The organism is Rhizobium skierniewicense Ch11, from assembly GCF_023757665.1.
Lineage (GTDB): Bacteria > Pseudomonadota > Alphaproteobacteria > Rhizobiales > Rhizobiaceae > Agrobacterium > Agrobacterium skierniewicense.
Map to the genome: position 1 here is coordinate 57672 of NZ_RXPG01000030.1, position 46849 is coordinate 104520.

Here is a 46849-nt window from a genome sequence, read left to right on the forward strand (position 1 = left end):
ACCTCGAAACCCGATGGCAAATAGGAGAGATATCATGGATGCGATGGTTGAAACCGCGAGGCACTATATCGACGCCGATCCCTATCCGTGGCCCTATAACGGCGCGCTGAGGCCTGATAACACAGCGCTCGTCATCATCGACATGCAGACCGATTTTTGCGGCAAGGGCGGTTATGTCGATCATATGGGCTATGATCTGGCCATGGTGCAGGCGCCGATCGAACCGATCAGGACAGTGCTCGCCGCCATGCGGGCAAAAGGCTACCACATCATCCATACCCGCGAGGGACACAGGCCTGATCTTGCCGACCTTCCAGCCAACAAACGTTGGCGTTCGCAGCGTATTGGCGCTGGTATCGGCGATGCTGGGCCCTGCGGTCGTATTCTGACGCGCGGCGAACCGGGCTGGGATATCATTCCGGAACTTTACCCGATCGAAGGCGAAACCATTATCGACAAGCCCGGCAAAGGCTCCTTCTGTGCCACGGACCTCGACCTGATTTTGCGCCAGAAGCGCATTGAGAACCTTATTCTCACCGGCATCACCACCGATGTCTGCGTATCGACGACGATGCGCGAGGCGAATGATCGCGGCTTTGAATGCCTGTTGCTGGAGGATTGCTGCGGCGCGACCGACCACGGCAACCATTTGGCAGCCATCAAGATGGTGAAGATGCAGGGCGGGGTTTTTGGCGCGGTCTCCCATTCTCAAATTCTGGTAGAGGCGTTGCCCTGATGTCGTCCATGCGTGCCCATGTCTATCGCGTGGCGGCAGACGCACCGGACGACGTTTCCGGCGTCGAGGCCCTGTTTGCTCAAGGCCTCGATCCGCGATCCGTCGTTGCCGTTCTCGGCAAGACCGAAGGCAACGGTTGCGTCAACGATTTCACCCGTGGCTATGCCAGCCAGAGTTTCGAGGCGCTGTTTCGTCGCTACGGGATCGAAGGCGTAACAGCCGTGATGTCGGGTGGAACGGAAGGGGCCCTGTCGCCACACTGGACGGTTTTTACCCGCAGGGCGGTCGAAGCTCCCGGCGAACGGGCGCTTGCCATCGGCACGTCCCGAACGCCGAACCTGCCGTTTCATCATCTTGGCCGACGCGAACAGGTGCTGATGGTGGCAAACGCTGTGTGCGCCGCCATGCACCAAGCTGGCATAGAAAACGTTGCCGATGTTCATTTCGTCCAGATCAAATGCCCGCTCCTCACCCTTCGTCGCATCGAAGAGGCGCAAGCCGCGGGAGAGACGGTCGCCACCCGCGACACGCTGAAATCCATGGGGCTTTCTCGGGGCGCATCCGCACTGGGCGTCGCGGTCGCACTGGGCGAAGTCGATGCAGCCGATATCGAGGACGCGGATATATGCACCCGCCATGACCTGTTCTCCGGTCGCGCCTCGACTTCGGCGGGCGTCGAGCTGACGGATCACGAGATCATCGTGATGGGCATGGCGGATGGATGGTCTGGTCCCTTCGTCATGGACCATGCTGTCATGCAAGACGCGATCGACACGGCCTCGGTGCGCGCGGCGCGCGAGCGCCTGCCAAGCGGTGCGCGGCTTGCGGCGGTTCTTGCCAAGGCAGAGCCCGATCCTTCCGGCAGGGTCCGTGGCAAGCGGCACACGATGCTGGACGACTCCGACATTTCCGGCACCCGTCATGCCCGCGCTTTCGTCGGGGGCGTTCTGGCAGGTGTCTTCGGCATGACCGACCTCTATGTGTCCGGCGGCGCTGAACATCAGGGACCACCCGGCGGCGGCCCCGTCGCCATCATTGTCGAAAAGGAGAGTTGAGTTGAGCGTCATTCGCGATACGCCCCTTCCGCCGGCTGGCCGCGCCGTTGGCATCCAGACCCTTGGCGTAACGATGCGCTTTGGCAGTTTCACCGCGCTCGACAACGTTTCGATCGATATTCCGGCGGGCAGCTTCCATGCGCTTCTGGGTGAAAACGGCGCGGGCAAGTCGACGCTGGTCAAGTGCATCATGGGTTTCTACCACGCCACGTCAGGCTCGTTGTCCGTCAATGGCCGCGAGGTCTCCATCGTTTCGCCCAAGGATGCCGCTGCCTATGGGCTGGGCATGGTCTACCAGCATTTCACGCTTGTGCCATCGCTGACCGGTGCCGAAAATCTCGTCATCAGCAGGGCAGAAGTGCCTGCGGTCATCAACTGGGCGAAAGAGCGGCGAGATCTGGCCGCCTTCATGGAGCGCATGCCCTTCCACATTCCGCTGGAGCGCCCGGTGAGCGAGCTTGCCGCCGGTGAGAAGCAGAAGCTGGAAATCGTCAAGCAGCTCTATCTCGGTCGATCCTTTCTGGTGCTGGACGAACCGACGTCGGTTCTGACACCGGCAGAAGCGGACGAGACGCTGGGCCTCGTGCGCGCAATGACCGAACGGGGCGAATTGACCGTTCTGATGATCAGCCACAAATTCCATGAGGTCACGAAATTTGCCGATTCCGTTTCCATCCTGCGACGCGGCAAGCTGGTCGGAAGCGGCAAGATTGGCGATCTGTCCAAAGCCGATATGGCGAAAATGATGATCGGCGATGTGAAGCTGGCCGAACTCGACAGCCGACTACCGGTCCGTGAAGGGGCTAAACCCGTGCTGAAGGTCGAGGGCGTCAGTGCACCCGATAGTTCGGGGTTGAAAACCATCGACATCGGCGATCTGACCGTTCACTCTGGCGAAATCGTCGGCATCGCTGGCATTTCAGGTAACGGGCAAAAGGAGCTTGGCGAAATTCTGGCCGGGCAGCGGCCGACCACGACCGGTCGCGTCATCGTCAACGGCCATCCTTACGGTGCGACACGCGCTGAGACCCGCAAGAACAATGTCCGCTTCATTCCCGAAGAGCCGTTGCAGAATGCTTGCGCTCCGAAAATGACCGTCAGCGAAAATCTGGCGTTTCGAAGCTTCGATCTGAAAGCCAGTGGCAAGATCGCGCTGTGGCTGAACAGGGGCGACATGCGCAAGAAAGCGACCGCACTCATTTCCGATTTCAAGGTGAAGACCGCGTCCTCCTCTTCGCCCATCGCCGCACTCTCGGGCGGCAATGTCCAGCGCGCTGTTCTGGCGCGTGAACTGAGCGGTGATGTCGACCTTCTGATCGTTTCCAATCCCTGCTTTGGACTCGATTTTTCGGCCGTGGCCGAAATCCGTGCGCGCATCATGAAGGCGCGCAATGCCGGAACCGCCGTGTTGCTGTTGTCGGAAGATCTCGATGAGTTGCTGGAAATGTCGGATCGCATCCTGGTCATTTCGGAAGGCAAGCTGGTCTATGAAACACCGGCGCGTGGTGCAGATACGGCTGTCATCGGCGCTCACATGGCGGGACATCACTGATGGTCGATATCAAAGCCGAACCTTTCGCTTTTCCCGCGCGACGCGGCGAAGTGGCCCTTATCGTCATCGACATGCAGCGCGATTTTGCAGAGCCTGGAGGCTTCGGGGCTAGCCTCGGCAACGATGTGAGCGCGATCGCCAAGATCGTCCCGGACGTCAAACGTCTGATCGAGGGGTTCCGCGCAGCTGGCCTTCCCGTCATTCACACGATGGAATGCCACCGGCCAGACCTCTCCGATCTACCGAGAGCCAAGCGCGATCGCGGAAATCCCTCGCTGAGAATTGGAGATCACGGCCCGCTGGGGCGGATCCTGATTTCCGGTGAACCGGGCACCGCCATCCTGCCGGAACTGGCACCGATTGAGGGTGAAGTGGTGATCGAAAAACCTGGAAAAGGGGCGTTTTATGCGACGAATCTGGACGATGTACTCAGATCGAAGGGTGTCACCCAGCTTGTTTTTGCCGGAGTGACGACGGAGGTCTGCGTGCAGACGACGATGCGTGAAGCGAACGACAGGGGTTTCGAGTGCCTTCTGGCGGAAGATGCGACTGAAAGCTATTTCCCCGACTTCAAGGCGGCTGCGATCGCAATGATCCGCGCTCAGGGCGCCATCGTCGGCTGGACAGCGAGAATTAACGACATTCTGGAAGGGATAGCCGATGCCTGAAACAACACGGTCATCACTGACATCGGGCGGATGGAGGGAACTGCCGTTCGAAGCCTTTCGCGATGGCGTGACGATCCACTGGATCCGCCGCTTCGAGGGGGAGCAGCCGGGCGTAGCGCTTCTGAAATATGAGCCGGGCGCAACCGTGCCGCTTCATCGCCACGAAGGCCTCGAGACCATTCTGGTGCTTGATGGCATCCAGTCGGACGAGACCGGCGACTATGATTGCGGCAGTTACATCGTCAACCAACAGGGTTCCGAGCACTCCGTTTGGAGCGCAACGGGATGTGTGGTGCTGATCCAATGGGATCGGCCGGTGACAATATTGAAACAGGATATGGCTTGATGCAAACGATACCTTCGCTGGATATCAGCGCGTTGCAGACGTTCTACAAACAGGGTGGCCGCGTTGCCGACATCGTGGAGACGGTTTTTGCCCGCATGTCCGAGATAAACGATCCCGGCATTTTCATCCATATCGCGGACAAGCAGGCTCTGCTTTTAGAGGCGGCCAGGCTGGGTGAGTACGATCCGGACAAGCCGCTCTTCGGTGTCCCCTTTGCCGTCAAGGACAACATCGATGTCTTGGGCATGCCGACCACGGCGGGGTGCCCCGACTATGCCTATCATCCGGACAAGGATGCGACCGTCGTTCGGCTGCTGAAAGACGCTGGCGCCATCGTCATCGGCAAAACCAATCTCGATCAGTTCGCGACCGGTCTCGTTGGCGTTCGCTCACCTTATCCCATTCCCAAAAATGCCATCGACCCATCGCTCGTTCCGGGCGGGTCGTCATCCGGATCAGCAGTTGCCACGGCTCACGGTATCGTCAGCTTCGCGTTGGGCACAGATACGGCCGGCTCCGGGCGCATTCCTGCGGGTCTCAACAACATCGTTGGCTTGAAGCCGAGTGTCGGAGCGCTATCGACAACAGGCGTCGTGCCTGCCTGCCGCACACTGGATTGCGTTTCCATCTTCGCCCTGACCGTGGATGATGCCCTGGCGGTGTTTTCTGTGACTGCGCAATATGATGAAAGTGATGCCTATTCAAAAGTCCTGCCAGCCAAAGGATATGGGTCCGCCCCTCCGGTTCTGAAGATCGGCGTGCCCGCTCGGCAGGATTTGCAGTTCTTCGGCGATGAGGCGATGGCGGCGGCCTATTCCGATGCCCTGAAGACGCTGGAACGGTTTGGGCACACGCTTATCGAAATGCCATTCACCGATTTCTACGACGTGGCCAACCTGCTCTACGAGGGAGCGTGGGTCGCGGAACGCTACGCCGCCGTGCAGGCGTTCATGGATGCAAAAGAGGAAAGCTTTCATCCGGTCACACGCAAAATCTATAACGGCGCAAAAAACCTCACCGCTGCCGACGCCTTCAAAGGCTTTTATGCCCTGCAAGCGCTTAAGAGAAAGGTGAGCCCCGTCATCGCTTCGGTCGATGTGATCTGCGTGCCGACGGCACCGCGTCACTACACGCTTGCAGACCTGGAAGCGGAACCGATCCGTGAAAATTCTCGCCTCGGCATCTACACGAATTTCGTCAATCTGCTCGACATGTGCGGCATCGCCGTGCCGACCGGCACGCGGACCGATGGCCTTCCGGCAAGCGTCACGCTGCTTGCGCCATCCGGCAAGGATGGGCTGGCTGCAACGCTTGCACGGGAGCTTCATAAAGCCAGCGGCCTTGCACTGGGAGCAACCGGATGGCCGCAAGCCGCGCCCAAACCAGTGGTCGAAGTTGACGAAGATCTCATTGAGCTGGTCGTTGTCGGCGCGCATCTCTCGGGCATGCCCCTCAACCATCAGCTCAAGGATTTGAACGCGGTGTTCAGCCGTCAGGCAAAGACGCAGGATTGCTATCGTCTCTACGCCCTTTCAGGCACGACACCGCCCAAGCCGGGCATGGTGCGGGTGGATGAAAGCGATGGCGGTGAAATCGAGGTTGAGATCTGGAAGCTCACACCTTCGGCCTTTGGCACGTTCGTCGCAGCCATCCCCGCGCCACTCGGCGTCGGAACCGTGTCATTGGCCGATGGGACGTCTGCAAAGGGCTTTCTTGTGGAGCCGATCGCGCTAAAAGGGGCGCTGGACATCACGGATTACGGAAGTTGGCGCACATATTGTGCCGGTTGAGATGGCCTTAGCCAGACCAGCTCGAACCGCGTGTGCGGGTCGGAGCCACCCTGATGGCGACGGTCGCAGCTGATTCCCGTCAGGAACAGGCGCGACCGTCCGGAGTCCGGCAGTCCGGGCCGTGGCGGGCTCCCTTTTCAGGAGCCCGAGGCGACCTTGACGTTACCGCCATGGCCGCCGCCGCCAAAGACCTGGGTTTTGCCGAACGACGAGCGGATCTGGCCGCGCGGGCCTTCCAGTCCAATTTCGGGGAACAGGAGTTCGGAGACGCGGTAGGCTTCTTCCAGGTGAGGATAGCCTGACGCGATGACCGTATCGATGCCGATCTCCTGGTATTCACGCAGACGTGCGGCGATGGTCTTGGGCGATCCGACCAAGGCCGTGCCTGCGCCGGAGCGGACAAGGCCAATCCCAGCCCAGAGGTTTGGTGAGACTTCCAGCTTGTCGCGGCGTCCGCCGTGAAGTGCCACCATGCGGGCTTGACCGACGGAGTCGGAATTCTTCAGGAACACCTGCTGTGCAGCGGTAATCGTTTCGTCCGATAGTTTGGAGATGAGGCGATCTGCCGCTTCCCAGGCTTCCTCATCCGTCTCGCGCACGATGAAATGCAGGCGAATGCCGAAGGTTACCTCTCGACCGACAGCAGCGGACGCTTTGCGGACCTTCTCGATCTTTTCGGCCACCTGTGCTGGCGGCTCTCCCCAGGTGAGATACTTGTCAATGATGCCAGCCGAGAAATCGATGGCCGCATCGGATGAGCCGCCGAAATAGATCGGTGGGCGTGGTTCCTGTACGGGTGGAAGGCCAAGTTCGGCATGGTGGGCCTGAATATATTTGCCATCCAGATGCGCGCTTCCTGTTTCGATCAGCTTGTTGAACACCTGGAAGAATTCGTCCGCATGGTCGTAGCGCTCGTCATGCGGCAGGAAAATGCCGTCGCCCGCCAGTTCCTGCGCACTGCCGCCAACCACGATGTTGAGCAGCAGCCGACCGTTGGAAACGCGGTCCAGAGTTGCCGCGAGACGCGCATAATAGGCGGGCGAGGCGACGCCGGGGCGGATGGCGACGAGGAATTTGAGGTTCTCGGTATAGGCAGCAAGATTGGCGGCCAGAATGAAGGACTCCTCGCATGCCACACCGGTGGGAATGAGCACGCCGGAATAACCGAGGCGATTGACCGCCTGCGCGATTTCGCGGAAATAGGCAGGGTCCGAAGGTCGGGCCAGATCGTCCGACCCGAGGTAGGAGCCGTCACCGGAGGACGGAATGAACCAGAGAAAATCGAGGGGCTGCTGAGTTTTGGCCATGGTGGGCATCCTTATTGTCAGTCAAACCGTCAGACGGCGTGCATGTGCTTCGGAAATTTATGATGTGTGCTCACGGCGTCGGCCACTTCCCGGGCGACGAAGACGGCATGTTCGGTCACTTGCGGCAGGCCCATCAGTTCCCCGAAGGTTCCCCGCGCCAGCGGCCCTGCGATCAGCAGGTTCCCAATCGGTTCTCCCTTTTGGTCCAGCGCACGCGCATCGAGATCGCAGGCAATGCCGAGACCGGTTTCGCAGGCGCTGATCAAACCCTGTTCTGCAAGCCCGGCCAGAAAGGGCTGGGACTGGAGAATATGCTCGTGTGCGGGACCCGTCGTCACCACGATGGCGTCGAAGATGTGGTCTTCGACGCCGGGCTTGTCGCGTGTAGACAGCGTAACGCGGAATGCATCTCCGGCTTGTGCCACCTGTTTCAGCCGCGCCGCGCGGATGCTCAAACGCCCCGCAGCAATGGCGCGATCCAGCGTGTCTTCCACTTGGGGCGCAATGCGGAAACGGTGCGCATCCCAGAACGGACGCGCAAGGCGCACGATGCGCCGTCGTTCGACGACGGGAAGCGCTCGCCAGATGGCAAAGGCCTGCGCGCGAACGGCATCCAGCACCGCATGCCAGGTCAAGCCCTCAGCTTCGGCTTCGTTGATCGAGCGTCGGATTCTGTGCAGCAGCGCCGAGGCTTTTGTTGCAGGCTGAGACGAAAAATCACCAAACGGTTCCTGCACATTCGGTGCGTGACCACGCGAACGCAGACCGCGACGCGATACCGACAGGATGTTGCCACGATGGCCTCGCTTCTCCAGTGACGCGACGACATCGGCTGCGGTCAGTCCGTTTCCGAGGATGAGCACCTGATCATCTGACGCAATCGCATCGAGGGCGTCGGGCACCGTTACATTGGCAACCAGTTTCGGGTGGTTTGAGAACGGCATCAGCGGGCGCAAAAGTGCAGGCGATGGATGGCTGGCAGCCAGAACCACGAATTGCGCTCGCAAGGTGCGACCACTGCTATCGCGGATGTCCCAGTCCTGACCCGAGGCGACGATGGAAGTAACCTCGGCCTGGCGATGTTCCACGGCGCCCGATGCCAATAGCGGCGCGATTTCTGAGGCGATATAGTCTCCAAAGACCTGACGGCGCGGGTAAGGCAGGCCGTCGTGACCGGTCAGCGTCGGATCGGTCACATGTTCATCGGTCGTTGCGAGATACCGCAGGAAGCTTTCGGGATCATCGGGGTAAGCCGACATGCGTCCGGCAGGGACGTTGATGCGGTGGGCTGCGTCGTGTGTGCTGTAGGCGAGGCCTGAGCCCAGGCGTTCGCGCGGGTCATAGACCACGATACGCACGTCACACGCGCTCAGCGCGTTCAGGTGCATCGCGAAAGCCGCGCCGCTAAAGCCACCACCGATGACGGCGACGACAGGCAACTCCGAGACCTGCGGCATATTACACCCCACCATCGAATTTAAGGGTCGTGCTCATGCGCTCGCACTGTGTTTCGTCTCGGAAAGAGACAAGGCCAAAAGCTCGGACAGGTGCTTTCGCAAGGCCGCAAAGTTCGGCGATGTCCGTTCGCGCTTGCGCGGCAGATCGACAGTCACTTCCTGCAGGATCCGGCCTGGAAAGGGGCGCATGACGATGATGCGGTCTGCCATGATGATGGCTTCCTCGATATCATGTGTGACAAGCAACAGCGTCGAACCCGCCTCGCTCCAAAGATCGACGAGATGATCCTGCAGGTCGGCCCGGGTCATCGCATCTAGAGCGGAGAACGGCTCGTCCAGGAGGAGCACGGATGGTTCTGTAACCAGCGCCCGCGCCAATGCGACGCGCTGCGCCTGCCCTCCCGAAAGCTCCTTGATCCACCGTGTCTCGTAACCCGCAAGACCGATTTTCTTCAGCACCTGCTGCACGCGGTCGCGGCGTTGGTCGGCGTCGAGGGAGGAGAGGCCAAAGCCGATATTGTCGGCAACCGTCAGCCAGGGAAACAGCCGGGGCTCCTGAAAGACGATGTTGACCAGAGGGTCGGGCTTCACAAGGCGTTTGCTATCGAGACGAATTTCGCCACTGCTTGGACTTTCCAGCCCGGATAGCAGGCGCAGAAGCGTGCTCTTGCCGCAACCGGAACCACCGATGACGGCAACGACCTCGCCTTCGTCCACGCTGAGGGAAAATCCTTCCAGCGCGTGGGTGCCGTTGGGGTAGACCTTGGAGAGATTGCGGATATCCATCATCATCGCGGCCCACCATGCGTGTCCTGCCAGCGCAGGAAGGGAGCCGTTATTCCGATAACAAGGCTGTCGGTTGCCTTTCCTACGATGGCAAAAATCAGGATCGCAGCCAGAATCTGGTCTGGTTTTCCAAGCTGCTGACCATCGACCAAGAGGTATCCCAGTCCCTCGGATGCACCCATGAATTCGGCGGCGACAACGAACATCCAGCCAAGACCAAGGCCCGACCTCAGCGCCAGCACATAGCCGGGCAGGATGGAGGGCAGCAGAATGCGGCGCACGAGGTCCAAGCCTGACAGTCGGTAGATGCGGCCGACTTCAACGATCCGCCTGTCAACGCCAACGACCGCGCCATAGACGCCGAGATAGATCGGAAAGAACACGCCGACGCCGATCAGGGCGATCTTGGAGGCTTCGAAAATACCGAACCAGAGAATGAACAGAGGCACCCAGGCGATGGAAGGGATGGCGCGCAGCGACTGAAGGGTCGGGTCGAGAATTCGGGCGGCCCTCGGCAGAAAACCGGTCAGCGCGCCGAGAATTGTTCCTGCCACCGCACCCAGTGCGAACCCCAACAGTACACGTTGCAAGGTAACCCATATATGGGTGAGGAGATCGCCTGAGGTCGCAAGCTCTTGAACCGTCGCCAATATCCGCGACGGCGGTGGCATCAGCCGCCCGCCGATGACGCCCGCGCGGACCAGAAGTTCCCATCCCAGGATGACGACAATCGGAAACACGATGCCAACCGCAGGGTGATCAAGCGGCGACAATCGGCGCTCTCGTTTTTCAGGTCTGTCGATGTCAGCTTGCCGCTTCAGCAGCATCGTATCGAGAAAGGCCATGGGATATCACTGACCTGCCGCTGGGGCATAGCTTGCGTCGATCAGGCTTGCCACGGTTGCCTTCACGTCAACATCCGGCTTGATGACACCTGCCTTTTGAAGCGCAAGACCTGCCGCCTCGATGGTTTGCGCCTGCTCGTCGCCGATTTTGGATTGGCTGAGGTCTGTCCGCTCCAGCTGCCGCGCAATCACGGCATCCGGCAGTTTCGTCGCGGCCACAAGGGCTGCCTTCAGCTTGGCCGGGTCCTTGCGGGCTTCGTCGCGGGCGCGCTCGTAGGTGGCCAGAACGCGTTTGACGATTGCAGGGTGTTCCTTTGCGAAGTCTTCTCGCACATTCAACACGCCCCAGGAATTATTGGCGGGATTGCGATGAAACAGGATGTCGCCATCTTCGATTTCGGCAGATGCCATGATCGGATCAAGACCGGCCCAGGCATCCACATCGCCGCGCTGCAAAGCCAGACGGCCGTCCGCGTGCTGCAAGAGCACCAGCTTGATGTCTTTTTCGCTCAAGCCCTTTTCCGCAAGCGCCCGAACCAGGAAGATATGGGCGTCGGTTCCGCGGGTTGCGGCAACCGATTTGCCTTTCAAATCCTCGACCTTGGTGATGCCGGTATCTTTGCGGGTCACCAGTGCCACCCATTCAGGCTTCGAATAGACATAGATCGATTTGATGGGGTTGCCGTTGATGCGACCGGCGAGGGCGGCGGCACCGGCCGTGGAGCCGAAGTCGAGCGAGCTTGCATTCAGGAATTCGAGCGCCTTGTTGGAACCGGCAGATTGTACCCAGGTGATCTTGATGCCGTCTTTTTCGAATTCCTTCTCCAGCAGACCATCACTCTTGAGAAGCAGACTGACCGGGTTGTAGGTCGCCCAATCGATCCGGATTTCAGAAATGTCCGCAGCATGGGCCTGGCCCAGCGCCACCAGTCCTGCCAATGCACCCAATGCGGACGCAATCAATGATCTCATGTCTCGATCTCCAGATTAGACACATAGCTTCCGGCAAATCGGCGGCATTTGTAATCCGCGCGCTTTTCAAATTTGCGCCCTTTGGAGAAATATCGACCCTGCCGTGGCGGGCTTGCGTAGCGGAATATTCCGACACGGGACGATCCGCTCCGGCGTCCTGGTTTCAGGCAACGGTCTTTATGTTTTCCTTATGTGATCGTCCCATCTTCCCAATCGAACCCTGACGCAAACAGGGCGTAGTGTGCGCTTCTCAACCAAATGGAGAAACCCATATGTCCGACCTTGTCTTTGTCCTTGGCGGCTGCGCGGTGCTGATCGGCTTTGCCGTTTATGCACGCGGCCTCAATCAGCTGTGAGGGCGGCATGATCGAAGCTTTGCTCGCGCTGGCCGTTGCCGGCGCTCTTGTCGTCTACCTCGTCGTGACGCTGTTGCGTCCCGAACGCTTCTGACCTTTCGGGGAGAATATCCATGACCATCATCGGGTGGCTGCAGATCAGCCTCCTTTTCCTCGCCGTGCTCTGCGTCGTCAAACCGCTGGGGCTTTACATGGCGAAGGTTTTTTCGGGCGAAAGAACATTTCTGTCTCCCGTTCTTCAGCCCATCGAGCGCGGCATTTACCGCGTTGCCGGAACCAGTATGGACAAGGAACAGAACTGGCTGGCCTATACGCTGTCCATGCTCGCCTTTTCGCTGGCAAGCTTTCTCGTTCTCTATGCTATCCTGCGTCTGCAGGCCTATCTGCCGCTCAATCCGCAGGGCTTTGCCAACGTGCCGCCGGATCTGGCGTTCAACACTGCGGTCAGCTTCATCACCAACACCAACTGGCAAAACTACGCCGGTGAAGCAACCATGAGCCACTTTAGCCAGATGGCCGGACTGACCGTGCAGAACTTCCTGTCGGCCGCTGTGGGCATTGCGCTTGCCATGGCCTTTACCCGTGCCTTCATGCGCTCGCAGGCCAGTACGCTGGGCAATTTCTGGGTCGATATGACCAGAGCCACATTGTATGTTCTGGTGCCGCTGGCCATCGTCGTTGCACTCGTCTTCGTCTGGACCGGCGTGCCTCAGACATTGGATGCCAGTGTGACCGCAACCACGCTGGAAGGTGCTCAGCAGGTCATTTCGCTCGGCCCCGTCGCCAGCCAGGAGGCCATCAAGCAATTGGGCACCAATGGTGGCGGTTTCTTCAACGTCAACGCGGCTCACCCCTTTGAAAATCCCTCCGCCTTGTCGAATTACATCAACATCTTCGCGATGCTGTGCGTGTCGTCGGCGCTGGTCTACACATTCGGCCAGCTGGTCGGCAACCGCCGCCAGGGCTGGGTGCTGCTATCGGCCATGGCCATCCTACTGATCTCAGGTGTGGCTGTCATCTACTGGGCGGAAGCGTCGGGCAATTCCATTCTGACCGCATTGGGGGTCGATGCCCTGCAAGGCAACATGGAAGGCAAGGAAGTCCGTTTCGGCCAGGCCATGACGGCACTTTACGCAGCCGTCACCACAGGTCTGTCGAACGGCGGTGTCAATGGCATGCATGGCTCCTTCACGGGTCTCGGCGGCCTAGTCCCCATGTTCCTGATCCAGCTTGGCGAAATCTTGCCGGGTGGCGTCGGCTCAGGCCTCTACGGCATGCTCGTCTTTGCGCTGCTGGCCGTTTTCGTCGCCGGTTTGATGGTGGGAAGAACGCCGGAATTTCTGGGCAAGAAGATCGAAGGACGGGAAATGAAATGCGCCATGCTGGCCGTTCTCATCCTGCCTGTCGCCATCCTCGGCTTCTCAGCGGTGTCGGCCATGCTGCCGATGGCGGTTGCGAGCATCGGCACGGCAGGCCCGCACGGGCTTTCGGAAATCCTGTACGCCTACACGTCTGCTGCGGGTAACAATGGTTCTGCCTTCGGTGGCCTTTCCGGGAACACCATTTGGTACAATACGACGCTTGGCCTCGCCATGCTGCTGGGTCGCTTCGCCTATGTCATTCCCGTCATGGCGATTGCCGGTTCGCTGGCGGCAAAGGTCCGCGTTCCCGCGTCCAGCGGCACGTTCCCGACCGATGGCCCGCTCTTTGTCGGCCTTCTCATCGGCATCATCATCATCCTCGGCGGGCTGCAATATTTCCCGGCTCTGGCGCTCGGACCCATCGTCGAACATTTCGCGATGCTGGCCGGTCAGACCTTCTAAAGGAAACCTCTTCATGTCACAAAAGCCAGAAAAACCTGGTCTTTTCGATCCAGCTATCATCGGTCCCGCCATAAGGCAGGCCTTCGTCAAGCTCGATCCCAGACAACTCTACCGCACACCTGTCATCTTCGTGACCGAGGTGGTGGCCGCCATGGTGACCATCATCTTCGTCCGCGATCTCATGATGGGCCACGGCACGGCCGGTTTCTCCGGCCAGATCGCTGCATGGCTGTGGTTCACGGTGCTGTTCGCCACCTTTGCCGAAGCGGTTGCCGAGGGTCGCGGTCGCGCCCAGGCCGAAAGCCTCAAACGCAGCCGCTCCGATCTCACGGCCCGTCGCCTCGATGCCAATGGCGTGGCGCAGGACGTTCCCGCCACCATGCTTGCGGTGGGCGATGTTGTCGTGGTCGATGCCGGAGAACTCATCCCGGGCGATGGCGAAGTGATCGAGGGTGTCGCGTCCGTCAATGAAAGCGCCATCACCGGCGAATCTGCGCCCGTTATCCGCGAATCCGGTGGGGACCGCTCGGCGGTAACAGGCGGCACGCAGGTTCTGTCCGACCAGCTCAAGATCCGCATCACCACCCCTCAGGGCGCCAGCTTCGTGGACCGGATGATTGCGCTCATCGAAGGGGCGGAGCGTCAGAAGACCCCCAACGAGATCGCTCTGTCGATCCTGCTCTCCGGCCTGACGCTGATCTTTCTCATTGTCGTTATCACGATCTGGGGTCTTGCAGGCTACTCCGGCACGGTGCTTACCGTCACGGTTCTGGCGGCTCTGCTTGTCACCCTCATCCCCACCACCATCGGCGGTTTGCTGTCGGCCATCGGCATTGCCGGTATGGACAGGCTCGTGCGCTTCAATGTCATCGCCACGTCTGGACGTGCCGTTGAAGCGGCAGGCGATGTCGATACGCTGCTTCTCGACAAGACTGGCACGATCACCTTCGGCAACCGTATGGCGGCGGATTTCATCCCCGCACCCGGCGTCACGCAGCAGCAATTGGCCGAAGCCGCGCTTCTGGCCAGCCTGTCGGACGAAACGCCCGAAGGCCGGTCCATCGCGGCCCTTGCGACCGGCGAATTCGGCCTTCAGGCCCCGAAGGCTGTGGTCGACAACACCATTGCGTTCAGCGCGCAGACCCGCCTGTCCGGCGTCGACATGGGCGCACATCAATTGCGCAAGGGCGCCATCGATGCCGTGCTGAAATTCACCGGCCTGACTGACAAGGACGCACCGCGCGAATTTCTGCAGGCGGTGGAAAGTGTGGCACGATCAGGCGGCACGCCGCTGGGTGTGGCTGATGGCAAGCGCCTGCTCGGCGTCATCCACCTCAAGGATGTGGTCAAGCCCGGCATCAAGGAACGGTTTGCCGCTCTGCGCGCCATGGGCATCCGTACCGTCATGGTCACGGGCGACAATCCGGTCACCGCCGCCGCCATCGCATCCGAAGCCGGTGTCGATGACTTCCTGGCCGAAGCAACGCCGGAGGACAAGCTCGCCTATATCAGGCGTGAACAGCAGGGCGGTCGCCTGATTGCCATGTGTGGCGATGGCACCAATGATGCGCCAGCGCTGGCGCAGGCCGATGTCGGCGTTGCCATGCAGAGCGGCACCCAGGCAGCGCGCGAGGCCGCCAACATGGTCGATCTCGACTCCAGCCCGACCAAGCTCATAGAGATCGTCGAAATCGGCAAGCAGCTTCTGATGACACGCGGTTCGCTGACGACGTTTTCCATTGCCAACGATGTCGCCAAATATTTCGCGATCATTCCGGCCTTGTTCGTGACGACCTATCCGGCACTTGCGGCCTTCAACATCATGGGCCTGTCCTCGCCGCAATCGGCCATTCTCTCTGCCGTCATCTTCAACGCTCTCATCATCATCGCGCTCATTCCCCTGGCGCTGAAGGGCATCGCCTACCGGCCATCCAGCGCTGCCGCGCTTTTGCGCCGTAACCTTCTGATCTACGGTCTGGGCGGGCTGCTCCTGCCATTTGCCGGAATCAAGATAATCGATCTCGCCGTTTCGGCCCTGCATCTGGTGTAATCATGTTCAAACTTCTCAGACCCGCCTTTGCCGTTCTCATTCTGCTGACGCTCGTTACCGGCGTTGCCTATCCGCTTGCGGTCACCGGTATCGCTCAGGTGGTCATGCCGCAGCAGGCCAATGGCAGTGTCATCCGTCGTGGCGAAGCCGTCGTCGGCTCTGCTCTCATCGGCCAGAATTTCGCCTCCGAGCGTTATTTCTGGCCGCGTCCTTCGGCAACCTCGCCGGATCCCTATAATGCCGCGGCCTCGTCCGGCTCCAATCTCGGTACGACATCGGCCAAGCTGAAGGACCGTGTCGCTGCGGATATCGAGCGGCTCAAAACGGTGGGCCTAACGGGTGCTGTTCCAGCCGATGCCGTCACCACGTCCGGCTCCGGTCTCGATCCCCATATCTCGCCGGATTTTGCCCAGGCGCAGGTCAATCGCGTCGCAACCGCCCGGCAGTTGTCCGTGCCGCAGGTACAGGATCTGCTGCTCAAGCACACGCAGAATGCCGTCCTTGGAATTGTCGGTGAACCGCGCGTGAATGTGCTAGAGCTGAACCTTGCGCTGGATGCGCTCAAGAGCTGATACGAATGCCGACAAACGACCCTTACGAGACGAACCGTCCCGATCCTGACGCGTTGCTTGCCCTGGCGGAGAAAGACCGCCGGGGCAAGCTGACGATTTTTCTAGGCGCCGCGCCCGGTGTCGGCAAAACCTATGCGATGCTGAACCGCGCCCAGAGATTGCGCACCGATCGCACCGAAATCGTCGTCGGGCTTGCCGAAACCCATGGCCGTACTGAAACCTCCGCGCTTCTGGAAGGGCTGGAGATTTTGCCACGTCTATCGGTCTCCTACCACGGCAAGGAATTGCAGGAGTTCGATCTCGACGGCGCGCTGGCACGAAAGCCTGCGATCATCATCGTCGATGAACTGGCGCATTCCAACCCGGAAGGCTTCCGGCATCCGAAACGCTATCAGGATATCGACGAACTCATCGAGGCCGGGATCGATGTGTGGACGGCGCTCAACATCCAGCATCTGGAAAGCCTCTCCGATCTCGTTTCCCAGATCACCGGCGTCAATGTACGGGAGAGAATTCCCGACACGGTGCTGAAAAAGGCCGATGACGTCTTGCTGGTCGATCTGCCGCCTGCAGAGCTGATCACCCGCTTGCAGGATGGCAAGGTTTACCTGCCCGCCAGCGCGCGCCGCGCCGCCGACAGGTTCTTCCGTCTGGGAAATCTCACCGCACTTCGAGAGCTGGCACTTCGAAGGACCGCTGACCGCGTGGACGATCAGATGATCGACTATCTGCGCCAGAACGCCATCGAGGGTCCGTGGGCAACCGCCGAGCGTCTCCTGGTCTGTATTGGCTCTGACACCTTGTCGGAGAAAGTGGTTCGCGTTGCCAGTCGTCTGGCGTCTGGCCTCAATGCGCCCTGGCTGGTCGTCAACATTTCCCATTCCGATCGCGAAACCCTTGATGACGAGGACCTGCGGCGCATCGATGATACGTTTCGCCTTGCCGAAAAGCTGGGTGCCGAAACCCGGCGCGTTACCGGCAGCGATTTCGTCACCGAGATCATGAAGCTGGCCAAACGAGAGCATGCCACGCAAATTGTCATCGGATCGCATTGTCGAAAATGGCTGCGCAATCCGTTGCGCACCAGCCTTGCCGACGCGTTGACGCAGGAAACGAGCGGCATCGGCCTGCACCTTGTCACTGCCGATGAAAAGACGCCGCATCGCACACGCGCCAAGCCGGTTCTGCCGCGTCTTCCCACGCTGGCCAAACCCTTCGGTATCGCTTTCATGTGCGTCCTGCCAGCCGCCTTGATCGGGGCGCTGATCGACCGCATCGTCTATCTCCCGAATATTTCCCTTCTGTTTCTCATCTCCGTGCTGACATCCGCGGTTTATGCCGGTTTTGCGGCTGCCCTCATGGCGGCGATGCTGTCGGCGCTCGCCTATAATTTCTTCTTCATCCCGCCGCTCTACACCTTCACCATCGCTTCGCCGCATGAGGTGTTTGCGCTCTTCACCTTCGTGGTGGCGGCGATCCTTGCGGGCAGTCTCGGTTCGCGCATTCGCGAGCAGGCCAAGACGGCGCGGGCGCGTGCCACGGCCATGCAGGCGCTTTACGACTTCGCCCGCAAGCTGTCCGGCACCGTCGATGTCGACGAGGTGTTGTGGGCCTCGGTCACGCAGCTGCATGCGGGCATCAATCGCAACATCGTCTTTCTTCGTCCAAACGGCGATGTGCTGGAAACGGCCGCCGCCTGGCCGCCTGACACCGAGTTGGGCATTTCCGAAGTCGCCGCCGCACGTTGGGCGAACACGAGAAAAGAACCGGCAGGCGCCGGTACTGGCACTCTGCCCAATTGCCGGTTCCAGTTCAGGCCGCTCACCACCCCTCACGGTGTGGTCGGCGTTTGCGGCTATGAAGTCGGCGACGAGGCGCTGGATTCCAACGCCGAGCGCATGTTTTCCGCCATCATCGACCAGACGGCGACGGCCATCGACCGCGCCCGCCTGTCGTCGGAGAGCGCCAAGCAGTCCGTGCGTCTGGAAAGCGAGAAATATCGCGAAGCGCTCCTTTCCTCCATTTCCCATGATCTGCGCACGCCCCTCGCCACCATCACCGGTGCCGTCACCAGCCTGCGCGAACTGGGCGAACGGATGACGCCGGAAAGCCGTGACGACCTCCTGCAATCCATCGAGGAGGAGGGTGCGCGGCTTAGCCGTTTCGTCGCCAACCTGCTGGATATGACGCGGATCTCGACAGGCACCCTGCAAGCCAAACGCGAATGGGTTGACGTCAGCGATGTCGTGCGGTCCGCCACGGAGCGCGCCCGCAAATACTTTCCAGCGCAGACATTCGAGACCGGCATTGCGACGGATTTACCGCTTCTTCGGGGAGATAGCGTGCTTCTGGAACAGGTCCTGTTCAACCTTCTGGACAATGCCGCCAAATATGGCGGCGGCGAGCCGGTCAATATTTACGCCCGTCGCGACGGAAAAGAACTGGTCCTGTCGGTCACCGATATGGGCAAAGGCATTCCTACCGTCGATCTCGACCGCATCTTCGAGAAATTCTACCGCCGCTCCAAGACCGATGGCCGCTCGCCCGGCACCGGGCTGGGCCTCTCCATCGCGCGTGGTTTCGTAGAAGCCCTTGGTGGACGCATCCATGCCGAAAGCCCGGCGGTGAGGAAGAGAGGCACTCGTATTGTCATGCGTTTCCCAGTAGAGGAGAAAGACCAGAACTCGGGATCACCATGACACTCGCGCGCATTCTCGTCGTTGATGACGAACCTCAGATCCGGCGTTTTCTGCGCCCAGCGCTCGTCGCTGCGGGCTATGATGTCATCGAGGCCGAAAATGGTGCGGATGCGCTGAAAGCGGTGGCAACCGCTGCACCCGATGCCGTCATTCTCGATCTCGGCCTGCCGGATATGGATGGCAAGGAGGTGATATCAAGCCTTCGCGGCTGGTCCACCATTCCCATCATCATCCTGTCGGCGCGCGACCGCGAGGTGGAAAAGATCGCAGCGCTCGATCTGGGTGCCGACGACTATATCGAAAAACCCTTCGGCATTGGCGAACTCACCGCCCGCATCAGAACCGCCATGCGCCACCGGGCAAATGCCGGCAAAGCCCCCTCGCTCGTCACGGCCGATGGCCTTGTCATTGACGTGATCAAGCGCATCGTGTCCCGAGACGGTCAGTCCATTCGCCTCACGCCGAAGGAATACGACCTTTTGACGCTGCTGGCCCACCATGCGGGCCGCGTCGTCACCCATCGCACCCTTTTGACCTCGGTTTGGGGCCCGGCCCATGAAGAAGACCTGCATTATCTGCGCGTCTTCATCGGCCAGCTTCGCCAGAAGATCGAGCGCGATCCGGCCCAGCCGAAGATCGTCCAGACGGAACCTGGTGTCGGCTATCGGCTGATCAGTGATTAGAGTGCGAACGCATCCACGCGCTTGCCCTCTGCGCTGAAGAGCCTTTCCAACGCGGCGAGATCAGGCGCAGGCGGAGCTTTGGCGAGAGCTTCCCTGGCTTGGTCGTTCAAAGGCAATGCCATGGCCGCCGTCACCAGAACCGTCTCACCAGCGGCGATCTTGCCACGCAACTGCGGCACGAGAGTTCGGGCATGGATGAGGTTGGTGTTGGCAATCGCCTGATGAGCCACACCGTCGCGAAGGGGGCCGGGCGACAGATCGAGGATTGCGCTTGTGTCCTGCTGGCCAAAGCAGACTGCCTTGCCGTTGCTAATCTCGCTCGTATCGCGGTTGAAGTCGGCGCGTTCAATGGCAAAACCGCCTTCGGATGTTTCCAGCGCATAGGGTGTCTTGATCCGGTGAACTCTCACATGCCACGGGTTTTGCGGAATGAGCCATGTCTCGACCACGACATCACGCCATGGGCGCCAGCGGGAATAGAGATGGTCGCCCGCGATGAGCGCCTCCTCCATCGTCTCGCGTGTGCGGAAATGCACGCCATCGTCGGATAGGCCCAGCATGCCGTCGAAACTGGCCGCCGCAAAATGCCGGTCGTCAGCCTCGATGTTGAAGGCATAGCGGGTCGAATAGACGAATTTCGAATATTTCTCCTGCGCGCCTCGCATTTTGTCATGCTGCTGACCGGACGAGAGGACAACGACATTGCCTGGCGTGTGGAACGCCACCATGCCGGGTTTCGGCAAGGGGATTGGCTCGGCAAATGTCTCCGCCGCAGCCTCCTGCGCCGTCCAGAACGGATGGTCGGCCGGTAGTGCCAGGGGTAGAAAGAACTTGAGCGCCCAATAAGGCGAGCAGGGGGAGTTATAGCTCTCGCTCATCAACAGGTTGGGATAGCCGTAACCGATGGATAGCACACCGTCACGGTCACAGATTGGCAGCTTCGACCACCATCTGATATGGCGCATGTAATAGCCTTTGACCTGGCTCCACGGCAGCGCTTCCAGATCGGCAAAGGCAAGCCCGCCCCAGAAGCCCCCTGCGGCAAAGCGGTAGGTCTGGCTGCGGCCAAAGGCGAGCGAAGCGCCATCCGGCCCGAACCAGTGACGGATATCGTTGGCAAAGCGTCTGGAGCGTTGAAGCAAACGGGCTTTCCTCTCCTCATCACCCTTGCCAAGCACCGTGTAGATCAGCCCATAGAAGTGCATGGCAAAGGGCACGTAATGATCAACCCGACGCACCGGCCCATCGCGATACCAGCCGTCGCCAATATCAAAAGCCTCAAGTTCATCGAGATAGGCCTGCGTCTTGGTGGTATCGAACGCGACACCCACACGCTCCAGACCCAGATCGATCAGAACCCGGAAGAACTTCCAGTTGTTGTCAACGAATTCGCGGTCACGCGCCGCCAGCAGATAGGCGGCAACGACGTCCTTGTCTGCCTCGCTCAATGGTTCCCATATGTGCTGTGGCACCATGGCCAGTGCAAAACCGATGGCTGCCAGCTCGACAAGCCGCTGGTTGCGGTCGGACACGTCGCCCCAATATTCGGCGTGATCCGGGTTGGTGCCATTGGCCAGACCGCGCCGGTACAGTTCCCAATGTGGGAAGTCATATCCGCCAGCAGCCAGGGGAACGATGCCCCAGAGCGGCCGTGCGAAGCCCTCCAGTTCGGCTGCGGGATAGTCGAAGATCGCGCCTGTCGCGCTCAACCGCACTCGCGCTCCTCCTTGCGAAAAATATGGCAGAAGCGGGTTGAACAGGTCCATCACCCCTTTCGCAAGATCGTCCCGCGTGAGCAGTGGATTGTTGAAAAGCGGATTGTCCCTAGCGCTATCGTGATGCACGGCATGTCTTTCAAAAACAGGTCATAAAAGACGGCGGTCGCGAGAGGCCCGCGACCGCCCGATGCTTACTTGATGGCTTTGACGCCGTCGTCCATGTCCTTGATACCGTCATCGATGGAGAGGTTATCGGTCATCAGCGCATCGTGGACGCGGTTCAGCACGACTTCGATGCGGGCGGCATTCGGGTTGACCGCCATTTCCAGATAGGCCTTGCCGGCTTTCAGCGCATCCTTGCTGTTCTGGTCCTGCGGAAAGCCTGGAAGCGCTGCGATGGTCTGGGCGACCGTGTCCGATCTCAGCGCCGGGAATGTGCCGGTCGATGCAACGATTTCAGCGCCCTCCGGGCCGGTCACAAACTTGATGAAATCAAGCGCCGCTTCCTTGTGTGCCGAATTGGAATTGACCGACAGACCAGAAATTTGCGCGGCCGTCGTGCCTGCTTCCACGCCATCGGGATGCGGGAACTTGACGATACCCCAATTGGCGCTCTTGGATTCGCCTGATTTCACCTTGGCGATCTGCGTTCCCATGAACCACGTTCCCATCGGCAACATGCCGATGGTGCCGTTGAAGAAGAGCGCGGAATAATGGGTGTTGGAGGTTTTGAGCGATGCATAGGACGGGATGGCGCCGCTCTTTTGCAGGGCAAGTGCCCGTTCGTACCAAGGCTTCAGAAACGCGTAGTTGCCATCGACCAGCGTCTGCTTGCCATCCTGAATGCCGGGCAGTTGTACGGTCGAGCGCCATGTGTGCAACAGCGCACCATAGACACGGTTTTGGCCCATGCCGCCTTTGAGCTTCGTGGCGATCTCGTCAAACTGCGCCCAAGTCATGTCATTGGTGGGATAGGGGACGCCTGCCTTGTCGAAGATGTCCTTGTTGTAATAGACGATCCAGAAATCGGAACGGAACGGCAGGGCGTAGATTTTGCCATCCACCGTCAGTTCCTCGATCAGCCCGCCATAGCCTGCCGGATCGATCTTCTGGTCCTTCATGTAGCCGCTGAGATCGTCAATGTTTCCGGCCCGCACGAGGTTGGCGTAACCCGGCACGTCCTTGATGGTGACGATATCGATGTCCTTCGAGCCGCCGGTCAACTGCGTCGAAATCATCTGCGTATAGTCCTGCGAACCCAGATCGACGGGCTCGAAACTCACATTCGGATGCTTGGCTTTATAAGCGTCCATCAGCGGCTTGAAGTAGGCACCCTTGTCGAGATCCCACAAAGCCCATTTCAGGGTCACCGGCGCATCACTCTGCGCAAAGGCGGCCCCTCCCATGCTCATGGCAAAGCCTATTCCTACGGTGGCCAAAGCGAATGCACGTCGTGTCGTGTTGAATTCCATCGTCGGTTTCCTCCCGGACTGTGTTTGGTTTTATGGATGTTTCGGGTTGCTTGGCTCTTGCACCTCAAGGGTCTCGATGTGCCGTGCGGCAAAGCACATGGTGAAGATGCCCAGCGAAAAGTTGATGGTGGCAGGCATGAACACCGACACCGGATAAAACAGGATATGGGCGAGCCAGAGAGCGGCTGCGAAACCCAATGCAGCCGACATGGGCAGCGGCTTCACCAGTGCCAAAAGCGCCGCCTGTCGAAACAGGCTGGAAAACGACAGGTCGCGCGTCACGGCCAGCACGATGGCATAGGCGGATACGAGGCCGGTAAACAGCGTGATGACGATGCTGATCGCCAAAGGCAGGCTGTAGATCAGCGCATCCGGCACCGCTTTTGCATAGGCAATGACGGCATAGATGCTGGCGGCGATCATTGCGGCGCAAACCGCAATCAGCACCGTGCCGCGTACCGCATAGTGCCGGAGAGCCTCCAGAAAGTCGCGTAGCAGATAGGTATTTTCATCCGCAACGATTGCGCGGGACACCCGCGCCATGGCCAGCGTGGCCGCAGGGATCGTGAGCAATGGCAGGCTGGCAATCAGGAACAGCAGATTGAGCTTCACCAGCTCCCACCATTCCCGTTTCAAAATATCGAAGAACAGGGCAAGGCCGGTGGCGCGCGGGGCATCCTTGTCGATCCCGGCTCCCTCCCTTGTCCATAGTCCTTCAAGCCACTGCATCATGCGCCTCCCAGCGTTCAGTAGAGAATGGAACGTTCCGTTTCCGGGTCGAAGACCTGCGCGCCCGTCAGGTCGGCAATCAGGGTGATGTCATCGCCTATTCTGCCTTTGAACCGCGGCGAAACACGCGCGATCAGCGCCTTGCCGCTTGCAACAAGATTGAGGTGAACCTCCGATCCCATCGGCTCGGCCAGTTCCAGCGTGGCGTTGAAAGGCACGGTGTTTGCCGCGTCGATATCAGCGGGCGCAAACTCGTGAAAATTCTCCGGGCGGATGCCGAGGATCACGTCCTTGTTTTCGTAAGGGCGCAGCCGTTCGGCATCGATGCTCGCAGGCAAAGGCAGCGGCGTGCCATCGAACACGGCCGTGACGCGTTCACCGTCCCGCTTCAATGTTACCGGCAGCATGTTCATCTGCGGTGCGCCGATAAAACCGGCGACGAACATATTGATGGGCCGGTCGTATAGTTGCTGCGGCGTGTCCACCTGCTGGATGTGACCATCCTTCATGACCACGATGCGGTCCGCCATCGTCATGGCTTCGATCTGGTCGTGCGTCACATAGATGAAAGTGGCATCCAGCCGCTTGTGCAGCTTGCTGATCTCGGCGCGCATCGTGCCGCGCAGCTTGGCATCGAGGTTGGACAACGGTTCGTCGAGAAGAAACACTTCCGGGTTGCGCACCATGGCGCGGCCCAGCGCCACGCGCTGCCGTTGCCCGCCCGACAGCGCCTTCGGCTTGCGGTTCAAGAGATGCGTGATGTCAAGAATATTGGCCGCTTCCTTCACCTTCTCGTCGATGAAATCGCGCGGCGCTTTGCGCAATTGCAGGCCGAAGGCCATGTTCTTGTACACCGTCATATGCGGGTAAAGCGCGTAGTTCTGGAACACCATGGCGATATCGCGGTCTTTCGACGGCACGTCGTTCATCACGTCCTCGCCGATGCGAAGCTCGCCACCGGAGATGTCCTCCAGCCCGGCAATCATCCGCAATGTCGTGGACTTGCCGCAGCCGGACGGGCCGACGAGAATGATGAATTCCTTGTCGGCGATCTCCAGATCGATATCGTGGACGACCTTGAGCGCACCAAAGGTCTTGTTGAGTTTTTTCAGCGAAATGCTTGCCATACCGTCCTCACGCGATCACCAGTAGGAGGCCCAGTTGCGCGACAGTCGCGTCAGGGCTTCCAGATAATAATAGTCGCCCCACGACACGCACTCGTCGACGCCTTCGCCGCGGCAGGTGTTGTGCGGCGTCTTCTTCGAATAGGTGCCGTGGAGAAGCTGACCGTTGGAAACAGCCGGATCCCTGACCGAATAGCTATCGACAAGGCTTTTCACCATGCGCCCGGCGAGATTGCGGTATTCCTCGGCCTTCTCAGGCTCTTCCAGATCGGCCATTTCCAGCAGGCCGCAGGCAACGATAGCCGCGGCCGAGCTGTCGCGCGGTTCGCCATCCTTCTCGGTGAAGACGAGGTCCCAATAGGGCACGAGATCGGACGGCAGGCGCTTCAGGTAAAAGGCCAGCAGTCGCTCGAACGCCTCACGATAGGCGGGCAGCCGCTCGTAGCGGTAGGAAAACGCCATTCCGGCAATACCCCAGGCCTGGCCACGCGCCCAATAGCTCTCGTCGCTATAACCCTGCTTCGTCACGCCGCGCACCGGCGCGCCGGTGTGCGGGTCCATGTAGAAAGTGTGATAGGTGGAATCGTCAGGCCGAACGGAATGGGCAAGCGTTGTGCGGGCATGGGCCAGCGCGACGTCGCGGTACTCTTCGCGGCCTGTCTGCTCGGCTGCCCAGTAGAGCAGCGGCAGGTTCAGCAGGCAGTCGATGATGTAGCGATATTCGTCGGGATTGTTCTTGCGGCCCCATGCCTGAATGAACTGCCCGACAGGCTGGAACCGCTCCATCAACTGGTCGGCGGCCATCAGGGCTGCGCGCTTGCCGTCCTCGTCGCCCACCAGCTTCCAGGCGGCGATGCAGGATGGTGAATAGAGAAAGCCCATGTCGTGATGGTCCGTCTCGATGCGGTTTTCGATCCGGTGCAGAAAACTCTGCACCTGTATCTGTGCCGCATGTTGAAACACCCTGTCGCCCGTATGCTCGAAGGCGAGCCATATCTGTCCCGGCCAGAACCCTGCAGTCCATTGATCGTTGGCGACGGCAGGATAGACATTGCCGACGCTGGAGTGGTTCTGTGCCTTGTAGGTAAATTCCGGCAGGTTGCGCCGCACCTGTTCGACAGCCGTCGCCATCGCCACATCGACTTCGGCTTCGCTGATCGGGCTGGGTTGGGTGTCGGTAGAATTCAGCATGGTATCAACCCTTGATCCCGGAGGAGGCGACGCCTTCGACGAAGAAACGTTGCAGCGCCAGAAAAACGATAAGCACCGGGATCAGGGCGACCACGGAGGCGGCCATGATCAACCCGTATTCTGCAGAATATTGCGAAATGAACATGCGAAGCCCGATCTGGATGGTCTTCAGCTCGGTTTTCGTCAGATAGATCATCGGCCCCAGAAAGTCGTTCCAGGTCGTGACGAACGTGAAGATCGTCAGCGTCGAGAGCGCCGGCTTGGACAGCGGCAACATGATCTTCGCCCAGATCTGGTACTCGTTCATGCCGTCGATGCGGGCTGCCTCGCACAATTCATTGGGGATCGACATGTAGAACTGCCGCATCAGAAACACGCCGAACGCGGTGAAGGCTTGGAGCAGTATCAGCGCCAGATGGGTGTTGTTGAGGCCGAATTCGCGCATCAGCAGAAACTGTGGCACCATATAGACCTGCCACGGCATGGCGATGGTGGCGATGTAGCCCAGAAACAGCGTGTTCTTGTAGGGAAAATGCAGCTTGGCAAAGGCATAGGCCGCGAAACTCGACGTCAGCAACTGCATGATCGTGACGATGATGGTCAGCTTCGACGTGTTGTAGATGAACAGCGCCAGCGGAATCTTCGTCCAGATCTCGGTGTAGTTCTCCCACCGTGGCTGCGCCGGTATCCATTCGATGGGGAAGGCGAAGACATCGCGGCTCAGCTTGAGCGACGCCGACAGCATCCACGCAAACGGCAGCAGCATGATGATGGTGATCGCGATGACGGTTGCGTAGACGGCAATCGTACCAACAGTGACTTTCCGGCCCATGATCCGCATCGTCTCAGTCCTCCCGCTGACGTTTGAACTGGACGACGGTTACGGCCAGCACAAGGAAGAACAGAACCAGCGCAATCATGCTGGAATAGCCGAGATCCCATGAAATGAAGGCTTCGTTGTAGATGTGGTAGACCAGAACCAGCGTCGACGTGCCGGGTCCGCCCTGCGTAATCATGTAGACCTGATCGAAGACCTTGAACGACTGGATGGTCAGCATGACGGTGACGAAGAACGTCGTCGGTGCCAGTTGCGGCAGCGTGACGTGGATGAACTTCTGCCAGGCATTGGCACCATCAAGCCCGGCAGCCTCATAAAGCTCGGAATTGATGCCCTGAAGCCCGGCCAGATAGATCACCATGTAATAACCCATGCTTTTCCAGATGCCGAACAGAATGACGGTCACCATCGCCCAGTGCCGATCTGCGGCCCAGCCGGGCATGTCCGCCGGGTCCATGCCCAAAGTGTAGAGCAGCATGTTCACAGGCCCCATTTCGGGGTTGAAAATCATGTTCCACACGACCGCCACAGCCACCAGCGAGGCGACATAGGGAAAGAACATGGCGGTGCGGAAGAAGTCGCGCCCGAGGATTTTCTGGTTGAGCAAAACCGCCAGCCCCAGCGCGCAGGCGAGCGTCGCCGGCACGGAAACCACGGTGTAGACGATCGTGTTCCAGAAGGCCGAGATAAACGCCTTGTCTTCGAACAGGCGCCAGAAATTGTCCAGCCCTGCAAAGCTCATGGCATTGGAGCCATCCCAGTGCATGAAGGCCAGTGCGAAGGCAAACAGGATGGGGCCGAGCGTGAAGATGGCAAAGCCGAGGAAATTCGGGGCAATGAAGGAGTAGGCGATCAGCGCATTTTCGACCCGGCGTCGTTTCTTCGAAACGATCCGCACCTTTTTCTTGCGGTATGGGGCCGCCTGTGTGTCGGACGCGGTCACGATGGCCACGGCATTCCTCCCATTGTCGGCCAGCCATCGTCATCATCGACGCGGACCTCGGTCATCTCCTGCGATCAGATTTTCACCTGACGCCTCCAGCTGTTTTGATATCATAAATTCTGCATTGGTCAAACAACTTCACATAAAGTCAGACAAATTCTCTGGAGATCGCGAAAGACGTATGATAGGAGCGTTGCTACCGAATATCGAACGCGCGGGAGGTCGAGGGCGTGTTTGCAGAACTGATACCGCTTCTGCCGCACCGGCTGGGCGATTTTGCCGCAGATCTCACCGCTGACAGTCTTCGCGCTGCTGCGTCGCAGGGTATCCACGCCCAGCTGGTTGATGCCGCGGCAAAGGCGCTCGATGAACCCTGGTCGGTTATCCTTGCAGGCGATTATTGGGAATATACGCAAAACGGTAATCGTTCCCGCTTCGAGACGCTCTATTTCTCCCGCCGTCTCAGGCTGAACGCGCTGGTTCTGGGCGAATGTATCGAAGGGCAGGGGCGTTTCCTGACGCAAATCATCGATGGCCTGTGGCTCATCTGCGAGGAAAGCGGCTGGCAATTGCCGGCGCATAATTCCCATATTCGCGGAGGTCCGCGCACGCCCCTTCCCGATCCGCAAAACCCTGTCATCGATCTCTTCGCAGCCGAGACGGCAGCCAATCTGGCGCTGGTCTCGCATCTGCTTTCGTCGCAACTGGACACCTTCGTTGTCGCGCGAATATCGCACGAAATCGATCGGCGCATCCTGGTGCCATACCTGTCGCGCCACTTCTGGTGGATGGGCAGTGGTGTGGAGCGAATGAACAACTGGACGGCGTGGATCACGCAGAACATTCTTCTCTCCACCTTCCTGCGCAGCACCGATCAGCCCACCCGCCGTGCCGTTACCGAGCAGGCGCTGAAAAGCCTCGATGCCTTCCAGAAAGACTACGCCGATGACGGCGCCTGCGAAGAAGGCGCGCTTTATTACGGACACGCGACGCTGTGCATGTTCACAAGCCTTGCGGTTCTGGGTGACGTTGCCCCCGGCGTGACCGACACACTCTTGCGCGAAGACAAGCTGCGCAATATGGCCGAATTCATTGGTCACATGCATGTGGCGGATGACAGCTTCTTCAATTTCGCAGATGCCCCGGCCCGGTTTCAAACCAGCGGCCTGCGCGAATATCTCGTCGGTAAAACCATTGCATCGCCTGATCTTCAGGCCTTTGCCTTCGATCGCTGGCAGCATTCGTCCAAGCGGTTGATGCAGGATGAGTGGAACCTGTGGTATCGCGTGCAGGCGGTGCTGACGGAACGGGAACTGGCCGAGGTCACTCTCCCGGCGCCTCAGAAGCGTGATATCTTTTATCCCGGCATTGAGCTTGCGATTGCGCGCGACGACGTCTTCGATCTCGCGGTCAAGGGTGGCAACAATGGCGAAAGCCATAACCACAACGATGTCGGCAGCATCACGCTTTACAAGCATGGTCGCCCTTTCCTCATTGATGTCGGCGTGGAAACCTACACGGCCAAGACCTTCTCGCCGCAGCGCTACGACATCTGGACCATGCAATCGGCTTTCCACAATTTGCCCAGCTTCGGCGGCGTGATGCAGAAGGACGGGGAAGCCTATACGGCGGGTGATTTCAAAGTCGATTTTGCCCCGGAAAAGGCCGAAATATCTCTGGATCTTGCCCGCGCCTATTCGCCAGACGCTGGCGTCCGCAGCTACACCAGAACCGTCCGGCTCGTCCGAGGCCAGCATGTCGAGATCGTCGACGACCATGAGGGCGAGCGCGAGGCCGTTCTGTCGCTTATGACAATCGACGCGCCCCGCATCGATGGCGATAGTCTGTTGGTCGGCGATCTCGGATCGATCGAGATCGAGGGAGCAGGCGTTCCCGCCACCGAAACCATTCGGATCGATGATCCGCGCCTGCGCCAGTCATGGCCGGGTACCATCCACCGCACCCTCATTCCGCTAAAAGGCAAACGCCTTCGCCTCGTCATCCGCTAAGGGAGAATGCCGATGAAGCTCACACTCAAAGTCGTCAACGCAGCCGGTGCCGTCCTGTCGCAATCCAGTTGTGACGATGAGGTCTTTCTGGTCTATCGCAATGACTACGCTGAAGGTGACCGGATCGTTGTCGAAGCGGAAAAGCCCGTTCATATCGATCTCAGCCTCGATGCGGGCATGCCGCCCGCGCGTCTTTTCATGGCGGCTACGAATTTCGCTCTCCCTGTGCCCTTCGGCTTGACGCGCAAGACCTATCCGCCGCAGGCATTTCTGGGAAATCTCCACCGCATTTCCGCCTGTTATGTCCATCCCGATGAGGCGTCGACACGTCGAAATCTCGCTCTCAATCCTTTCGACCATCATGATAACAACACCCTCTTTCCGCACGCCAAGGCCAATGTGGAAACGCGCGGCGAGGCCGTCTTTGCGGCACGCAATGCCATCGATGGCGAAAAGGCCAATACGGACCACGGCTTCTGGCCCTATACAAGCTGGGGTATCAACCAGGATCCGGCCGCGACCCTCACTCTCACCTTCGGCCGTCCGGTTTTGATCGATCAGATCACGCTGTATCTCAGGGCAGATTTTCCCCATGACGCCTGGTGGAACGAGGCCAGCATGACCTTCTCAGACGGGCATGTGCTGACCGTCCCGCTGGTGAAATCAGGTGCAGCTCAGGCTTTCCCCATGCTGCCTCGAACCGTGGAATGGGTGCGGTTGCACGATCTGAAAAAAGCCGACGACCCATCGCCGTTTCCGGCGCTGACACAGTTGGAGGTCTGGGGCGCCGATGCGCCTTAGGCACGGTGCGTTTCAGTTGGTGGCGATACCACGCAGATCGCGCATCATCTCGCGGTAGCGAATCTGGCTGCCGCGCAGGTGTTCCTGCATGGCAAGCTTTGCCGCCTGTTCGTTGCGATCTGAAATTGCCACGATGATTGCCTCATGTTCCCTGTGTATCAGGCGTCGATAGGCAGTCTGGTCAACCTCTTGCTGCTTGGGGACGAATTTGGATTGCGGAATGGCTGCCGGTCCGTGCAGTTCCAGAAACTGCGTGAACAGGGGATTGTTGGTCGCCGCCGCAATCGCGAAATGCAGCGCGAGATCCGCCTCGCGGATGGACTGGTTTGTCTCGATGCATTCCAGCACCTTGGCATGACACTCGAAAATCGCCTCTTCCTGCGAAGGCGACCGGCGAAGGGCTGCAAGTCCAGCTGCCTCGATTTCAAGCGGCGTGCGGATCTCCAGCACTTCCAGATCCGATGATAATCTCGCCTTGTCCACGACCGTGGCGGGACGCGCATTCTTTTCCGTCTTCAAGACAAAGATGCCCGCCCCCTGGCGGACTTCGACAAGCCCGTCATGGCGCAGCGCTGCAACCGCCTCCCGCACAACCGTTCGACTGACGCCGTGCTCTTCGGTCAGTTCGATCTCGCTCGGCAATCTGTCCCCAGGTCCATATCTCCCGGACGCGATCACCTCGCGCAAAATGCCGCTGAGCTGGCTGACGAGCGAGGCTCCGTTCTTAGGGCGCTCTTTTCCAATATGACGCATGTTGAGGGATCGCCCGGCGTTGAAAATGGATGTTTACAGCAAATACATATGATGAATTTTGATCAATATCAATCATTGTTCTATTTGTCAGATGATTGAATGCGTTTCCGTCTTTGGAACGCTCACTGTCCGTGTATGCTTTTGCTTCCAGCGCGTAACCAATTGAACATACAATTGCTGTAACATTCATCCCGTTGCAGCGACAGGACGGGTTAAGGGGTTTGGGCATGGCAGACCGAGCGGAATTTTTGATGCAGAAGCTCGTCGCGCTTTACGCGGACCGCGACGGCGCAACCGCCATCGAATACGGCCTCATCATTGCGCTCATCGCTTCGGCCATCATTGTCGGCATGCAAACCATCGGCACCAATATCACGGCGATCTTTCAGTTTCTGTCGGACACTTTCACCAACGCAATGGCCTGATCACCACGCAATTTAGTCGTCGTTCTTTGACGGCAGTTTGATTTCAGCGGTCTTCAACGCGTCGGCAAGACGCACCTTAGCAGAGCCCGGTTTCAGCGGTTTCTGCTGGCTTTCGTGCGGCGCCCAGCCTGAGACAAAAATGATCGAGAAGGTTGCGCGGATACGACCGTCCGGATCACTGTATTTCTCGGCATAAAGTTCGGCAGCACGCATGAAGAACCGCCGGTTCAGCGGTTTTCTGCTGCGTCCCGTCAGCGGGTTGGACATGCCCATGGCCCTGAGATCGCGCATCAAAGGCAGGATCGAATCGTACCGCACCGTATAGGTCTCCGTATCCGTCACCGGCAGGGCAAATCCGGCCCTTTGCAGCAAAGCACCGACATCCCGCACATCGGCGAAAGGAATGACGCGCGCGCTGGCCCCGCCACTCAACTCTATTTCAGTGGATAAAAGCACATCGCGCAGCTCCTGCAAGGTGCCAGCACCGGGAATGGCGGCCATAAACAGACCATCGGGCTTCAAGGCCCGGCGGATCTGGATCAGCGTGCCTGGCGTGTCGTTGGTGAGATGAAGGCTGAGCGGCGAGACGATCAGATTGGCCGATGATGGCTCGAGCGGCAGGTGCTCGATGGGCGCTATCTCGAGTGGTTCGTCACCATTGGCAAAAGCAGCATCCATCTCGACGCGCTTGACGGCTCCGACCTTGCCTGTGTCGAGAATGCGCCGTGCCGTGATGCCGGTCGCGCCATGCAGTTCGACGGCGTTATCAAAATGCCGCTCAACGATGGCGAGACGGTCTGCCAGCTCGTCTGCGGCAAGATCCAGCAGGAAAAGCGCCTTGTCGTCGCGCGAGCGCCATGCGCGCTTGCGATTCTTCTCGATCAACGCCGCGTCGAAAACAATGTCCATACCGTCATCCATCCAAACTTTGCTGTCGCAAAGGCACCCGTTCGCGCTTATTGTCAACCGCATGCACCCTTGGGAAAAGCCATTTTCGAGCAACGTCGGCATGGGCGCCCTGCGCGGCCTTTGGGGTGCCGTGGCCAATTTCGTTTATCCACCGTCCTGTGTGGGGTGTGGGTGCAAGACGACATCGGGCGGTGCGCTGTGCGTGGAATGCTGGGCAGGCGTACAGTTCATCGAGCGACCCTATTGCGAAGTTTTAGGCATTCCTTTTGCACGAGATCACGGCCCGGGCATCCTCAGCGCCAAAGCCATCGCAGAGCCGCCGCCCTTTGCTCGCCTGCGCGCCGCTGCCGTGCATGACGGTCCCGCCAGAAAGCTCGTCCATCAGCTGAAATATCTCGACCGCACCGACCTTGCCCGCCTCATGGCGTCCTGGATGCTTCGGGCAAGCGATGGCACTGTCGCTAGCTGTGATTGCATTGTGCCGGTTCCCCTGCACAGACGTCGCTTTCTCGCCCGCCGCTTCAACCAGTCGGCCGAGCTTGCTCGCCATCTCTCGGCGCTGTCCGGCAAACCCTTTCTGTCATCCACTCTGGTGCGCATCAAACCCACCAGCAGACAGGTCGGGCTGTCGGCAAAGGCGCGCAAGCAGAATGTGCGTGGTGCCTTTGCGATTGCGCCGGGCCGTGAGGCCGACATCATCGGCAAGCGCGTCGTACTTGTCGATGATGTCTACACGACCGGCGCCACGGTTGCGGCAGCCGCCCGCAGGCTGAAGAAGGCCGGTGCGTCGGATGTGACCGTTTTGACCTTTGCAATGGCGATGTCCGGTCCTATATGACACGCACCAATTGGGTTTCCTCGGATATGGCAAAGGTTGACAACAATGGCTTCCGTCACGATCTACACACGCGATTTCTGCGGCTTTTGCGCCCGTGCAAAGGCTCTCCTGGAAAGCAAGGGCGTTGATTTCACCGAATACAATGCCACCACAAATCCCGACTATCGTCAGGAGATGATGGACAAATCCGGCGGCAATACCTTCCCGCAGATCTTCATCGGTGAAAAACATGTTGGCGGTTGCGACGACCTCCACGCGCTGGACCGCGATGGCAAGCTGGACGCGCTTCTGGCCGCCTGACAGCGCGACAACATCAGAGAAAAGACGAACAGGAAAAGACGCAGATGAGTTTCAGGGCTGCCGCACTCCAGATGTGCTCGGGCACAAATCCCAAGGCAAACGCTGACACGATGGAGCGCCTCATTCGCGCGGCGGCTGAGCAGGGCGCTGTCTATGTGCAGACACCGGAAATGACCGGCGCGATCCAGAAGGACCGAGATGCCCTCCGGGCTTGCCTCAAGGACGAGAAGGGCGACATCATCGTTCTGACAGCGGCAAAGCTTGCGCGCGAACTCGGCATCTACGTCCATGTCGGCTCCACGGCGATTGCCCGCACAGACGGCAAGATCGCCAATCGCGGCTTCCTGTTTGCGCCCGACGGCGAGCGGATCTGCACCTATGACAAGATCCATATGTTCGACGTCGATCTCGACAATGGCGAAAGCTGGCGGGAAAGTTCGGCCTATGAACCCGGCAGGCAAGCCCGCGTCGCGGATTTGGCCTTGGCGAAGTTCGGCTTTGCGATCTGCTACGATGTCCGCTTCCCGACCCTGTTTCGTGCAGAAGCGCTGGCCGGAGCAGAGGTTTTGACCGTTCCCGCAGCCTTCACCAAGCAAACGGGTCAGGCGCATTGGGAGATACTGCTGCGCGCCCGTGCCATCGAAAACGGTGCCTTCGTTATCGCCGCTGCGCAAGGCGGCGTGCATGAGGACGGACGCGAAACATTCGGTCACTCCATGATCGTTGATCCCTGGGGTGAGGTGCTGGCGATCGCAGGCGGTGAAGGCGAGGAGATCGTGCTGGCGGATATCGATCCGACCGCCGTCTCCGGTGCGCGGGGCAAAATTCCCAATCTCAGGAATGCCCGTGAGTTCGATCTCGATATGGTGAGAAATACCGTCGTGCTGGGAGCGCAGGCTCAGTGATCCGCTACGCGCTCAGTTGCGAAAAAGCACATGCGTTCGAAGGCTGGTTTTCCGGCAGCGCGGATTACGATGCGCAACTGGCCCGCGGCTTGATCGCCTGTCCGGTCTGCGGTTCGCCCAAGGTCGGCAAGATGTTGATGGCCCCTTCCGTCTCCACCGCGGGGGAGAAGGAGGCGACGCGAACGCTGGCCATGGATACGGCCCAGAAACAGGCCTTTGCTAAGATCAGGGAAACACTGGCCAGCATTCGTGGGAATGCTGAAGACGTCGGCGACAAGTTCCCCGAAGAAGCGCGCAAGATCCACTATGGTGAAACGGAAGAACGCGGCATCATCGGGCAGGCGTCACCGCAGGAAGCCAAGGCGCTGATTGAGGAGGGCATCGCGGTTGCGCCGCTCCCCGTTCTGCCGGATGATGTCAACTGATGCGTCAGGCGGCACGTTTGGTCAGGATCATGTAGTTCACATCCATGTCCGGCGAGAGGTTCCAGCGATCCTGTAGGACGTTGTAGAACACGCCTGTGCGGTGGATGACCTGCATGCCGTTGGCAACGATCGGCTTTTCCAGCTCGTCAGGGCGCACCAGCTTCTCGTATTGATGCGTTCCGCGCGGCAACCAGCGCAGCACGTTCTCGGCCGCAAAGATCGCCAGCGCGCGCGCCTTGAGCGTCCGGTTGATGGTGGCGGCAAACATCAGCCCGCCGGGGCGCACCATCTTGGCGCAGGTGCCGACGAACAGATCGACATTGGCCACATGCTCGACCACCTCCATGTTGAGAATGATGTCGAATGTTTCGCCAGCCTCGAACAGCTGCTCTGCCGTCACCGCGCGGTAGTCCACATCGACGTTGTTTTCCCGGGCATGCGTGGAGGCAATGCCGATGTTCTTTTCAGAGGGATCGGCCCCCACAACGGTAGCGCCCATTTTCGCCATGGGTTCGGAGAGCAGACCACCACCGCAGCCGATGTCGAGAACGCGCAGGCCTTCAAGCGGTCGGTTTGCTCTCGGGTCACGGCCAAAATTTTCGCAGGCGCGGTTGCGGATATACTCCAGGCGAACCGGGTTGAACTTGTGCAAGGGCCGGAACTTGCCCGTCGGGCTCCACCATTCGGCAGCCATGGCGGAGAACCTGTCCACTTCGCTCTGGTCGACGGTCGTCTTTGCGGCTTCGCTCATGGGTCGTGCTCCTTCTCATTTATCCCTGAAGTCGGATGCTTGACCGGCGAAGTCAAGGGGCGGCGCTGCCAAGGCTTCGGTATGCGGCGTGAGGGAACCGTTATAATGGGTCTTTCGTTTCATGCTGCGTTCATCATCGTGCGCGTATTTTCAAAGAGTTAAAAGCCTCTAACGGCGACCAAGCCTTTGCTTGAGGGAGAATAAACGTGAAGAAGAAACTGTTTGGTGCCTTTGCGCTGCTCGCGCTTGTCGCCGCCCCGGCGCTGGCGCAAGCTGCGACGCAAGGGTTTTCCACCGCCAACGTCAACATGCGGTCCGGTCCCAGCACCGCCTATCCAGCCGTCGTCGTCATCCCCAATGGCGCGCCGCTGACGATTCATGGCTGCCTGTCGGATACGCCCTGGTGCGACGTGTCGTTCAGCTATGGCCGTGGCTGGGTAGCCGGACGTTACGTCCAGGCAGTCTACCGGCAGAACCGGGTCTATGTAGAGCCACGCTATTATCGTGATCTCGGCGTGCCGATCATCACCTTCGAAGCGGGACGCTACTGGGACCGTTATTACCGCGACCGAGATTTCTACCGCGAGCGTGACCGTTGGCGCCGCCCGTCGGGTGGTTATTGGAACGCCCCGCCACCCCGTGCGGGATACGATCGCCCGCGTCCGCGCGACGATTGGCGTGACCAGCGCGGCCGTGATGACTGGCGTGACAACCAGCGGGGCCGCGGGCCCAATGATGGCCGCTGGGAGGAGCGCTACGGCGATTGGGACCAGAACGATCGCCAGCGTCCGCCGATGCGCGATCGTGATAACGACCGCCAGCGTTGGGACAACGACAATCGCGACCGTGATCGCGACCGCGACGACAACAGAGGTCGCAACCGTGATTTCCAGAATGATGAGACGCAGCGCCGTCAAGCCGAGGAAGGCCGTCGTCGCCCAGATACCAATCAGGTACAGCCACAGGCGCCACAGGCGCCTCAGCTCCAGCCACAACCGCCCGCACAGGGTGGTCAGCAGTTCGGTTGCATCGTCGGGTCTCCCGGTTGCCCGCAGCCTTGATGGATCCAACACTATAACGAAAAAACCCGGCGGATCATCTCCGCCGGGTTTTTGTTAGCTGCGATCTTTTTTCTTAGGCGCGCGCTTTTCGAAAGGCTTGTCCTTTTTGCCATCGAACTGTGCCGGTCTGTCACCGGCAGGCGCTGCCTTTTTCTTCCAGGGCTTGTCGTCCGTGCGACGCTCGCCGCCAGCCGAGGACTTTTCAGCGAATTTCCGCTGCGGCTTTGACGGCCGCGTGTCTTCGCGCGCTCCGCCGGTCATGTCGGGTTTGCCGTCCATGGCCTTCACGCGGATGCCCTTTTCCAGCATCATGTCCTTGCCGAGCGCCGAGGTAAAACGGTCAACCGCATCGGCGGCCAGTTCCACGTAGGTCTCGGTCTGCTGCATGCGGATCGCGCCGATATCCTGACGCGTCAGCTTGCCGAAGCGGCACAGCATGGGAATAAGCCAGCGTGGTTCGGCATTCTGCTTGCGACCGACCGATAGCGTGAACCATCCGCTGTCGGAAAAGTCCGAGCGATCCCGGCGCGGCTCATTGTTTTCAACGGTCTCGAAACCGTCGCGGCGTGGCTTGCGGCTACCATCCAGCGACACCTCGGCGATGTCTTCCGGTGCGGAACGACCCGCATGGTAGAGACGCACGAAAGCAGCCGCGACCTTTTCGGCGCCATGCTGTTCCAGCAGCTTTGTCACGAAATCGCGCTCGTCATCACCAACATTCTCGGTCAGCGACGCATCGGCCAGCAGGCGTTCGCCATCCCGCTGGGTGATTTCCTCGGCAGATGGCGGGCGAACCCAGGCCGGGCTGACCTTGGCGCCTTCAAGCAGCCGTTCCGCCTTGCGGCGCTGGCTCATCGGTACGATGATGGCGCTGATACCCTTCTGGCCCGCGCGACCGGTGCGGCCGGAGCGGTGCAGAAGCGTGTCGGAATTGGTCGGAAGATCGGCATGGATGACGAGTTCCAGACCCGGCAGGTCGATACCGCGTGCGGCAACGTCGGTTGCCACGCAAACGCGGGCACGGCCGTCACGCATGGCTTGCAGTGCGTGTGTCCGTTCGTTCTGGCTCAATTCGCCAGACAGAGCCACGACGGAAAAGCCGCGATTGTTCAGACGCGCCGTAAGATGATTGACGGCGGCGCGGGTCGAGCAGAACACGATGGCGTTGCGGGCTTCGTAAAAGCGCAGCGCATTGATGATGGCGTTTTCGCGGTCGGACGGCGACACCACCATGGCGCGGTATTCGATGTCGACATGCTGCTTCTGTTCGGATGTCGTGGCCACGCGCACGGCATTCTTCTGGTAGCTTTCGGCCAGCTTGGCAATGCTGCGCGAAACGGTGGCCGAAAACATCAGGGTGCGGCGGTCGGATGGCGATTCTTCGAGAATGAATTCCAGATCCTCGCGGAAACCGAGGTCCAGCATTTCGTCGGCCTCATCCAGCACCACGGCGCGAATGGACGACAGGTCCAGCGCCTTGCGCTTGATGTGGTCGCAAAGGCGTCCCGGCGTGCCGACGATAATATGGGCACCGCGCTCCAGCGCACGGCGCTCGGCTCTGATGTCCATGCCGCCAACGCAGGATGCGATGGAAACGCCAGTGAATTCGTAGAGCCACTCCAGCTCGCGCATCACCTGCATGGCCAGTTCGCGGGTCGGGGCGATGGCGATGCCCAGTGGCGCTCCGGCCTGGCCGAAACGGCCGTTCTTCTGAAGCAGCGTCGGCGCAATGGCCATGCCAAAGGCAACGGTCTTGCCAGAGCCCGTCTGGGCGGAAACCAGCGCGTCCTGTCCGTCCAGTTCAGGGGCAAGCATGGCCTTCTGAACAGGGGTCAAATCTTTGTAGCCGCGTTTTTCCAACGCCTGTGCAATCGCCGGGGCGATACCCTGGGTTTCTGTCATCTACCGTCTTTCGGATATTGGGCTGCCTGCATCCGCTCGAAACCATTAGATCATAAGGGTCATAAAGCAGCCGATACCGGCCATTTTGGCCATTCAGCCAGTTGAATTGACGCGCTCATACTGCGGATAGGCGCGTTTGTACAGACCAAAGCGGTACGCTCGTCGCATCGAATGGTGCTTGTGAGAGCTTCACCCCTGAAAAAAAGGCGTACCGCCCGGTCCATAAACGGCATTGCGTGGACCATGCCTTTTCGCTATGAGACCCGCAACTTGAGGCCTTGTTTCTACGAGGGGCCGACTGGGTTGGGCTCTTGTCCGTCATATCAGGCGGTAAAATGGGATGGTACTGGTCACACTATGGCTCGCATTGTCATGAAATTCGGCGGCACATCCGTCGCAAATCTCGAACGCATTCACAATGTCGCACGGCATGTGAAACGCGAAGTGGACGCTGGCCATGAAGTGGCCGTTGTCGTCTCCGCCATGTCCGGCAAGACCAACGAGCTGGTGGAATGGGTTCAGAACACGCCCAAGGTTGCCGGTTCAAAGGAAACATCCTTTTACGACGCGCGCGAATACGATGCCATCGTCGCCTCCGGCGAACAGGTCACCTCGGGCCTTCTGGCCATCGCCTTGCAATCGATGGGCGTCAATGCCCGCTCGTGGCAGGGCTGGCAGATTCCCATCCGCACCGATAATGCCCACGGTGCTGCCCGAATCCTCGAAATCGACGGTTCCGATATCGTTCGCCGCATGGGCGAGGGACAGGTCGCTGTCGTCGCCGGTTTCCAGGGTCTTGGGCCGGATAACCGTATCGCGACGCTCGGTCGCGGCGGGTCGGATACCTCAGCCGTCGCCATCGCCGCTGCGGTGAAAGCAGATCGTTGCGACATCTATACCGATGTCGACGGTGTCTACACCACCGATCCGCGCATCGTGCCAAAGGCGCGCCGCCTGAAGAAGGTCGCCTTCGAGGAAATGCTGGAAATGGCATCCTTGGGCGCAAAGGTTTTGCAGGTTCGCTCCGTCGAGCTTGCCATGGTGCACAAGGTTCGGACCTTCGTGCGCTCCAGTTTCGAGGATCCCGATGCGCCGGGCATGGGTGACCTTATCAATCCGCCCGGTACTTTGATTTGTGACGAGGAAGAAATCGTGGAACAGGAAGTCGTAACCGGCATCGCCTATGCCAAGGATGAAGCACAAATCTCGCTGCGCCGCTTGTCAGATCGGCCGGGCGTGTCCGCTGCCATCTTCGGACCTTTGGCCGAATCCCATATCAATGTCGATATGATCGTACAGAACATCTCTGAAGATGGCTCGCGCACCGACATGACGTTTACGGTTCCCTCCGGCGACATGCCAAAGGCCATCAAGGTTCTGGAAGACAACAAGAGCCAGATCGGCTTTGATGTCGTTCAGAATGAGACCGGTCTTGCCAAGGTGTCGGTCATCGGCATCGGCATGCGCAGCCACGCCGGTGTTGCCGCAAGTGCTTTCAAGGCACTTGCTGAAAAAAATATCAACATCAAGGCCATCACGACGTCGGAAATCAAGATTTCCATTCTTATTGACGGCGCCTATGCGGAACTTGCAGTTCGTACTTTGCATTCTGCCTACGGTCTGGATAAGAGTTGATTCTGTAACGTCGGTACACGTCATCCGATTCTTGTGGAGACGATGATTGATCGACGGTAAATCGACTGCGCATCCCTGCCGTCCGGCTTGCTGTGCAGGCTTTGTTTTGGTGGGTTCTTCCACGCGGGTCATCTCGCCCCGCATGTGAAGGTGTCAGGGAGCACACGCGATGAGAGACCTATCTGCAGGTCCACGTGTTCTTCTCAAGCGGCTTCGCGAAATGATGGCGGAGCATCTTGAGCCGCAGGAGCGCCTCGACCAGATTGTCCGGCAAATTGCCAGTAACATGGTGGCGGAGGTGTGTTCCGTCTACGTGCTGCGTTCCGACAGCGTTCTCGAGCTCTATGCCACCGAGGGTCTGAACAAGGACGCAGTCCATCTCGCCCAGTTGAAAATGGGGCAGGGTCTTGTCGGCACCATCGCCGCATCCGCCCAGCCGCTCAATCTTTCCGATGCGCAGGCCCATCCCGCTTTCCGCTATCTCCCTGAAACCGGTGAAGAAATTTATCATTCCTTCCTGGGTGTGCCGATTTTGAGATCCGGTCGCACTCTTGGCGTTCTTGTCGTTCAGAACAAGACCAGCCGAACCTACCGGGAGGATGAAGTTGAGGCACTCGAAACCACCGCGATGCTCATTGCTGAAATCGTAGCGAGCGGTGAATTGAAAACCATAACCCGTCCCGGCGTCGAGCTGGACCTGACGCGGGCCGTCTCCATCGATGGAGATGCCTATGGCGAAGGTCTTGGCCTCGGTCATGTTGTTTTGCATGATCCGCGCATCGTCGTCACCAATCTCCTCAACGAAGACGCGGAGATGGAAACCCATCGCCTGGCGGAAGCCATCGGTTCGCTGCGCCTGTCCATCGATGACATGTTGAATCGCCGTGATGTCGCCACTGAAGGTGAGCACCGCGAGGTGCTGGAAACCTACCGCATGTTCGCTCATGACCAGGGCTGGGTGCGGCGCATGGAAGAGGCCATCCGCAACGGTCTGACGGCGGAAGCTGCTGTCGAAAAGGTCCAGAGCGACACCAAGGCGCGGATGATGCGCCTGACGGACCCCTATTTGCGCGAGCGGATGCACGACTTCGACGATCTGGCCAACCGCCTGCTGCGCCAGTTGATCGGCTATGGCGGACGTGGACCGGAGCAGGATTTTCCGGCCGACGCCATCGTGCTGGCCCGCGCCATGGGCGCTGCCGAACTGCTGGATTATCCGCGTGAAAAGCTGCGCGGTCTCGTATTGGAGGACGGCGCGGTCACCAGCCACGTCGTCATCGTTGCCCGTGCCATGGGCATTCCCATCATCGGGCAGGTCGCGGGCATCGTGGCGCTGGCGGAGAACAATGATCCGATCATCATCGATGGCGATGACGGAAAGGTGCATTTGCGTCCCGTCGTGGATTTGCAGCGGGCCTATGAGGAAAAGGTGCGGCTGCGGGCCAAGCGTCAGGAACAGTTCCGGGCGTTGCGCGATGTCGAGCCGGTCACCAAGGACGGCGTGCGCGTCGATCTGAAAATGAATGCCGGGCTTCTGGTCGATTTGCCGCAACTGGAAGAGTCCGGTGCAGACGGTATCGGCCTGTTCCGCACCGAGCTGCAATTCATGATCGCCTCGACCATGCCCAAGGGCGAGGAGCAGGAGGCGTTTTATCGTAGCGTTCTGCGCAATGCCAAGGGCAAGCCGGTCACCTTCCGCACGCTGGATATCGGTGGCGACAAGGTCGTCTCCTACATGCGCGGTCAGGAAGAGGAAAATCCGGCCCTCGGCTGGCGCGCCATCCGCCTGTCGCTGGATCGTCCCGGCCTGATGCGCACCCAGATGCGTGCACTGCTGCGCGCCGCGTCGGGTGCCGAACTGCGCATCATGCTGCCGATGATCACCGAAGTGGCTGAAATCCGCGCCGCACGTGAGCTGTTCCAGAAGGAAGTGCAGCACCTGTCGAAATTCGGCCATTCCCTGCCGCGCAAGCTGCAATTCGGCGCCATGCTCGAAGTGCCCTCGCTGATGTGGCAGCTGGATGAGTTGATGGCGGAGGTTGATTTCGTGTCGGTCGGCTCCAACGATCTTTTCCAGTTCACCATGGCGGTGGATCGCGGCAATGCGCGCGTGTCGGATCGGTTCGACAATCTCGGCAAACCCTTCCTGCGCATTCTGCGCGATATCGTTCGCGCCGGTATTCGCAACAAGACCAAGGTCACGCTGTGCGGCGAAATGGCCAGCAAGCCCTTGTCTGCCATGGCCCTGATCGGGCTGGGCTTCCGCTCGGTTTCCATGTCCCCCACGTCCATCGGCCCGGTCAAGGCCATGTTGCTGGGGCTGGATGTGGCGACCTTGTCGGAGGCGCTGGAAGCATCGCTGGACGACCAAAAGTCGGTGGAAAGTCCACGCCAGCTGCTTTTGCGCTTTGCGGCGGCCCATTCTATCCCTATCTGAGAGCCAACAGAAATTGGAGTGCATGACAGGTGGCCAAGCTCCCCGTCGAAAAAATGCGTGAGCTTGAGCGTCGCTTCGGTGAAATCGAAGCGCGCATGGCGTCCGGCCCGGCCGCAGACGTCTACGTCAAGCTCGCCTCGGAATATTCGGAACTGCAGCCGGTCGTCAAAACCATTCGCGAATACGAAAAGGCGCTGGCCGAAACATCTGATCTGGACGCGATCCTGGCAGACAGGTCTGTCGACAAGGACATGCGCGATCTGGCCGAAGAGGAACTGCCTGCGCTCCACGAGCGCATAGAGCAGCTCGAAAAAGACATGCAGATCCTTCTTCTGCCCAAGGATGCAGCCGACGAGAAAAGCGCCATCGTCGAAATCCGTGCCGGAACCGGTGGCTCGGAAGCCGCTCTTTTCGCAGGCGATCTGTTTCGCATGTATGAACGCTTTTCCAGCACCAAGGGCTGGAAGGTCGAGACGCTCTCTGCCAGCGAAGGCGAGGCGGGTGGCTACAAGGAAATCATCGCCACCATCACCGGGCGCGGCGTATTTTCCAAATTGAAGTTCGAATCCGGCGTTCACCGTGTCCAGCGTGTGCCCGATACCGAGGCCAGCGGCCGCATCCACACCTCGGCGGCCACCGTCGCCGTTTTGCCGGAAGCCGAAGAGATCGACATTGAAATCCGTGCCGAAGACATCCGCATCGATACGATGCGCGCCTCGGGTGCCGGCGGCCAGCACGTCAACACGACGGACTCGGCTGTGCGCATCACCCATCTGCCCACCGGCCTCATTGTCACCTCATCGGAAAAGTCGCAGCACCAGAACCGGGCAAAAGCCATGCAGGTCCTGCGCTCGCGGCTTTACGATATCGAGCGCCAGAAGGTCGATAATGAACGGTCCGCTGACCGCAAAAGCCAGGTCGGTTCGGGAGATCGCTCAGAGCGCATCCGTACCTACAACTTCCCGCAGGGACGCGTGACGGATCACCGCATCAATCTCACGCTCTACAAGCTCGACCGCATGATCGAAGGCGATATCGATGAAATGGTCGATGCCCTGATCGCCGATTATCAGGCAGGCCAACTGGCCCAGCTGGGCGAGCAACAGTGACACTGACGGTCGATGCGCTGGTCGCACGGACGCGAAAGCGGCTGGAGCCCGCGGCCATCTCCGATCCTCTTGGCGATGCGCGGTTGCTGATCGGCGAGGTCATCGGCTTTTCGCTGACGGATTTCGTGCTGAGCGGCAGCCGTTTGGTGAGCGATGATGAGGCAGCGCAGGTCGCAATCATGGCCGAGCGTCGGTCAACGGGCGAGCCTGTTCACCGCATTCTCGGGCACCGCGAATTTTACGGTCTCGATTTCACCCTGTCTTCCGGCACGCTGGAACCCAGACCGGATACGGAAGTGCTGGTGGATGCTGTTTTGCCCCATCTGCGGCGCATCGTTCAGGACAAAGGCCATGCGCGGCTTCTCGACATGGGCATTGGCACCGGCGCCATCTGTCTGGCGCTGCTTCACGAATGCCCGGACGTTACGGGTATCGGCAGCGACATCTCGCGGGATGCCATGCAGACGGCGCGTCAAAACGCGCAACGTCATGGTTTGGATGAGCGGTTCCAGACCGTCGAAAGCAACTGGTTCGACCACATTGACGGGCGCTTTGACATCATCGTGTCGAACCCGCCCTATATAAAGCGCGATGTCATTCGAACCCTGGATCGGGACGTGCGTAATTTCGATCCTGTAGCCGCGCTCGATGGTGGCGAGGACGGTCTTGAACCTTACCGTGCCATTGCCGAAAAAGCTGTGGATTTTCTGGAAGATGGCGGGTTGATCGGGCTGGAAATCGGCTATGATCAGAAAACCGACGTCACATCCATTTTCGTGGCTCACGGCTATCAATGTCTGCAAGCGGTGAAGGACTATGGCAGTAACGACCGCGCCTTGATCTTTTCCAGACAGAAAGTGCAATAGCGATATTGGTTTTGTGCAAGGATATTTTGCACAGCAAAAGAAAAGGCTTGGTTTTCCGCAGGAAGCGGGCTAGTTTGCCGCCACATGCTGGGTGGCTGAAGGCGGAATTAGATTCGCCTGGGTATGGATCAGTCCCGAAGCGGGTTTTTGTGGAAACCCTGAAGGCTGGGCATTCCCGGCATGTGATTCAGGAAACTTTGTTCGCAGGCGGCTCGATGCAGCATTTGCGCATCCGGGCATACACGCGAAGTCTTGTCCTTTGGTGCAAGTCGCGGAATGGGAGCAATTTCGGAAAACCGGACTTTGATATGCGTCCTTCCGTTATTGCATCGTAACAACGAAATTATCAGAAAAACAGAATTCAGGTGAGCAATTGATGAGGCCAGGACAGCAGCAAAACAAGCGCGGCCGTGGGCGTGGTAGCAACAACAATGGCGGCGGTGGTGGCGGCAGCAGCAATGGTGGCGGTAATAACAACTTCAACCGCAAGGGCGGCAATCCGCTCACCAGAAGCTATGACAGTTCCGGCCCGGACGTTAAAATCCGTGGCACCGCCCAGCACATAGCTGAAAAATACGCCACACTCGCACGTGATGCTCAAAGCTCTGGCGACCGCGTCATGGCCGAAAACTATTTGCAGCACGCTGAGCATTATAACCGCATCATTGCCTCCGCGCAGGCCCAGATGCAGGAACGTTTCCAGCGCGATGAGCGCGGGGAATTCCAGCAGGACCGTGATGGTGATGAGATAGACGGCGATGATAACGACGACGTCATGATCTCCATGCCCGCCTCGCATGATCAGCCAGACCAGCAGCGTACGCAGCGCAACGATCAGCCCCAGCGCAACGACCAGCCCGAGCGGCAGGATCGCCCTGAGCGTTCCGAACGTCAGGATCGTCCTGAGCGCCAGGACCGCAACGAACGCCGCGACCGTCGTGAGCGGCCCGCCCGCCAGGAACGCCAGCCGCGCGAAGCGCAGGATGAGAACGCTGTTTCTCCCGTTGCCGCCGCTCCGGTCGTGAATGCACCTGTTTACGACGCGAGTTCTGCTCCGCAGCCGATCATCGAAGGCACACCGAAAGAGGTGGCCGTCGAAGAGGAATCGCAGGCAAATGCTGCTGCGACCGAGCGGGCCCCACGCCGCGCCCGCAGCACGACACCGCGCCCCCGTCGCCCCCGCCGCACGGCAGGCAGCGAAGATGGCGAAGCCGCGCCGGAAGGCTCAGAGGGTGGCGACGCCCCGGCGCTCGAAAAAGTAACCGAATAGGCTTAAAGCCTTTCCAGGAAAAGGGGACACCGGTTTTCCGTCCGGAAAGGCGCCAGAACAAAGGTTGAGAGCGTTTTTACAATTCGAAGAAAAGCGCAAACGCTCTAGACGTTTCGGTACACTCTCATTTGAAAACCCCGGCGTGCCGGGGTTTTTTTCGTCCAGGCGGAGGGAGCGCTCACCTACGCCTTCATCACCATGAGACCGTGTGGGATCAGCTGCGACGTTCAAGACGGCCAATGAGCCCGCCCCCAGCTGATCTCCCCCCTTGTAGGGGAGATGCCCGGCAGGGCAGAGGGGGGCGAGCGGCACATTCAGACCCTCATCAAAATTACTTCCCAACCAAATCAATACCTTACCCGAAAACCGCAAAAAACAGCAAAAAACACCCCGCAGTTTTCTCCACGGCGTGCGAATCGCCCGCACACTGGTCCCGTTCCGCCCTCGGATACACCGCAAGGCGTTGCGGCGAGGCGGAACCGGCGCTGGTGGTGAGGGGGTACGCAACCCCTCATCGCCGGGGTCCGGCAGCGAATCCCCCCGGCGGCAACGGGTGGGGCGTGGCACCGGTTTCGGACCGGCCGGTGCACCGCTCCCGATGTTCGGACCGGATCGGCATGCCTGCCTCGAATATCCTGACGGGTTTCGAGATCCAGGCATTGCCGCTCCTGTCCGCCCGCCGCCGGGTGTACCGACAGCTCATCGGCTCCTGGTCGAACGCGACCGTGAGGAGTTTGAAGC

Annotated in this window: 42 protein-coding genes (1 of these 42 running past the window's edge); 26 read left to right on the plus strand and 16 right to left on the minus strand. The window is 59.7% G+C overall.

Going from position 1 to position 46849, the window contains the following annotated elements; all coding sequences use genetic code 11:
- The 7 genes in view from EKM04_RS20215 to atzF are tightly spaced (at most 10 nt apart) and all read left to right on the plus strand, a layout consistent with a single transcriptional unit that may run on beyond the window.
- On the plus strand, positions 1-24 hold the final stretch of the coding sequence (locus EKM04_RS20215) for a formamidase (RefSeq protein ID WP_183893037.1). It extends 993 nt beyond the left edge of the window; 24 of the gene's 1017 nt are visible here — the last part of the coding sequence; its start codon lies off the left edge, out of view; the stop codon is at positions 22-24.
- Between the two features lie 10 nt (positions 25-34).
- On the plus strand, positions 35-736 hold the full coding sequence (biuH, locus tag EKM04_RS20220) for a biuret amidohydrolase (protein WP_183893039.1): 702 nt from the start codon (positions 35-37) through the stop codon (positions 734-736).
- Entirely contained in the window at positions 736-1791 is a 1056-nt protein-coding gene (gene atzD, locus EKM04_RS20225) for a cyanuric acid amidohydrolase (RefSeq protein ID WP_183893041.1), read from the plus strand. The genes biuH and atzD overlap by 1 nt, the downstream gene beginning before the upstream one ends.
- A gap of 1 nt (position 1792) precedes the next feature.
- Complete coding sequence (locus EKM04_RS20230) at positions 1793-3343, plus strand: ABC transporter ATP-binding protein (RefSeq protein ID WP_183893043.1); 1551 nt, start codon at positions 1793-1795, stop codon at positions 3341-3343.
- Positions 3343-4011 (plus strand): cysteine hydrolase family protein, encoded by a 669-nt coding sequence (locus EKM04_RS20235; RefSeq protein ID WP_183893045.1) that lies wholly within the window; start codon positions 3343-3345, stop codon positions 4009-4011. The genes EKM04_RS20230 and EKM04_RS20235 overlap by 1 nt, the downstream gene beginning before the upstream one ends.
- Positions 4004-4357, plus strand: coding sequence for a cupin domain-containing protein (locus EKM04_RS20240; protein WP_183893047.1), 354 nt, complete (start codon positions 4004-4006; stop codon positions 4355-4357). The genes EKM04_RS20235 and EKM04_RS20240 overlap by 8 nt, the downstream gene beginning before the upstream one ends.
- A complete protein-coding gene (gene atzF / locus EKM04_RS20245; protein WP_183893049.1) occupies positions 4357-6147 on the plus strand; it encodes an allophanate hydrolase in 1791 nt (596 codons plus the stop codon). Before EKM04_RS20240 ends, atzF begins: the two co-directional genes overlap by 1 nt.
- Positions 6148-6284: 137 nt before the next feature.
- Here atzF and ssuD read toward each other — a convergent pair whose 3' ends face one another.
- Genes ssuD through EKM04_RS20270 form a run of 5 tightly spaced genes read right to left on the minus strand, consistent with a single transcriptional unit; the run spans position 6285 to position 11514 of the window.
- Complete coding sequence (ssuD, locus tag EKM04_RS20250) at positions 6285-7454, minus strand: FMNH2-dependent alkanesulfonate monooxygenase (RefSeq protein WP_183893051.1); 1170 nt, start codon at positions 7452-7454, stop codon at positions 6285-6287.
- A gap of 29 nt (positions 7455-7483) precedes the next feature.
- Positions 7484-8911: an FAD/NAD(P)-binding protein gene (locus tag EKM04_RS20255; protein ID WP_183893053.1), complete on the minus strand. Its 1428-nt coding sequence runs from the start codon at positions 8909-8911 to the stop codon at positions 7484-7486.
- Positions 8912-8944: 33 nt separating this feature from the next.
- On the minus strand, positions 8945-9700 hold the full coding sequence (locus tag EKM04_RS20260; protein ID WP_183893745.1) for an ABC transporter ATP-binding protein: 756 nt from the start codon (positions 9698-9700) through the stop codon (positions 8945-8947).
- Positions 9700-10542, minus strand: coding sequence for an ABC transporter permease (locus tag EKM04_RS20265; RefSeq protein WP_183893055.1), 843 nt, complete (start codon positions 10540-10542; stop codon positions 9700-9702). Before EKM04_RS20265 ends, EKM04_RS20260 begins: the two co-directional genes overlap by 1 nt.
- Before the next feature lie 6 nt (positions 10543-10548).
- Complete coding sequence (locus tag EKM04_RS20270) at positions 10549-11514, minus strand: aliphatic sulfonate ABC transporter substrate-binding protein (RefSeq protein WP_174155808.1); 966 nt, start codon at positions 11512-11514, stop codon at positions 10549-10551.
- Between the two features lie 330 nt (positions 11515-11844).
- Here EKM04_RS20270 and kdpF point away from each other — a divergent pair, with 330 nt between their 5' ends.
- The 6 genes from kdpF to EKM04_RS20300 are packed head-to-tail and all read left to right on the plus strand — an operon-like array spanning position 11845 to position 19697.
- A complete protein-coding gene (gene kdpF, locus EKM04_RS20275) occupies positions 11845-11964 on the plus strand; it encodes a K(+)-transporting ATPase subunit F (RefSeq protein ID WP_202049545.1) in 120 nt (39 codons plus the stop codon).
- Between the two features lie 19 nt (positions 11965-11983).
- Positions 11984-13693, plus strand: coding sequence for a potassium-transporting ATPase subunit KdpA (kdpA, locus tag EKM04_RS20280; RefSeq protein ID WP_183893057.1), 1710 nt, complete (start codon positions 11984-11986; stop codon positions 13691-13693).
- Positions 13694-13706: 13 nt separating this feature from the next.
- A complete protein-coding gene (gene kdpB / locus EKM04_RS20285; protein ID WP_174155810.1) occupies positions 13707-15743 on the plus strand; it encodes a potassium-transporting ATPase subunit KdpB in 2037 nt (678 codons plus the stop codon).
- A 2-nt stretch (positions 15744-15745) separates the two neighbouring features.
- Positions 15746-16315, plus strand: coding sequence for a potassium-transporting ATPase subunit KdpC (kdpC, locus tag EKM04_RS20290; protein ID WP_183893058.1), 570 nt, complete (start codon positions 15746-15748; stop codon positions 16313-16315).
- Between the two features lie 5 nt (positions 16316-16320).
- Positions 16321-19014, plus strand: coding sequence for a sensor histidine kinase (locus EKM04_RS20295; RefSeq protein ID WP_183893060.1), 2694 nt, complete (start codon positions 16321-16323; stop codon positions 19012-19014).
- Positions 19011-19697: a response regulator gene (locus tag EKM04_RS20300; protein WP_174155813.1), complete on the plus strand. Its 687-nt coding sequence runs from the start codon at positions 19011-19013 to the stop codon at positions 19695-19697. The genes EKM04_RS20295 and EKM04_RS20300 overlap by 4 nt, the downstream gene beginning before the upstream one ends.
- Here the strand turns inward: EKM04_RS20300 and EKM04_RS20305 are convergent.
- From EKM04_RS20305 to EKM04_RS20335, 7 genes are all read right to left on the minus strand, one after another.
- A complete protein-coding gene (locus EKM04_RS20305) occupies positions 19694-21541 on the minus strand; it encodes a DUF2264 domain-containing protein (protein WP_183893062.1) in 1848 nt (615 codons plus the stop codon). The two genes, EKM04_RS20300 and EKM04_RS20305, sit on opposite strands and share 4 nt — an antisense overlap.
- 65 nt (positions 21542-21606) lie before the next feature.
- Complete coding sequence (locus EKM04_RS20310) at positions 21607-22827, minus strand: ABC transporter substrate-binding protein (RefSeq protein ID WP_234910851.1); 1221 nt, start codon at positions 22825-22827, stop codon at positions 21607-21609.
- 90 nt (positions 22828-22917) lie between these two features.
- Positions 22918-23616, minus strand: coding sequence for a DUF624 domain-containing protein (locus EKM04_RS20315; RefSeq protein WP_183893066.1), 699 nt, complete (start codon positions 23614-23616; stop codon positions 22918-22920).
- 17 nt (positions 23617-23633) lie between these two features.
- Positions 23634-24743, minus strand: coding sequence for an ABC transporter ATP-binding protein (locus EKM04_RS20320; protein ID WP_183893068.1), 1110 nt, complete (start codon positions 24741-24743; stop codon positions 23634-23636).
- A 15-nt stretch (positions 24744-24758) separates the two neighbouring features.
- Positions 24759-25931 (minus strand): glycoside hydrolase family 88 protein, encoded by a 1173-nt coding sequence (locus EKM04_RS20325; RefSeq protein ID WP_183893070.1) that lies wholly within the window; start codon positions 25929-25931, stop codon positions 24759-24761.
- 4 nt (positions 25932-25935) lie between these two features.
- Entirely contained in the window at positions 25936-26772 is an 837-nt protein-coding gene (locus EKM04_RS20330) for a carbohydrate ABC transporter permease (protein WP_174155819.1), read from the minus strand.
- A gap of 4 nt (positions 26773-26776) precedes the next feature.
- A complete protein-coding gene (locus tag EKM04_RS20335) occupies positions 26777-27715 on the minus strand; it encodes a carbohydrate ABC transporter permease (protein ID WP_412762944.1) in 939 nt (312 codons plus the stop codon).
- Positions 27716-27942: 227 nt separating this feature from the next.
- Here EKM04_RS20335 and EKM04_RS20340 point away from each other — a divergent pair, with 227 nt between their 5' ends.
- Positions 27943-29721, plus strand: a complete 1779-nt coding sequence (locus tag EKM04_RS20340) for a heparinase II/III domain-containing protein (protein WP_183893074.1) — start codon at positions 27943-27945, stop codon at positions 29719-29721.
- A 12-nt stretch (positions 29722-29733) separates the two neighbouring features.
- The gene (locus EKM04_RS20345) at positions 29734-30522 is read left to right on the plus strand and encodes a DUF7402 domain-containing protein (protein ID WP_183893075.1); all 789 of its coding nucleotides are present in this window, start codon (positions 29734-29736) and stop codon (positions 30520-30522) included.
- A gap of 12 nt (positions 30523-30534) precedes the next feature.
- On the opposite strand, the gene EKM04_RS20350 is transcribed toward EKM04_RS20345, so the two are convergent.
- A complete protein-coding gene (locus EKM04_RS20350) occupies positions 30535-31275 on the minus strand; it encodes a FadR/GntR family transcriptional regulator (RefSeq protein ID WP_174155823.1) in 741 nt (246 codons plus the stop codon).
- 227 nt (positions 31276-31502) lie between these two features.
- On the opposite strand from EKM04_RS20350, the gene EKM04_RS20355 reads away from it, so the two are divergent.
- Positions 31503-31700: a Flp family type IVb pilin gene (locus EKM04_RS20355; RefSeq protein WP_252094092.1), complete on the plus strand. Its 198-nt coding sequence runs from the start codon at positions 31503-31505 to the stop codon at positions 31698-31700.
- 12 nt (positions 31701-31712) lie between these two features.
- Here the strand turns inward: EKM04_RS20355 and EKM04_RS20360 are convergent, their stop codons facing one another.
- Positions 31713-32609, minus strand: coding sequence for a methyltransferase domain-containing protein (locus EKM04_RS20360; RefSeq protein ID WP_183893077.1), 897 nt, complete (start codon positions 32607-32609; stop codon positions 31713-31715).
- A gap of 61 nt (positions 32610-32670) precedes the next feature.
- Between EKM04_RS20360 and EKM04_RS20365 the strand changes: the two genes are divergently transcribed.
- Genes EKM04_RS20365 through EKM04_RS20380 form a run of 4 tightly spaced genes read left to right on the plus strand, consistent with a single transcriptional unit; the run spans position 32671 to position 35077 of the window.
- A complete protein-coding gene (locus tag EKM04_RS20365) occupies positions 32671-33447 on the plus strand; it encodes a ComF family protein (protein ID WP_183893079.1) in 777 nt (258 codons plus the stop codon).
- A 45-nt stretch (positions 33448-33492) separates the two neighbouring features.
- Positions 33493-33747: a glutaredoxin 3 gene (gene grxC / locus EKM04_RS20370; RefSeq protein ID WP_174155827.1), complete on the plus strand. Its 255-nt coding sequence runs from the start codon at positions 33493-33495 to the stop codon at positions 33745-33747.
- Between the two features lie 44 nt (positions 33748-33791).
- Positions 33792-34652, plus strand: coding sequence for a carbon-nitrogen hydrolase family protein (locus EKM04_RS20375; protein WP_174155828.1), 861 nt, complete (start codon positions 33792-33794; stop codon positions 34650-34652).
- Positions 34649-35077, plus strand: coding sequence for a DUF1178 family protein (locus EKM04_RS20380; protein ID WP_183893081.1), 429 nt, complete (start codon positions 34649-34651; stop codon positions 35075-35077). The genes EKM04_RS20375 and EKM04_RS20380 overlap by 4 nt, the downstream gene beginning before the upstream one ends.
- Positions 35078-35081: 4 nt before the next feature.
- Here the strand turns inward: EKM04_RS20380 and ubiG are convergent, their stop codons facing one another.
- On the minus strand, positions 35082-35828 hold the full coding sequence (gene ubiG / locus EKM04_RS20385) for a bifunctional 2-polyprenyl-6-hydroxyphenol methylase/3-demethylubiquinol 3-O-methyltransferase UbiG (RefSeq protein WP_183893083.1): 747 nt from the start codon (positions 35826-35828) through the stop codon (positions 35082-35084).
- Positions 35829-36034: 206 nt separating this feature from the next.
- Here ubiG and EKM04_RS20390 point away from each other — a divergent pair, with 206 nt between their 5' ends.
- Positions 36035-36889 carry an SH3 domain-containing protein gene (locus tag EKM04_RS20390; protein ID WP_183893084.1) on the plus strand — a complete coding sequence of 285 codons (855 nt, stop codon included), beginning with the start codon at positions 36035-36037 and terminating at the stop codon, positions 36887-36889.
- A 54-nt stretch (positions 36890-36943) separates the two neighbouring features.
- Here the strand turns inward: EKM04_RS20390 and EKM04_RS20395 are convergent, their stop codons facing one another.
- Positions 36944-38791, minus strand: coding sequence for a DEAD/DEAH box helicase (locus tag EKM04_RS20395; RefSeq protein ID WP_183893086.1), 1848 nt, complete (start codon positions 38789-38791; stop codon positions 36944-36946).
- A 357-nt stretch (positions 38792-39148) separates the two neighbouring features.
- Between EKM04_RS20395 and EKM04_RS20400 the strand changes: the two genes are divergently transcribed.
- From EKM04_RS20400 to EKM04_RS20420, 5 genes are all read left to right on the plus strand, one after another.
- The gene (locus EKM04_RS20400) at positions 39149-40426 is read left to right on the plus strand and encodes an aspartate kinase (protein WP_174155833.1); all 1278 of its coding nucleotides are present in this window, start codon (positions 39149-39151) and stop codon (positions 40424-40426) included.
- A 169-nt stretch (positions 40427-40595) separates the two neighbouring features.
- Positions 40596-42863: a phosphoenolpyruvate--protein phosphotransferase gene (gene ptsP / locus EKM04_RS20405; protein ID WP_174155834.1), complete on the plus strand. Its 2268-nt coding sequence runs from the start codon at positions 40596-40598 to the stop codon at positions 42861-42863.
- 29 nt (positions 42864-42892) lie between these two features.
- On the plus strand, positions 42893-43972 hold the full coding sequence (gene prfA / locus EKM04_RS20410; protein ID WP_183893088.1) for a peptide chain release factor 1: 1080 nt from the start codon (positions 42893-42895) through the stop codon (positions 43970-43972).
- The gene (gene prmC / locus EKM04_RS20415) at positions 43969-44838 is read left to right on the plus strand and encodes a peptide chain release factor N(5)-glutamine methyltransferase (RefSeq protein ID WP_183893090.1); all 870 of its coding nucleotides are present in this window, start codon (positions 43969-43971) and stop codon (positions 44836-44838) included. The genes prfA and prmC overlap by 4 nt, the downstream gene beginning before the upstream one ends.
- A 376-nt stretch (positions 44839-45214) precedes the next feature.
- Complete coding sequence (locus EKM04_RS20420) at positions 45215-46108, plus strand: DUF4167 domain-containing protein (protein ID WP_183893092.1); 894 nt, start codon at positions 45215-45217, stop codon at positions 46106-46108.
- Positions 46109-46849: the final 741 nt, after the last annotated feature.

Coding starts and splice junctions, on each gene's coding strand:
- biuH (WP_183893039.1), top strand. CDS start 35: ATGGATGCGATGGTTGAAACCGCGAGGCACTATATCGACGCCGATCCC.
- atzD (WP_183893041.1), top strand. CDS start 736: ATGTCGTCCATGCGTGCCCATGTCTATCGCGTGGCGGCAGACGCACCG.
- EKM04_RS20235 (WP_183893045.1), top strand. CDS start 3,343: ATGGTCGATATCAAAGCCGAACCTTTCGCTTTTCCCGCGCGACGCGGC.
- EKM04_RS20240 (WP_183893047.1), top strand. CDS start 4,004: ATGCCTGAAACAACACGGTCATCACTGACATCGGGCGGATGGAGGGAA.
- atzF (WP_183893049.1), top strand. CDS start 4,357: ATGCAAACGATACCTTCGCTGGATATCAGCGCGTTGCAGACGTTCTAC.
- ssuD (WP_183893051.1), bottom strand. CDS start 7,454: ATGGCCAAAACTCAGCAGCCCCTCGATTTTCTCTGGTTCATTCCGTCC.
- EKM04_RS20255 (WP_183893053.1), bottom strand. CDS start 8,911: ATGCCGCAGGTCTCGGAGTTGCCTGTCGTCGCCGTCATCGGTGGTGGC.
- EKM04_RS20260 (WP_183893745.1), bottom strand. CDS start 9,700: ATGATGGATATCCGCAATCTCTCCAAGGTCTACCCCAACGGCACCCAC.
- EKM04_RS20265 (WP_183893055.1), bottom strand. CDS start 10,542: ATGGCCTTTCTCGATACGATGCTGCTGAAGCGGCAAGCTGACATCGAC.
- EKM04_RS20270 (WP_174155808.1), bottom strand. CDS start 11,514: ATGAGATCATTGATTGCGTCCGCATTGGGTGCATTGGCAGGACTGGTG.
- kdpF (WP_202049545.1), top strand. CDS start 11,845: ATGCACGCGGCCTCAATCAGCTGTGAGGGCGGCATGATCGAAGCTTTG.
- kdpA (WP_183893057.1), top strand. CDS start 11,984: ATGACCATCATCGGGTGGCTGCAGATCAGCCTCCTTTTCCTCGCCGTG.
- kdpB (WP_174155810.1), top strand. CDS start 13,707: ATGTCACAAAAGCCAGAAAAACCTGGTCTTTTCGATCCAGCTATCATC.
- kdpC (WP_183893058.1), top strand. CDS start 15,746: ATGTTCAAACTTCTCAGACCCGCCTTTGCCGTTCTCATTCTGCTGACG.
- EKM04_RS20295 (WP_183893060.1), top strand. CDS start 16,321: ATGCCGACAAACGACCCTTACGAGACGAACCGTCCCGATCCTGACGCG.
- EKM04_RS20300 (WP_174155813.1), top strand. CDS start 19,011: ATGACACTCGCGCGCATTCTCGTCGTTGATGACGAACCTCAGATCCGG.
- EKM04_RS20310 (WP_234910851.1), bottom strand. CDS start 22,827: ATGAGCATGGGAGGGGCCGCCTTTGCGCAGAGTGATGCGCCGGTGACC.
- EKM04_RS20315 (WP_183893066.1), bottom strand. CDS start 23,616: ATGCAGTGGCTTGAAGGACTATGGACAAGGGAGGGAGCCGGGATCGAC.
- EKM04_RS20320 (WP_183893068.1), bottom strand. CDS start 24,743: ATGGCAAGCATTTCGCTGAAAAAACTCAACAAGACCTTTGGTGCGCTC.
- EKM04_RS20325 (WP_183893070.1), bottom strand. CDS start 25,931: ATGCTGAATTCTACCGACACCCAACCCAGCCCGATCAGCGAAGCCGAA.
- EKM04_RS20330 (WP_174155819.1), bottom strand. CDS start 26,772: ATGCGGATCATGGGCCGGAAAGTCACTGTTGGTACGATTGCCGTCTAC.
- EKM04_RS20345 (WP_183893075.1), top strand. CDS start 29,734: ATGAAGCTCACACTCAAAGTCGTCAACGCAGCCGGTGCCGTCCTGTCG.
- EKM04_RS20350 (WP_174155823.1), bottom strand. CDS start 31,275: ATGCGTCATATTGGAAAAGAGCGCCCTAAGAACGGAGCCTCGCTCGTC.
- EKM04_RS20355 (WP_252094092.1), top strand. CDS start 31,503: ATGGCAGACCGAGCGGAATTTTTGATGCAGAAGCTCGTCGCGCTTTAC.
- EKM04_RS20360 (WP_183893077.1), bottom strand. CDS start 32,609: ATGGACATTGTTTTCGACGCGGCGTTGATCGAGAAGAATCGCAAGCGC.
- EKM04_RS20365 (WP_183893079.1), top strand. CDS start 32,671: ATGCACCCTTGGGAAAAGCCATTTTCGAGCAACGTCGGCATGGGCGCC.
- grxC (WP_174155827.1), top strand. CDS start 33,493: ATGGCTTCCGTCACGATCTACACACGCGATTTCTGCGGCTTTTGCGCC.
- EKM04_RS20375 (WP_174155828.1), top strand. CDS start 33,792: ATGAGTTTCAGGGCTGCCGCACTCCAGATGTGCTCGGGCACAAATCCC.
- ubiG (WP_183893083.1), bottom strand. CDS start 35,828: ATGAGCGAAGCCGCAAAGACGACCGTCGACCAGAGCGAAGTGGACAGG.
- EKM04_RS20395 (WP_183893086.1), bottom strand. CDS start 38,791: ATGACAGAAACCCAGGGTATCGCCCCGGCGATTGCACAGGCGTTGGAA.
- EKM04_RS20400 (WP_174155833.1), top strand. CDS start 39,149: ATGGCTCGCATTGTCATGAAATTCGGCGGCACATCCGTCGCAAATCTC.
- ptsP (WP_174155834.1), top strand. CDS start 40,596: ATGAGAGACCTATCTGCAGGTCCACGTGTTCTTCTCAAGCGGCTTCGC.
- EKM04_RS20420 (WP_183893092.1), top strand. CDS start 45,215: ATGAGGCCAGGACAGCAGCAAAACAAGCGCGGCCGTGGGCGTGGTAGC.